Origin of the sequence: Pseudoalteromonas sp. P1-9 (assembly GCF_001399975.1) — a bacterium.
In the GTDB taxonomy this organism is placed as follows: Bacteria; Pseudomonadota; Gammaproteobacteria; order Enterobacterales; family Alteromonadaceae; genus Pseudoalteromonas.
Genome location: NZ_LKBD01000007.1, coordinates 1 through 57,671, shown reverse-complemented (window position 1 = coordinate 57,671; position 57,671 = coordinate 1). Strand labels below are relative to the sequence as shown.

The window sequence follows — 57,671 nt, the reverse complement described above, 5'->3', positions numbered from 1 at the left end:
ATGACGAAGGCATTGAATACTTAGATGAAGTGCTCGATATTTATCGCGATATTGGCTACCAAGTATATTTCATTAGTAATAAAACAGGCCAAGGCGTCGAAGAACTTAAAGCATTATTAAAAGATAAAAGCAGCATTTTTGTTGGCCAGTCAGGTGTTGGTAAGTCCACATTAGTGAACAGCCTATTACCCGACGCGAATATCTTAACCCAAGAAGTATCTGAAGTTTCAGGCTTAGGTCAGCACACTACAACGGTTTCAACACTGCATCATTTAGCCTCGGGTGGTGATTTAATCGACTCACCTGGAATTCGAGAGTTTGGCTTATGGCATTTAGAAAATGACCGCGTAACTTGGTGCTTTAAAGAGTTCCGTGAGTTTATTGGTGGCTGTAAATTTAGAGACTGCAAACACCTTGACGATCCAGGCTGCATTATTCGTGAAGCCGTTGACGAAGGTAAAATCAGCGAATTACGCTTTGATAGCTACCATCGCATTTTAGAATCAATGGAAGATGGTCGTGCGGGTGCGCGCAATCCAAGAGTATAGAGTCATTCAACAACTTGATGTAAAATACGAAAAATTTTTTAGGGATACGACCTCGTGAGTTTAGATAAATTCAAAATTGGCGCGCAGTACGCCATGCCAAAACACCTTATATCTCGCTTAGTGGGTAAATTAGCAGCAGCACAAGCAGGCAAGCTAACCACCAGCTTAATTAAAAGCTTTATTAAGCAGTACGGCATAGATATGAGCGAAGCCAAATACGAAGATCCGGCTCACTATAAAACCTTTAACGAATTTTTCACTCGTCCATTAAAAGACGGCCTGCGCCCAATTGCGGAAGATAAAGACATAATCGCTCACCCTGTAGATGGTAAAATTTCGCAACTTGGTGACGTAGTTGATGATCGCTTGATTCAAGCAAAAGGTCATGACTTTAGCTTGCAAGAATTATTGGGTGGTGATGAAAATGTAGCAGCGCCGTTTCAAGGCGGTAAATTTGCGACTATTTACCTAGCACCAAAAGACTACCACCGCATTCATATGCCAATTGGCGGTAAACTGCGCAAAATGGTGTATGTACCGGGTGATTTATTCTCGGTAAACCCACTTACCGCTGAAAATGTACCAAACTTGTTCTCACGCAATGAGCGTGTAGTTGCTATTTTTGATACTGAAATTGGCCCTCTTGCTATGGTTTTAGTGGGTGCAACCATTGTAGCCAGCATCGAAACCATTTGGGCTGGTACAGTAACACCACCAGCAGGTAAAGACGTATTCACATGGGATTACCCTGAAAATGGCCACAATCAACTTATTTTAAATAAAGGTGATGAAATGGGCCGCTTTAAATTGGGCTCTACCGTTATCTTAGCTTGGGGTTCTGAAGTAGCTGATTTCCTTGATGGTGAAGTTGCAGGTACAGTAACGCGCATGGGTACGCCATTTGCGAAAATCAAAAATAAAGAAGAGCAAAACGAACAAGCTGACGCGCCTACTGAAGAGTAATCAGTACTAAAATCAAAAAAGGGAGCAACCGCTCCCTTTTTTAATGTTTTACGCGCTGTCTTCTTATCACTGCGCCAGCAGTAAGAATAAACAACATTAACCATGAGTTACTGCCAGACGAATCCTTTTTAACGTCTTCTGGTACCTCTGGAAGAGGCACAGGCTCTGGCTCAGCTTCAACCTTTAAATCTAGCTCATAACGCGCCTCTTGCTCATGCTCATCAGTTACCACTAACTCAACTTTATAGCTGCCTGCTTGAGAGAAGCTATGCGAGAATAACATTCCACTCGCCGATGCGTCTTCCGCTTTCCAAGCATAACTTAACGTGTTGCTATCAGCATCGGTACTATGCGATGCATCAAACTCACACGCTAAATAGTTACACAGGTGTGAAACAACAGCTTCTGGCGCAAATAACTCTGTAACATTAAAGTCTATAGCTAAGCTATTTGACACACCAATAGAGTTAGTCACAACAAGGGTTGCAGAATAACTGCCAAGTGAAGGCAATATATGTGTCGCCTCTTCCCCTTCGAGCACATCACCGCTAGACAGTTGCCATTTGTAGTTGAAGCCACTTACTGGGTTTTCCACATTAAATTGGCATTTAGCGCCAGAACACACAACGTTTCCTGCCACACTTGGCGGATTCGTATCAATACTTTGTGCCGTAATCGTGCCCCAATAGCCATCACTATCCTGCGCTTGCATATACACAATTGCTTTTTTGTCGATTAGTTGATTGTTGTTAATCACAATCTCAAACTGCTCGGTGATGCTATCTGCGTTACCATCACTAAACATCGCCAGCTGTTGATTGTCATCTGACACCAGCTGATTAACCGCATACCTTACCTTAGAAATATTTTGCATTGGCCAGGAGCTATTGTTTTTAAAGCGTGCATCCGTTGCGTTCGCTTTTAAAACTATTTGCTGCTGCGCATTCAACGCCAAATTTATATCGGCAATATCTGGACCCTGTGTTAACTGATAAGGCGCTTTTGTTACCTTAGCTGCATAAAGTAGTGCCTTTAAGTTATCTGGCTTGATTAACGCACCATAATAACCACACGATTGGAAAAACGCGGTACCTAATTCAAAGGTAATATGTGCAATACCAAGTTCACCATAAGCTAAATTATCTGAAGTACCATCGGTCGGGTATAAACCTACCGATTGCATTGGTCGATAGTCATTAAAATACGCAAGTTTTCGACCTAACGATTCTAACCCTTTGGCATTTGGCGCAGCATCATAGCTGCCACCCCAAGGCCATAAAATAAGCTGACTGTAGCTGTGAATGTCTAAATACAAGCCTTGAGTATTTTCAGGCGCTGCATCGCTAATATTTGGCCCGCGTTGATCAGGGAAAATACTACGAACATAGCTCTCAACTGCAGCCACTTCAGGCTCTGAACCTGGGCTATCTCCCCGATATGTTGCAGAACATGCATCACCACTAGAGCCGCCATCAACCGAGCCCCAGCCAAAGCTAAAGTTACGATTTAAATCAACACCAACATTGGCCTCTAAACAATGATTTTCGTTAACATTTTTACGCTGAGAAACGCCTGTTTCCGCAATTTTTCGTCCATCGGGGTTTGTTTGAAAGAGAATATGAATTTGCTGTGTTTCTAAAATCCAGTTGATATCAGCATTGGTTTCACGCTCTGCTAATAACTGTTTGGCAAAATCTAATGTCAATGCGGCTGTAGCTAGCTCTCGGGCATGCATTGCGCTTTGAATAAATAAAATTGGCGGATTAACTAAATCTTTTTTACCGATTTTTAAAACTTTTAAATCGTAGCCTTCACCTTTGTTTTGCTTTTGCCATGAATCACCAATATCTACCAGTTCTGTGTATTCGGGGTGAGCTGCTACTAAATCATCCACTTGCTGAAAAGTTTCTTCTACCGTTGCGTAGCAGCTAAAACCTGGTATTCCCGTGCTGTTGCTAGTCAACTTATTAAAAATGTTTTGTTGCTTGGTTAAAAATTGCTTTGCCAGATGTTCTGCTGGTTGCAAAGTTGCACCAAAGCGCTTTAATAAGGATTGTTCTTCTTTGCTAAGCGTAAACAATACACCATTTGGACGATCGCCAATTAAATTATGATGCAAACTTATCTTAGCTTTGGCTTCAATATCTGAATTAGGAAAAGTGACTAAATAGTGTTGTGATGGCTGCACACTTGCAATTGCATTTGTAGCACCAAGCATTAAACCCGAAATTAATAATTTTCTAAGCATGTTCCCTCCAATTAGCATGAATACCAATTCACTTAAGTAGCTGTTCACATGCTTAACAGAATTGATATAAACTAAAATACCTAATTCGGGTAAAAACACAAATATCATAACGTTGGGAAATGTAAATGAAAGGTAGTATTACGTAGAATCGTATCTACTCTAACTGGGTATGAATTCAGCCAGCCTTATACGTTGTTACACACTGTACAGGTTTTTGACGTGGTAAATGCAAAAGCACTTTGCTTAAAACTTCGAGCATCAAATTGTAAAAACTGCGGTAAGTTATCTTCACCCAACAGTAAAAGTATTGCGGCGATTGCCTGCTGTGCGCCAATTATACCTAGCAGCGGGCTGATAACGCCCAAGGTATCGCAGTTTTGCGCATGATTTTGATTGTCATTTGGAAATAAACACTCATAACAAGGGGCGTCATTTCCTCTATTATCAACAATACAAAGCTGACCCTGCCAGCCCATAGCAGCACCGGAAACAAGCGGTTTAGCAAACTGCTTAGCAAGGCGATTAACTAAATAGCGTGTTTTGAAATTATCACTGCAATCAAGTACTAAATCACAATCTTCGATAAGCGATTTCGCATTATGCTCATCCAATTGTTCTGAGATAGTTGATAGTGATATTTGGTTATTCAGCGCTTGCAGCGTTTTGCCCGCGGCTTTGCTTTTACTTTGCCCAATATGACTGACTTTATAGAGAATTTGCCGCTGCAAATTAGACAACTCAACCTCATCATGGTCGACCAACGTTAGCTGTCCGATACCCGATGCTGCCAAATAAAACGCTGCAGGAGAACCAAGCCCACCCAAACCAATAATTAATACGCGTGCCACTTTTAATTTAAGTTGCGCAGTTTCGTCAATTTCTGGCAATAGTAACTGGCGAGAATAACGAATTAGTTCTTGGTTTGATAACGATGACATGATTACTTCAATACACTTTCAAGTTCAACAATGGCCGCTTCCGGGTCAGCTGCTTCTGTAATTGCGCGCACAACCGCAATACTGCCAACGCCAGTTTTTGCAACCTCTTCAGCACGGTTTAAGTCTATGCCACCAATTGCCACTACAGGATAATCATGCATTAGTGGTACAAAGTGTTTTAACTTTTCAAGGCCTTGAATTTGCCCGGTCATATCTTTGGTTGTGGTTGGATAAATTGCACCAAAAGCCAAATAACTTGGGCGATAATTATGAGCACGTAGCACTTCATAAAAACCATGAGTAGAGACACCTAGGCGAATGCCTGCTTGTTTAATTTCAGCTAAATTAGCGACCGAAATATCTTCTTGGCCAAGATGTATACCGTAAGCACCATGCTTTATTGCTAATTGCCAATAATCATTGATAAATAAGCGCGCGTCGTATTTTTTACCAAGGGTAATCGCGGTTGCGATTTTTTCTTCAAGATCAGCATCGCTGCTATCTTTAATACGCAGCTGAATGGTTTTAATACCCGCTTTTAAACAGCGCTCAATCCAGTCAACTGAATCAACCACAGGATAAATACCCAAATTACGCGTTTCTATTTTTGCAAAATCACGGGCACTGACTTGCTCTGAATCCACTTCGAGATCAAGTTCCTGACCTAGCCACGAATCTGCTTCAATTACTTCTGGGTAATCATTGATATCGTGGGGGAAACCACAATGCGCCACTGGGCCAATGCCTTGCCCAAAGCGTGTAGCACGCTTTAAGCCTTGATTAATATAGGCTTTTGCAAGAATAAAGGCATCTTTTAGCGGATAGCCTTTCGCAAGATTGGCTGCAACACTGGACGCAAAAGAGCACCCTGTACCATGGCTATGCGGTGTGTTAATTGCTTTATTGCCTAGCCAATACTCATCATCTTGGTGAGCACCATAATCGATGCAATAGCCTTTAGGATAATCCCAATGTCCGCCTTTTATCAGCACACTCGGTACACCTAATTCATTAAACACTTTCGCGGCATCTTGCACTGCGCTTGGGCCAATTAAATACACACCGGTAAGAATTTGCGTTTCTTGGGTATTTGGTGTGATCACATCTACTTGTGGTAGTAAATGGGTTTTAATTGCCGGTAGAATATCTTCTTCGGTTAAGCTATCACCGCTTGAGGCTACCGCTACAGGGTCGTAAACAACAACTGGTGGCGTTTGCCATGTGGTTTTGTAGCGTTTAAGTGTATTAGCAATAAACTCCACTTGCTGCTCATTAGCAAGCATGCCAATTTTAATCACTTTAGGTTGTACATCTTGCTCAAGAGCATCAAGTTGGGATTCAATGACCTTGATTGCAACGCCATTAATCTCTTCAACACCCATGCTATTTTGCGCAGTAAGTGCCGAAATCACGCTACATGCATGCACACCAAAACTTTGCGCTGCTTTTATATCAGCTTGAATACCCGCGCCGCCACCAGCGTCAGAGCCAGCAATAGTCCAAATTAATGCCATAGTTTCCTAGATTTCAGATTTCAGATTTCAGATTTCAGATTTCAGATTTCAGATTTCAGATTTCAGATTTCAGAAATATTACTTCGTTTATATTTTATGATTGCCACTATCATGGCGGTTATTTGCTTTACTTCGTCAATTAATGAAAAACCAATACTTGACTCAATAAGGCCTATCTTTATACCAATATATAACTGCGTTACGAGCTCACCTGCTGAACCCTTTGCAATCACATAAAAGCGCACCATATCTTTAATGGTTTCTCTTTCTTCACCTTCGCCAATATTTGAAGGTATCGAAAGCGCTGATCGCGTTATTTGATTTTTTAATACATTATCCTTGCACAAGGCCATCGCTTTATAGACTTCGCAAGTAACACGACAAGCCCGCTGCCAAACCGCTAAACTTTCAAATTCATAACTCACTCCTTAAGTTATCTAAAGCATACTCAATGAGTGTAGCATCTGAAATCTGAACGCTTTTTTCTTTACCCTATTACTGATGCCAAAAAGGCATACCCATTGTCGGGGTTGATGGTTTAGCAACTTCTTTTTCTGGCATTGCTTTGGCCTCATAAGCAATTCTGCCTGCTTCTACCGCAAGTGAAAATGCCTTTGCCATTGCAATTGGATCGCCTGCTTGCGCTACCGCACTATTTAATAGTACCGCATCATACCCCATTTCCATTGCCGTTGCTGCGTGCGAAGGTAAGCCAAGCCCAGCATCAACTAGCAAAGTGGTATTCGGTAAGCGCTCACGAATGGTTCTTAAGGCATATGGATTTAACAACCCTTTGCCAGTACCTATTGGCGCGCCCCAAGGCATCAATACCTCACAGCCTAAATCAACTAATTTTTGGCAAATCACTAAATCGTCTGTGCAATAAGGCAATACCTCAAAGCCTTCTGCGATGAGCTGTTTAGTTGCTTCAAGCAAACCTATTGGGTCGGGCTGTAAGTTGTATTCATCGCCAATAAGCTCAAGCTTAATCCAATTAGTTTGAAACACTTCGCGGCACATTTTGGCAAGAGTTACAGCTTCTTGCACACTGTGGCAACCTGCGGTATTGGGCAAAACTTTTAGACCGGTATCTTTAATCAATTGCCAAAAATCATTTCCGGCTTCAAGGGTACCTTGTCTACGCAATGATACCGTCACCACCTCAGCACTCGATGCCTTAATTGACTGCTGCATTACTGCAGGAGATGGGTACAAGGCTGAGCCAATAAATAAACGGCTCGACAGCGTTTGGCCATAAATAGTTAGCGGTTTATTCATTAGCCCCCCTGTATTGGTGAGAGAATTTCAATCTGATCGCCATCAGCCAAAGTGATGCCTTCGCACTGTTCACGCGGCACAAAGCTTTGATTTACAGCCACAGCGTAGGGTTCGCTCGCGCCAAGCTGTGATAGCAAAACAAGCAACGTCGTATTGCTTTCAACATCGCGCTTTTCGCCATTAATTATTAAATTCATTTTGCACTCTTAGTTAATCTGCTCAAGCGCCATTTCAACCACTTTTGGCGCCAGTAAATAACCATGTCTATACAAGCCATTAATCATAATGCGCTTGCCTTGCTTTTCAACCAGTGGACGGTTATCAGGCATACTTGGCCTTAGCCCTGCTTGCATTTCCAGTATTTCGGCTTCAGCAAAGCCACTATGAACTGTATATGCAGCTGACAACAGCTCCATTGCTGAACGCAGCGTCATAGGTTTGTTTGATTGCGATTCAATTTCTGTCGCGCCAATCACAAACTCATGATTCGGTTTTGGCACAATGTAAATCGGATAACGTGGGTGCATTAATCGCACAGGGCGATTAAGCGACACTTCCGGCGCATATAAGCGCACCACTTCACCGCGCACACCGCGAAGGTTTTGAAGCGAAGGTTTAGCGCCTAAGCCACGGCAATCTATAATCACATCAAAGTGGCTTTCGTTAATACTGCCAGAGAATGACTCAAAGAAAGTAACCTTGTCTTTTACTTGCTGATAACTGGCGGCATAAAACGCACGGTTATCAAGCTGTCCTTCGCAAGGCAAGTAAATGCCTTGGTGAAAACGCCCAGCAAGTGCTGGTTCTAGCTTTGATAGCTGTTCACCACCAAGATGAATTGCACTTTGCTCTGCCAGCGGCTTTAAGCGATTCGCAAATGAGTCTAAATCGCCTTTATCTTGCAGATGTGCAACCACTAAGCTGCCATGTTGTTGGAAAAACACTGGCTCATCTAACATCTCGATAATCGACTGCCACAGTGGCATAGCCTGCAAACCAAGCTCTGCTAAATCAGCTTCACATAGAACCGATTCGGCTAACGGCGCAAGCATAGCCGCGGCGACAAAACCTGCACTTTGCTCACCGCTAACTTTACCTGACTCAAATACCGATACTTGATGCTGCTGATAAAGCTGCAATGCCGCTAAACGCCCCGTTAAACCGTAACCCAAAATCGCGATTTTTTTTCGCTCTGAAATTGCCATAATACGCCCAAGCAGTTAATGAAGAATCAGAATTCAGTACCTTTACTTACTGAATTCTGAATGCTTATTACTGTTTTACACTTTCTGATAAATTTCAGAACCTGCTGATTTAAACTCTTCTGATTTCGCTTTCATTTCAGCTTCAACATCAATCATTTTGATTTCAATTGCATTTGCATCAGAAATATCTACGCCCTGACTTTCTAAATCTTTCGCATAATCACGCACTTCTTGGGTGATTTTCATCGAACAGAATTTAGGACCACACATTGAACAAAAATGTGCAACTTTGCCTGACTCTTGCGGAAGGGTCTCATCGTGGTACTCAAGCGCGCGCTCAGGGTCTAAACCAAGGTTAAACTGATCGTGCCAACGGAACTCAAAGCGTGCTTTAGAAAGTGCGTTATCGCGAATTTGCGCACCTGGGTGACCTTTTGCCAAATCTGCTGCATGGGCTGCAATCTTATAGGTAATAAGGCCTTCCTTAACATCATCTTTATTCGGTAAACCTAAATGCTCTTTTGGCGTTACATAACACAGCATTGCTGTGCCGTACCAAGCAATTTGCGCCGCGCCAATACCCGATGTGAAATGATCATAACCCGGTGCAATATCGGTTGTTAGTGGACCTAAGGTATAAAATGGTGCTTCATGACAATGCTTAAGCTGCTCGTCCATATTGGCTTTGATCATATGCATTGGCACGTGTCCTGGGCCTTCGATGAAGACCTGTACATCGTGTTTCCAAGCAATTTGAGTTAGCTCACCTAAAGTACGTAACTCTGAAAATTGCGCCTCGTCGTTTGCATCAGCCACAGAACCTGGACGCAGGCCATCACCGAGTGAGAAACACACATCGTATTGCTTTAAAATTTCACAGATTTCTTCAAAGTGAGTGTATAAGAAGTTTTCTTTATGGTGCGCTAAACACCACTTTGCCATAATTGAACCACCGCGTGACACAATACCAGTGACACGTTTTGCCGTCATTGGCACGTAGCGAAGCAATACACCTGCGTGAATGGTAAAGTAATCCACACCTTGCTCTGCTTGTTCAATTAGCGTATCGCGAAAGATTTCCCACGTGAGGTCTTCTGCTACACCGTTTACTTTTTCAAGCGCTTGGTAAATTGGTACGGTACCAATTGGCACTGGCGAGTTACGTACAATCCATTCACGTGTTTCATGAATATAACGGCCTGTCGATAAATCCATTACCGTATCGGCACCCCAGCGTGTTGACCATACAAGCTTCTCAACTTCTTCTTCAATTGAGCTTGATACTGACGAGTTACCAATGTTTGAATTTACTTTAACCAAGAAATTACGGCCAATAATCATCGGCTCAGACTCTGGGTGGTTAATATTATTTGGTAATACCGCACGGCCGCGTGCAATTTCATCACAAACAAATTCTGGGGTAATAAAATCTGGCAGCTCTGCACCAAACGATTCGCCCTTGTGTTGCTGCGCTAAAATTTCTTCACGAATTTTTTCACGGCCCATATTTTCACGAATGGCAACGTATTCCATTTCCGGCGTGATAATACCCTGACGCGCATAGTGCATTTGCGTAACGTTTTTACCCGCTTTAGCACAGCGCACTTTTGGTAAATTCTCAAAACGTAAATGATCTAACCCTTCGTCAGCCATACGCTGTTGCGTGTATTGCGAGGTTACAGACACTAGCTCTTGGGTATCATCACGGCCTTCAATCCACGCTTGACGGAATTTTGGTAAACCAACTTCAACATTCAGTTCGGCATTTGGGTCGGTATAAGGGCCCGATGTGTCGTAAACACGCACCGGTTCGTTCTTTTCAAAAATAGGGTTTTCTTCTGTACCACCAGCAAAGGTATCACTTAGCGTGATTTCGCGCATACCAACGCGTACGCCCGGGTTATTTCCTTCTACATAAATTTTTTGAGAATTAGGAAACGGCTGAGTTTTTAGGTTGTATATATAATCAGATGCCGCTTGTCGCGCTTCGCGACGGCTCATTTGATTTGCTGGCTTAGTATTACTTTGTGACATGACGCACCTTTAAATAATTAAATCGAGTGACGGTCTTGCCAAAGTTCGTGATGATTGAAGCGCACACAGCGCCTAGGAGGCAGTTCTTAATATAATTAAGACAACAGTGAAAAGGTCTTTTGCCAAATGGCAAACAAACGCTTGCCACCAAGCTGCTTGTTTCCTACGTAGATACTAATCTATTCAGGTTCACGGATCCCGCTTATGCGATCTCAGCCTTAGTTTTACTCAAAAAGTAAAAGGCACTCCGACAAGTAACGATTGAATTCTATGTGTTTATGTTAAGCGACGCAATAAAAGATTACGCTGATAAGACCAATGGAGAAGTAATTGACTGTGCCAAATAAGAATTGGCGCTCTCGCTAGGGATCGAACCTAGAACTCGGCCTCCGGAGGGCCACGTGATATCCATTTCACCACGAGAGCACGGCGACAATAATAATGGCTAAACCTTCGAATTACCAGCGAATGGAAACTTACTTGGCTAATATATCAACAAGATAGTTACAATTAAGTTGTAATTTACTCGCATTTTTTAAGAAAAAAAGCTTTAATTAAAAGATTCACTTGAAGCATGCCTAAGTATTAGGAGAACAAAATGGCATTAATGACTACAGAACAAGTTGCAGAATTTCTTGGCGTAAAAGAAGAACGCGTCCGTCGTTTAGAGCGTGAAAGCTTATTAATTGCGGCTGAAAAAGACGATGCAGGCAATGCCAAATTTAAAGAAGATGATGTAAAACGCTATAAAGAATTAGCTGAGCGTATTGGTGGTATTTAATCGTTTATAAACGGTTTTAGTGCTAAAGCATGGTTTTTAAAGCCATGCTTTAAATACCAAAAGTAACAAATGAAGTTATAAAGCTGCTGATATAAGTCTAGCTTTTCTAGTTGCTGTGAAGACACGCTCGGCAACTTAAAATAGCATGCAAGCAAGTGTTTTTTGTCATTGTTATTAATTATCAGTGAGCTACAAAGCGCTGCTAAATCAAAGTAAACATCGTTAATTCCCACATATTCAAAGTCGATTAACCAACTCGTTTTATTTGAAAAAATTAGGTTTTCTCGCACTAAGTCGTTATGACACACGCCAAGTTCACATGGGTAATTTTTTAATTTCGCAAGTAATTGATTAATTGTTGTTTGATAATTTTTATATTCTGCTAGCTCAGTGTAACTACTAAAGAGTGTACTTAGATTTATCTCTTCATAGTCATAGTCACTATTCAAATTGTGTAAAACAACTAGTTTTGCGACTAACGATTTAAGGTGAAGCGATTTATTAAACTCTACGCTTTCAATAAATTGATAAGCAATCAGCTTATGTTTTTCACTAGTCGCTATAACGCTTGGCACAACATCTTCTTTTGCTAAGAGCTGCTCAACTATAGTCACTTTGAAGTTATTTTCACGATCAAAATGCTTTAATAGCAGAGTTTTTCCACACAGGGTTTCAACCCGAAAACAGGTATTATTAACGCCTTGAGTAAGATAAAGCGCTTTTTTAGCAACAAACTCTAAACCAAGTTTAACTAGATAGTCTTGGCATTGATTAAGCAAAAGCCAACTCTCTTTGCAGCTGAAAATGCTGGCGCCATTGCAAATAGCCCCAAATCACCATACCGGTATAAATCGCAAATAGTACAACTGTTGGATAATACCCTTTTTGTAGATACAGATAAATAGATGCCGCATCAATCACTAGCCAGTAAAGCCAGTTTTCAAGTACCTTTTTGGCAACTAAGTATGTAGTCATTACCGCGAAACAGGTAGTAAAGGAGTCTAGGTAAGCAAAATCTGCATGCGTGTAATTATCCATCACATAACCCAAGGGTAGTGCAATTAAACTGGTTACTGTGATAATGATAAGGTGGGTATTAAACTGCCAACTTGAGATGGGTAATTCTTTTTTTTCTTTACCATTTTTCCAACAATAGAAACCATAAACCGCCATTGCCAAATAATAAAAATTCAGCAATGATTCCATTAATAAAGCACCGTTCCAAAATAGCAGAGTGTAAATAAAGGTACTTGCAAAGGCACAAGGCCACGCCCACAAACTTTCTTTCATCACAAACACTAAGTAAGCAAGGCCAAGCGCTACCGCGATATATTCCCAATAGCTCATTGCTGTAAAACCGCTTAAGGCTTGTGATAAAAATTCCATTTACACCTCTTTGTTAGGTGATAAATCACCACCAATAAATTTACACACAAAAATTGCCTTACCAAATTCTTGGTGAGAACGTTTAATTTCACTCGTTACTGCGTTCATTACCTCATCGTAGTCACCAAACACCTGCGTAGACATGGTGTTAGTAATCACTTCTAGGTTTGCGTTCTCGTTTAAACGGTCAATAAACCCTTTGATAAATGGAATATAATCTTGATGCAGCGGGTATTTACTAATTTCTACAGATAATTTCATAGCTTTTGCTTTAAGGTTTCAGGTTTCAGGTTTCAGGTTTCAGGTTTCAGGTTTCAGGTTTCAGGTTTCAGGTTTCAGAAGAGCCTAACAGCCACATCTGAAACCCAAACACATTACTTATAATTGAATTAATACTGATAGGTAAAACTTACACCAGCCATACGCGGCTCAGCAAATTGCACATAAGTGTGCGTCTCGTAAAAATCTCGCGGGTCATTACCAAACTCAAAACCTCGAGTTGCGTAATCTTGATTAAACATATTGCGCACCCAAGCACTTACTTCCCATGCATTGCGGCTATAACCAATCTTAGCATTAACCAGATTTACACTTTCAGCCCTTGAGTCGTGACTATCTGAGAAATAGTAGTCATCTTTGCCTTCAATACCTAAATTAACGTATAGATTTTCCGTTGCATCGAAACGTGCCGAGAAGGCATAGTTGTAGCGCGGTGCCTGGGCTTGTTCGCGGCCATCTTTGCTCTCGCCATCAGCATTAACAAAGTCATCCATTCGGGTACGTAAATAACCTACCGCACCATTTAAACTTATGCGTTCAGTTAACTGATAACGTCCATCGATTTCGATACCGTAGTTACGGCCACTAGCTGCGTTATCAAGGTAACCAACGAATACAGGCTCTGACGTTTCATCGGCTTTGTATTCTTTGTACGCCTTAACTTGCATATTATCGCGGTACATATAAAACGCAGCTAAACGAAGTACCAGTCGCTTATCTTTAGACATGCCTTTAACGCCAAACTCGCCGCTCCATAAATACTCTGGATCAAAATATTTAATGGTTTCAAAGAAACTTTGATCTACGCCTTCATCTCGCGCTTTTGCTAGTGCTTCACCATTGATACCACCCGCTTTGTAACCACTCGTGAGGCTGGTATAGATCATCGCTTGCTGGTTAACTTGATGCTCAAGTGCAAGTTTTCCGCCTACCATTGAATCATCAACTGATTCTAAAAAGCCGTTGTTATCAAAGTAATCACCTTGGTAATTTTCTGCACGCAAACCCGTAATCAAAACCGTACGATCATCAATGCGTGTTTCTAATTGACCAAATACAGCAATATTATCTACTTGATAATTTGACTCAAAGTCTTGTGCTTGCCATGTATAAGCGCGTGTTAAATCAACTTCTTTGCTTTGATAATATACGCCGCCAATCCAAGTCCCTTCTTTGCTTTGCACATTTAATTCAACGGAGCGGTCTTTACGCTCTCGATCATACGCATCGGTCGAACTATATCCCCAAGAGTGAAGACCCGCACTGCATAGTTCTGCTTCTTCTGGGTCATTACATACCCAATCTTCATCATAGCTATACAATAAATCAGCATTAAGCGCGCTAACATTGAAATTGATATCAAAACTATCAAAACCTGAAAAACTATTGCGCCAGCTAACGCCGTAACTTTCTTGGTTATCTTGTCCTGGCTGATCAGCTACTGATTTACGTGAGTTATCGAGGGTAAAGGCATCATAACCATTTTCAATATCGATATAATGTAGATTCAATTCACTAACAAACACATCGCTGAAATCTGTTTTTGCTTTAAAACGTGCAACCAGTTCATCTTGATCTTGGGTAGACTCATTTAAGTAAATGTTATCAACATAACCATCTGAGCTATTTTGGTACACGCTAGCACGCATACCAACAACATCATCAATACCGCCACCAGCAGCAACACCGAGGTTATAAGAATTGTAATTTCCGGCACCGAGCTGCAATTTGGCGCGCGCATCTGTTGTAGCTTCGTTTGTATCAATGTGGATCATGCCTGCCAGAGCGTCTGCACCAAAGCGTGTTCCTTGAGGGCCACGGTAAATCTCAGCTTGCTGTGTATCAAACAACAACGCTGCTCCGCCTAAACCAGAGTAATTAATACCATCAATTAATAACCCTACTGATGGATTAATTGGGTCAACAAATTGCGAACGTAAACCGATACCACGAATTTGAATAAAACGTCCACGCGATGCGCCAGACGTATAATTAACGTTAGCAGCCGTATTTAACATTTCATCCAAATGCACGGCATTACGCATTGCAATATCTTGCTCACCAAGTACATGCACACTTGCGCTTAACGTTTGAATACTTTCTTTTTTAAAGTCACCAGTAACGGTAATAACTTCAATATTGTCTGGTTCTTGATTAGCAACACTGGTTGCTGAAATTGACGCGAGAATAGCTGCAGAAACGAGTTTTAAGCTGGTTTTCACTTTGGCATCCCATCTTTGATATATAGTAATTGCCGCATAGTTTATAAGAAGTTAATTGTGTAAGCGAGAAAAGTTCGTATTTGAGAGCATAAGTCATACCTCTTTAATCAAAGATTTAGGTAAACTGCTAAAAAAATTTTGAGTACTAATTTATGACCTTTCGAATAGAACTAAAAGTAAGAGATTACGAATGTGACTTACAAGGCATTGTAAACAACGGTGTGTATTTTAATTACCTAGAACATGCACGCCACGAGTTTTTATATGCCAACAATGTCGATTTTGCCAAACTAGCAGCCGATAAGATCAACTTAGTGGTAATACGCAGCGAAATTGATTTTAAAACTTCATTGCAACCGGGCGACGAGTTTTATGTTGAAGTGAGCCCAGAACGCATTTCAAAACTAAAATTTGGTTTTCGCCAACGCGTTGTGAGAAAAAAAGATAACAAAGTAGCTGTAGAGGCACTTGTTATTGGCACATCAGTAAATGAAAAGGGAAGGCCATTTTTACCAAATGAGATCAATGACTTGTTCCCTTTGAGTGGTAGCAAGTAATAATCATTAAAAAGGATGCGTAAGCATCCTTTTTATTAATTAGTTTTCAGTGTAGCCATTAGGGTTTTGCTCTTGCCAGCGCCATGCATCGACCATCATATCGTCTAGTCCGAGCGCTGCTACCCAGCCTAATTCTTTTTTAGCTTTTTCAGGATTTGCATAACATACTGCAATATCGCCAGGGCGACGAGGTTGTATTTCAAACTTAACGGTTCTTTTGGAGGCCGCTTCAAAAGCTTTGACCATCTCAAGTACAGAGAAACCATTACCCGTGCCTAAGTTATAGACTAACGCCCCACTAGCTGATTCTAACTTGCTGAGCGCCTTTAAATGACCAAGTGCAAGGTCAACCACATGAATATAATCACGTACACCTGTACCATCCGGCGTGTCGTAGTCATCACCGAACACGCCTAAACAAGCTAATTTGCCGATAGCAACTTGTGAAATGTAAGGCAACAAATTGTTTGGAATATCGTTAGGATCTTCACCAATCTGACCCGATTTATGCGCACCTACTGGATTAAAATAACGTAAAATTGCAAAACGCCACTTTTCATTTGATGCAGCTAAATCTTGTAAAATACGTTCAACCATGTATTTGGATGTTCCGTAAGGGTTGCTTGTTCCCCCTACCGGAGCGGTCTCAACGACAGGTAGTGATTCTGGCGTGCCATAAACATTTGCAGACGAGCTAAAGACTAATTTGTTAACACCTGCTCTATCCATTGCTGCAAGCAGATTAAGCGTGCCTTGAACGTTATTTTCATAATACTTATACGGCATGGTAATAGACTCATTCACGGACTTTAGCCCTGCAAAATGAACAACACTATCAATACTATGCTTAGCAAAAATTGAATCTAACAACTCAGAATCTAAAATATCACCTTGATAAAATGTTACTGACTTATCTGTGATATGCTGAACACGCTTTAACGCTTCTTCGGATGAATTTGATAAGTTATCAATGACAACAACATCAAGATTCGTTTGCAAAAGCTCAACTGCAGTATGCGAGCCAATATATCCCGCCCCACCAGTAACCAGTACCGTCATGTGTTAAATCCTTAAACGTTATGAGTAGTAATCGCCAAATACTTGATAAAATCGCGTGAGTTCATTTTCACCTAGTTGGTTTATTCCAGCTGCTGCTGCTCGCCCACCACCGGTCGCAAATTGAGTGACTACTTTGTCTGCACCTTGTTTATTATTTAATGGCGCCCTAATACTCACAGTATAGCCCGACTCTTGATGATGAGTGAGTACCGCATGCGCTTTATTTGGTGATTGGTTTGCGAGTTCATTACCTAAAACGCCACTTACACGCCTTGCCCATGGTGCATCTTCCAATAAAATAACTTTAACCGCATTATTTTCATACATCACTTGCGCAGCTTGCGCCTTTGCCATGTCGGCTTCATATAACGATTCCAATTGGTAAAAAATCGAATCTTTCTGCTCTATAACTTGCAAAGGTGATGGGTAATCAAGCAATAATTCAAACAGCGCTTCTGGGTGAAAATGTAAATCCTCAATCGAACTACCATAACCGTTATAGTTAATATAAACCCCCAACGCTTTTAGCTTGTCTTTTTGCTCTTGCGTTAATCCGAGTTTACTTGCCTCTGCATCAGCAGTAGTAATCATATTGTCGCCATACGCGGCAGTAATTGCCCACAGATGATATTGCTTATCGAGTAAATCACTGACAATCAAGCTTGTACAAGTGTTGGCGTCTAAATCAATATGTGCTGCTAATTTATCGCTTGTTGGAATTTCACCTGCACGATGATGATCGACATAAAATACTTCTGCACCGCTATCTAAGCACTTATGAAGCGCTTCCATGTTTTTTTCCATAGAAATATCGAGTACACGAATTTTATCACTTGGCTTAACATCTACCTGTTTAAGCAATTGAATATCGCGTTTAACACCAGTAATTTTTTTACTTTCAGTAGGGTTTGCAAGCTGCAATTGAAGAAGGGCGATAATGCCATCTGCATCACCGTTAAATACGTCGTAGTTCATTAATCCGTTCCAACTGGAATATGTAAAAATATTTAGGTAAATCTTCTCTAATAATACTGAGTGATGCAAATAAACTTTTATTCAGTAGCTAATCATTTCTGAAAAATCAAAATGGGAAAAACACAAACAACGCGCGATTAAAATTCACAATGCTTGAGAGCTCTCTATCTATGTTGCATGAGTATATCCTCGAAGATAGCCCTTGGGAAAACCTTGTCAAACTATGACTATCAACGCAGGGAGGAGTGAACTAGTTTGCCAAACTACGCCTATTAACTTCGGTTAGTAATATACAACCAATTAAATATGAGGAAATCGCTATAGAAAGTGTTTAAGTTGTATAAGTCAAATAAATCCTTCTACGAATTTATGGCACGATTCACTTTTATCTAGTCGAGCTAGTTACTAAATTTAATTAATTTTGTTTCTTCTTAACCAGCTCAAGTTCCATTTCAACTATGGCAAGCTTTTGTGCAATCCTGTCTAATTTAACTTGAGTTTTAGCTCTTTCAATATCAGCTATTAGCGCTTTCAACATTAATAATAAACAGGCCATTATAACTGGCAAAATTGGAGAGTAAGCGATTCCAACCCATTGAGCAACAATATCAGCTAACTGAGGATATATCCCAAGCACTAAAATTGCTAATGCCAATACTAACCAACGAAAAGCGGCACCCATCAAAATTGAATCTCGCCGGATTAACACAAATACAAATAAGAAAAAGATGACAGCAATAATTGATGTAAAAACTTGATACGCTTGCAAAGTTAATCCTTAATCTCTGCCGAGATTAATTTATTTGTTTTAGCTAATTTACTTAAACAAAGCACCGTTGTGTACGTCATATAATAGAAAACAGCCCACCACGAATAGAAGATACGAGATATACCCACAGTTCTATCATGCATCTGAACATCAACTTCCCCTTTCGTTATTTCGAAAGTTCTCAATAATAAGAGTACACCTACATCCTGATATTCAAGTAAGCTTGCTTCTTTACGACTAAGAACTTTAATCGCTTTTTGATCATATAGTCGTAAACCAGAAGTCAAGTCTTGAACTTTAACGCCTGATAGCTTTCTAAAAAACTTCCATGCCATATGCCTTGCGACAGAACCTCGAGTCAAACATGAACCGATAGCTATATTTAATTTTTCATTCTTTTGAAATTCGCGGAGTTTATGAATTTCTTGTGCTAAATGCTGCTGGTCTGCATCAAACGTTACAGCGAACCTTGCATTAATTTTATTTGCGTAACGTAAACCCGCTTGTGTTGCTTTCCATGCGCCTAAATTATAAGGCAACGACATCACACTAACACCAGAATTTTTAGCACAAATGGCTGTATTGTCTGTACTGCAATCATCTACAACTAAAATATTGTGGTATCCAAAACTGCGTAAATCTTCAATCACTAATGCTATTGTTGATTCTTCATTATGTGCAGGAATGATAACGAGAATGTCTTCCATGGTAATCTAAACTAGGCCTAAATCGTAATTGTGCAATATTCAATATGCGTAATCGAAGATTTTACACTTAAACGGACGTTTTTAAAAACTTAAAATACCGATAAGCTAGTTGAAATCTAAAAAAGAGTATGTTTTTTACAATCAAAAAAAATAAATGTAGTTTAATTATTCGCTTTTTTGACGCAACTAGCTTTACTTTTGAGCTATTACTAAACAAATTTGCAATTTGGTCATAAATAATTACCTCTTCGTTAAAGCGTTCACAGTTCACTGTTAATTTGCTAGTTTGATTTTCCTTATGACGTCGATAAGTATATAACTTGTCATGTACTCCTAAAACTTGTTTATTCGCTATCAGTAGGTCAATATAAAATTGTAAGTCGGTTACCATTTTCCATTTTTTATTGAATACACAGTTACCTAATTTCGATTTGCGATAGCATATAGTCGGGCAGAATATATAACACCCTTTTAATAATGAAATGATGCCTTTCTCACCTTGCAAAGTGATAAATTTAGTTCTTGGTCGAATAAAATATTTAACCAAATCAGGAAAGGAAATAATCGTCCTTGAGGATTCATCAACAATACTTGCGCCACAAAAGTACGCCGCCACACCAGGATGTAAGCCAACTATTTGAGTCATTCTCAATATATAATTTGTTTCTAAGAAATCATCACTATGAAGCAGCGTAACGAGCTCAGTTTGCGAGGATTGAATTGCAAAATTCCAATTTCCAGCCATGGTTTTGTCTGCTGTATTATATATATACCTTGCTGGCACATGCTGATATTTTTTTGCTAGTTTCTGCAACTCTAAATTAGGAACCTCTTCGCCATCTACTATTAATAGTTCGTAGCAATCAAGGCTTTGAGTTAAAACCGAGTTTATAGCCTGTTCTAAATAGTTAAAGTCAGGTTTATAACAAGGGATTGCGATGGTAATCATCTGCATTTCACCAAGATAGGTAGTATTATCATCAAGATTACAAAGTAAATTTTCATCATTAAACTTTTAGCATTTGGAAAGTACACCGCTATTAATCGAATCCTTTTAAATAAATTGTATTTATTTAATTCAGCAAAACCGTTAAGGTAATCATTCGCATGTAGGTCATAATTTTGCTGTTGTGTAATTAATTTGCACTGATAAATATAAGACGGAAAAAGCTTCAAATAACGAAGCGCCATCTTATAAATATAACTTCGAGCATAGCTCCTTTGAATCTTTATCTCTGTAGCCCCAATTGAATTTATCCCGTGCTGTCTATAGTCAATTAATGAATCATTCACATACACCAGTTGACCAAAAACTTTCGCGTTCAATGCAAACCAGTAGTCATGCACAAGTAACCCCTGAGGTAAAGGGGCGGCAACCTCTAGTAGAGCACGATTAAACATTGTCGCGCACCCAGTTACAACATTTTGGTGACAAAACAAAGGAAAGTCGTGTTTATCTGGTTCGGGTAAGCCTTGATAATTAACAAAAGACGGGTCTATTAAGCTTAATGCTTCGTCTACTACCCGCATATCTGAATGGACAAGTAGCGGCACAGACGAGCCACCTTGCGCCTTGATTAATCGAGATAACAAAAGATTTAATTTATTGTCATGCCAAACATCATCTTGGTCAGCAAAACAAAAATATTCAAAAGATGTCGTCAAAGCATATTCGCATAACGCTGAAAAGTTGGCTAAATGACCATTTTCATTCGATTTTTTACTAATAACAGTTATTTTATGGGCATATTTTTTACTGTATTCGTGAAGCATTGTAACTGTTTTATCAGTAGAGCCATCATCTCTTGCTATAATATGAACATTAATATTTTTTTGCTTTAGTATTGAATCTAGCTGCTCAGCTAGATATTTTTCCCCATTATAAGTTGCCAATAGCACGGCGACTGACTGATTATTATCCATCTATCTTGTTGAAAAAGGGGCTTATCGCCCCTTTTGCTTCTATCTAACTCTTCTTAGTAAGAAGAATATAACTATCACGAGTAGATAACTACCCCCACCGGATGACTTTTTCTTAGGTGGTTCAGGTTTAACAACTGGAGGCTTAACAGACACATCTAACGCCAACTGAGTACTGTTATTGTCCTGATTATCGTCTACTGTAATATTGCTAACATAAGCTTTGACTGAGGCGGTACCAAGATTACTGGCCAACAATGAGACAATAACATTTGTTTCCTGTTCAACCGCTAACTCGCCATCATATTGACAAATCACACCTGTATCTGAAACTGAGCATGTAAGCAATTCAGATTCAACTGCTGAAATGACCACATTATCAGACGCAATCATCACCTCTGGACTTATTGCATTTGCTAAGCCTTGGTTTCTCACAATGAGGTTCCACTCGAACGAGCCACCTTCTACAAGAGAGTTTGATTCTGGCGTAGAAACTAAGACTAGGTCTGTTGTCTGCTCACCAAACATGCCATTCCCTTGATTAAAGCGCACTTCGTTATCGCCACCTGAAGAGGAAATAATCAGATCCAAATCTCCATCTAAATCAACATCTGTTAACGCAATATCTTGACCTTGTTGCGCCTCAAACACGACTGGTAGTAAAGCATAACCTTCCGGTGTGAATTCAAAAATCGAAATATTACCTGATTCAGACAAAATAACAATTTCAGGTGACTGGTTACCATTTAGGTAAGAAATATCAAATGATAAATAACTTACTGAGGATACCCGCTGTAATTCCTGATCATTGACGTCAAGAATTTCAAGCCCTTGCTCCGTTATCGCAACAACCTCTAATATGCCATCGGCGTTAAGATCTAACACTTTCACCTTATTTGCGCTCAATAATTTAGTTTGTTGAATATCAAATTGGCCGTTACCACCTTGATACCAAATTTCAACTGGACCGTCATCAACCGCCAGCACTAAATCGATTAAACCATTGTTATCAAAATCGCCAGTAGCAAGGTCATTAAACGCTGCTTCACTGTCAATTACAGCATTTGATTGAGGTACTGTATTATCAAGTAACGATGCGACAGCAAAAGGTTGCGTAATAATGCTAATACCGTTATCTGAATCATCAAGCAAGATAATATCATTCAGGGCGTCAGCATTGATATCGAATGTAAACACCCACTGACTTGGAATTGACGATACTATTTGAATATCTGTAAATACAAGGTTACCGTCATTATACAACACCCCAGAACCCAATTCGGATTCAGTTGCGAAGGCAATATCGAGAGTACCATCAGTGTTAAAGTCGGCTACGGCAACATGTTTAACATTTTCATTTACCAAGAAAGAAGCACCTAATTCATATTTTCCAGCGCCCTGATTGATAAAAATTGCGCTGTTACTGTTTGCAGCAAAAGCAATGTCAATTAGTCCGTCACTATTAAAATCTGCAAGTGCAAAACTATTTACATCAGATAACGGTAGCATATTGCCTTTTTCATCTGATACATCTTCTGCGATGACTTGCACAAATGTGTCTCGTTTCGTTAACTCTTGATTATAAGTTAGCGCAATAGCTGAAGTTAATTCTCCTGCACTCTCGCCACGTAATGTGAATACCAGCTCGAGAGACTCTTCAGCGTCAATATTCGTCACGTCTTGGCATAAGTATAAAGATTCATTAAGCGTGCAACCACTTGCTGCAGATACTACTTCAACACCTTCAAGTGCAACCGAAAGCTGCTCAAGTGCAATACTTTGAGTTGAGGCGTTACTAATCGTAACACTCAGTTCAAACGCCTCTTGAACTAAAACCGGCGAAACATTGACGCCTTGCACAATCGATACAAGCGATTCATCAAATTCAACAACTTTTAAAGTAAACTGCTGCAGCTCTGCTAACTCACCATCAGATACCTCAAGAGTAATCTCAAAAGATTGACCGTTTACACTTGCAGGTACAGTACCTTGCAGTAATTGGTCATTTAATGACAACCAATCTGGACCACTAACAATAGTAGTAGTTAGTGTTTCTGAATCAATATCAGACACTTCAATCTGATATTGATACTCACTTAGAATCCCTACTGAAGTAACCGGTTTTGATACAAAATTTGGCGCATCATTAACGCTTGTAATTTCGACGGAAACGGTCGCTTCGTTTGAACGAACTCCGGAATTATCTGCAATTGTATAGGTGAAGCTATCTGCACCGTTAAAGTTTTGGTTAGGCTTATATTCAACCAATCCAACTCCTTTAACAGAGACAACACCGTTACTGGGTTGTGACAATTGAAGTGAGCCTAAATCTAACTGCCCATCACTATCAGTATCATTCGCGGCAACGTCAATAACTATAGCTGAATCTTCTTGAGTTAAAGCATTATCATTTTCTGCAATTGGCGCTGTATTTGATGTCGTAAAGAACCATTCAGTAATACCACCAACAGCATTGCCAAACTCATCGCTCACGATAGCTGGGTCAAGCATAAGTTGATAACGAGTATTAACATTTAAATCGCCGTTAAACGCAAATTCAAGTGAATTGCCAACAACATTAACGTTTGAGGCAATCATTACTGAATTATCCGCCGAATTCACAAGCTTAACTTCACCTGAATTTAAAACGATTGATTCATCAAAAGTAATTGCAAAATCAGAATATATAGAAACATTGTCACTATTATTTAACGGTATTCTCGATATGATATTAGGAGCTTTGTTATCAAAAGCTACGGTTACAGGTTGTGATTCAGTACTACCGTTACCAAACTTATCAATGGCAGCATTCGCTAAAATTCTAAGCGTAATATCGCCCACAGTTTCACCGCTAACGGTAACACTATATGAAGAATCGCTTAACGATTTGAAGCCTGAAATGTTAGCATTAGTCGATTGAATATCGGATAGTTCAAAACCGGAAACAGCAGTAGAGAAATCGATTACCGACTCAAAACTCGCATTGGCTTTGTCTGGAGCTGAAATACTTACAGAAACAGCCTCATTACTATATTCAAACTCCAATTTATTTGATGCAAAGTTAGGATTGCCAGCTAAATCTGTCACCGAGTTTTGAGGTAATGAAACTGTTATTTTACCAACAGTAGTCGGAACAATTTTAACCTTAAATGAAGTGTTAGATAATACTGAAAAACCATCAATCGTCGCACCAGTTACAGCAAAAGCTCTACCACTCAATCCAGAGATAACCTCACTAAATTGCGCAACAATTTCAAATGGCGTATTCACTACCGACGCTGTTGCTGAAAGCGTAACTGTTGGATTTGTGGTATCGATATCAACACTAAATTTATTTGACGCTGAATTATCATTTCCAGCGGCATCGTTCACTGTAGCAGCTGCAAGCTGGATTGATACTGTACCATCAGCGCTAGGGTTAACTGTTATGCTGTAATTTGCACCTGACCCCGTCAAATTAGATAACACAGCATTTGATACAGTAAAATCACTTAATGCAATCCCTGAAACATTTTCACTAAAATTGACCGAAATAACAAAATCATTGTTTTGCATTGTTTCTGGGCCATTAATCACAACTGTAGGTGCTGTACCGTCATAGTTAACGCTGAACTCTTGAGCTGCAGAATTAACATTACCGGCGCTATCAATTACTGCTGATGCACCAATATTAACTGTTACTAGTCCATCACTGCTAGGTGAAATAGTGACGCTATAAAAACTGCCTGAGCCCTGTAAATTTGATGCATTACCATTGCCAACTTGAATATCTGCAATCGTGAAATCTGAAACACTTTCACTAAAGGTAACCGTTACGGTGAAATCAGTGTTCTGCGTAACACTTGGTCCTGAAACAACCACTGTTGGCGCCGTGCCGTCAAACTCAACACTAACAGTTTGAGCTGCAATGTTATTGTTTCCAGCATTATCCGTTACAACACCTGCAAAAACATTCAAATTCACTTGGCCATCACTACTAGGAGTAACAGTTACAGTATAGGTACCACCCGAACCCGAAAAGTTAGATAAAGTGCCATTTGTTACCGTCACATCATCTAGTGTAAATCCTATCACTAACTCATCAAATAAGATGGTCGCAACAAAGGCCGAGTTGGGATTACCAGATGATGTTAGAATTGATGGTACAGGAGCTGTATTATCAAAAATAATATTTGCAGTTTGAGCTGCAGTATTGTCATTTCCTGCATCGTCTTGTGCAACCCCCGCAGGGATATCAATGGTAACCTGTCCATCATTTACTGGCGTAACAGTTATTGCATAACTAGTTCCAGAACCCGTAAAACCTGAAAGTGTCGCGTTCGTCGCTACAATGTCTGACTGCGTGAAGCCCGTAACTGGTTCTCCAAAAGTCACTGTGGCTGTAAATGCTGTATTTTGCGCTCCACTTGGCAGTGAAATAGTTGTTGTCGGTGCTGTACCATCATATTCGACACTTGCTTGATCCGCTGTATTGTCATTGTCGGCAATATCTTTAGCCACGCCAGCAGCGATATTAAGTGTTACTAGACCATCACTTGTAGGTGTTACGGTTAACGTGTATGTGCCACCAGTACCTGTTAAATTTGAAAGCGTCGCATTGGTTGCAACAATGTCAGCCAATTCGAAGCCCGTTACATTTTCACCAAATGTGATAGTTGCATTAAACGTCGCGGTTTGCTTTGCTGAAGGCAGGGCAATATTAGTTACCGGAGAAATTGAGTCATAATTAGTGGTTACTGTCGTCGCAACAGTATTACCATTGGCAAAACTATCAACCACTGCACCAGCCGCAACATCTATCGAAACGTTTCCTTGATTAGTCGGTGTTATCAAAGCGCTGTAATGTGTGCCACTTCCTGTCAAATTAGAAGCGGTTGCATTAACCAAAGTAATATCGCTTAAATCGAACCCGGTGACACTTTTACTAAATGTAAAGTCAACTGAAAATGGTGAATTCTGATTGGCCGCTATACTACCGATCGTTACGTTAGGTTTTACTGTATTTTTATGAATTGTTGCAGTAACAGGTGAGCCGGAGTTTCCTGCATCACCCAAGCTTAAAGAGACGGTTAACTCTCCATCATTCAAGGCTGAAAGATTTAAATTAGAGAGTGTTGTCGGATTTGATAAAATCGAACCAGAACTTGTTACTGGCACACCACCATTTGAACTTGTAATGCTAATCGAATAGCTAGTACCAACTTCAACACCAGATAAAGTCACGCTACTTGCTGTTTCATTGACAGTCGAAACCTCTGTTTGAGCAAAAACGACTGTATAACCAGATGGGGTATTTGCATCAATCGAATCATTATTCTGTGTTATCGGCGTACTGTAAAGAGTACTTAGATTTCCTGAAGTATCAGAAACCTGAAGCGAAACAGGTATAGAGTCACTTGATAGGCGATCAGTGTTTCCCTCTACAACTGAATAGACGGCGGTGTAGCTGTTAGTTCCATTTGTAGAAAAGTCACTCACAGCGATACCGTTTACTAAACCAGTTTGGAGCGACAGGCCATTATCAGAAGTTAAAATAGAAACAGGAATGTCTGTACCGACAAAAGCAGGAGAGTTCGGAATAGTAACACTTAAGATGTTAGGCGAGACATTGTCGAGTGCTGCGTTAACCATACTTGCAGAGGTCATTGAAAGCCCACTCGCAGAGCTTGCCGTCGCACTAAAGTTTAGACCGATCCTTTCGATTGATGCACCACCGGATTCCATTATGACCATAGATGCTGACCATACATCTGATGAGTTGATTGCAGCTACACTTGTGCCACCACCAAACTGCGACAGATCAAATGAAACGTTATTGATTGTATTGGCATTGTTATCACCTGAACTACTGTTATTCCATGAAACAGTTAACGTATCCCCCACAATAAAGGTGCCACCATTACCTGTAGCGCCAGAAATAGCTAAATTGCCTGAGGTGACTTTCAATACAGAAAAGTCAGTTGCGAGGTTTTCACTTGCCTCAGTTGCATCACTATTACCATTAGGATCGGCATCAGTTCCTGGGTAAGAATTATCGCTTACAACTAAATCGTTAGGATCCTCGCCAGTAAAGGTCGTACTTGCTGAATAAATACCAACACCCGAACCCATGTCTGAAACTGTATCCAGTGTAACCGAGTAGCGCACTTGATGGATCTCATTTGGTTTTATAATACTGTTAGCAGAAAGCAACTGAGTATCACTTGTGCCATTAAATGAAGTATTCAGTGACACCTGCCTTATTTGTGAAATAAGTACTGGAGCTGCATTTAATGTAAAGTTACCACTACCAAAAATAGCATTGAGATCTTGTACAAGAGATAAGTTATCAACATCAACATTACCAAAATTTTCAATATAGTAATCAAACGTAGCTATGTTATTAACAACATTGATATCTAGCGCAACGCCGACAGCAGAATCAGAAAGAGTAAAAGTATTAGTATCGCTTTCCAATACACCACTCGGGTTATCGTCACCATCTGGATCGGGGTCAGTGCCTGCATCAGACAAATCAGATACCACTGCAGAAGTCACCGTTGACTCTGCGATTATTTCAAACTGATTAACATAATTGCCCAGACCTGTGCCTTGATCTTCAATTGTATTAACTGTGACAACTAACCTGATTTGCGCTGTATCGCCAATGGCTAAAGTGCTTGAGCCTATGACAAGTAATTGCGAATCAGCACTGCCATCAAAGCTTGAATTAAGCGTAACTGTACCTGAGTCATCAATAAATACGCTCGGAGTAACCGTATAATTTCCAGCACCAAACACAGCATCTAAATCGTTAACTAGCGATAAGTTTTCTAACGCATCAGTACCAAAGTTTTCAAGGTAATAATCAAATGTTACTTGATTGGTTGTGACACTAACGTCAAGTGCGCCACCTACGACTGGCTCACTGCCAATCGCGATACGGGTTTTATCTCCTTCGTTCGTATCATCTGGGTCACCATTACCATTTTCATCAGGGTTTATCCCGTTATCAGAGTCGTCAGAAAGTGGGTTACTATTTAAATCTGTTGCATTAACAGTGATTTGGTTATCATAAATGCCAACCCCAAAACCTTGGTCCGTAACGTTTGTAATATTTATTGAATATTCAAAAACACTGATTTCACCGGGCGCTAAGCTGCCACCCGCAACAATATATGTGAAAACACTAAAACCAAAAAATTGCGGGCTAAGTGTAAGTGTTGACGCGCCACTAACATGTGTTGGCTGGGCTGTAACACTGTAATTACCTGAACCAAAAACGGCGTTAAGCGGGTTTTGAATTTGAATATTAGTAACTTCACCATCACCGAAGTTTTCAACATAAACCCGGTAAGTTGCTAGATTTCCATCTACACTGCCCTGCATTGATACCCCAATAACACCGGCACCAAGCACAAAAGTACTTATATCATCTTCTCCGGCAGTGCCTGGATCATTATCCGCGTTCGGATCTGGCATAATACCATCATCACTTAAGTCAGACACGGTCACACCCGCAACGCTCGTGTTAAGTATCTCTAACTGTGCTTGGTAATATCCTACGCCTGAATCAAAGTTATCAACTTTGTTTGTCACATCAATAACAAGACGAATCTGCGCGGTATCATTGCTTGTTAGTGAAGACGACGCCAGTAAAGCTGTATCGGCAGAACCATCAAAAGCACCGCTATTGAGTATTATTGTGCCTGGGTCATCGATAAATGACAGTGTGTTAACTGTATAATTATCTTGCCCAAAAACTGCATCTAAATCGACTGGTAATGCTAAATTCCCAGCGGTACTACCACTTAAATTTTCAAGGTAAATATCAAAAGTAACCTGATCGGCCGAACTGCTAACATCAAGTGCAATTCCGACGACACCATCAGTAGCAAGGGTGAATGTTGTTGCATCATTTTCTCCAGCTTCATCAGCATTTGCATTGCCGTTAGGATCTGGATCAGTGCCAAAGTCTGATACATCAGAAACCGGCCCACCATTATTGTCGCTATTAAACGCTTGCAATGTTGCTTGGGTGCTATAATTACCAATACCAAGCCCCGTATTTTCAACCTTTAAAATTTCCAATACAAGCCGAATTTGAGCTGTATCGCTCACGCTCAGGGAGCCAGTAGCATTGAGTAACTCTGCTATTGTTGAGCCGTCAAAGCTCGAATTAATTGTCAGTGTGCCTGGGTCATCTACAAAAGTAATTGAGTTAACAATGTAGTTTCCAGCCCCAAACACTTGGTCCAGTGGATGACTGAGTGAAAAATCACTTACCTCAGCATCCCCTAAATTTTCCAGATAATAGTCTAAAGTAACTTGGTTGCCGACCACATTGGCATCAAGAGCAAGTCCCACGTTTCGCGTGATGGTAGTATCTATAACTGTTGGTGATGCATCATTTGACGCATCGCCATCATTATTAGCATCAGGCACACTGCCTGTTGTAGAGAGGTCACTGATAAGACTGGTACTTGGATCAGTACCTATCACAGTCACTTGGTGCTGATAAACCCCATTACCAAATCCTTGATCCGTCACAGAAACAAGCAAAGCGGTTGTTTTAAAAACTACTTTTTCTGATGGGCCTAACGAGGAGCCAGCGTTCAATAATGAGGCATTGGAACTGCCATTGTAAGCTGTGTTGTAATTAAACTGACCGTCCCCTGAAACAAAAGTCGGGTCTACGGAATGTACATAATTTCCAGAACCATAAACAGAGTCTAAATCAGAGCTAACTGAAATATTAGACACTGTCACATTACCTAAGTTTTCAACCGTGTAAATCAAATCAATCGTTGCCACGCCATTAAACGATATTTCGTAGTCAAGTGATATACCTAGGCGAGCTGATTCAGAAATTGAAATTTGGGTCAGGTCATTTTCACCAGCCTCAGAAGGTAAACCGTTACCATTAGGGTCTGGGTCTGTGCCAGCATCAGATAAATCGCTAGTTGTTGCTCCGCCAGATGTTTGAGCAGAGACTGTTGCCTGGTTTTGATATATACCCTGGCCATTGCCCTGATCAGATATAGCAAAAAGCTCAACCACAACGTTAATTTGTGCAGTATCACCTACTGCCAGGCTACCTGAACTAACAATATTTGTGTCGAAATTACCATCAAAATCAGCATTCAATGTAATCGAACCAGGATCATCGACTAAGCTAGGGGCTTGAGAAATAAAGAAATTACCGTTACCAAAAACAGCGTTTAAATCATTCGGTAAAACTATATTTTCTAATGCAACATTGCCTAAGTTTTCAATATAATAGCTATATGTCACAGTATTACCTGATACAGCAGCATCTAACGCAAGCCCAATAGTTGCGGTTTCGCCAATAGTAAACACAGTACTATTATTAATAGCCTGTGATGGCTGGTTGCTATTACTTGACAAATCAGACGTACTTTTTCCAAAACTAGATTCGGCATCAGCTTGCGCTTGAATGGAATAAACCCCATCACCTTGCCCAAGATCTATTGTATTAGAAACGTCAACTACAACCCTTACTTGTGACAAAGCACCAGTATTAACAGTCGTGGATGAGGCGATTAAATCTTGTTGTGCACTACCGTTAAACGCGCTGTTTAACACTATGCCACCACCATTTTGGATAAAAGTTGGAGCAGCACTAATCGAGTAATTACCGCTACCAAAAACCGCATCAAAGTCGTTAGTTAGTGACAACTCAGATAAAGTGCCGTTGCCTAAGTTTTCAAGATAATAGTCGAAAGTAACTGAGTTCCCACTAACTGCCGCGGTCAATGAAACACCAATGATAGGATTGTCTAATAGGTATACTTGGGTAACATCATCTTCTCCAGCATCTGACGCATCGCCGTTACTATTAGGGTCTGGGTCAAGCCCCCAATCTGATAAGTCAGTTATGGCCCCAGGGTTTGCCGTTGCTAATACTTGGTTATGATATAACCCTAAACCATTTCCTTGATCAGTAGGCGTATCGACTGACACGACAAAATTTAGTTGAACACTGCTACCGACAGGCAAAGTACCTGACGCAAAAATCTCGGTATCCCCAGAACCATTAAACCCAGAGTTAAATGATACCCCACTGCCTGAAACCAGCGCAGGCATTTGGATCAATGTATAATTGCCTGCCCCAAAAACCGTATCTAAATCTTCCACCAGCGATAGATCTGTTAATGTTTCATCACCGAGGTTTTCAACCGTTAAGATATATTCTATTTGTCGGCCTATTTGTTCTGCATTTTTTGCCACACCAATGCTTGCTGCCGCAAACGCGTTTGTAGGTATTGCAAACAACAAAGTGACCCATAAAATCAAAATGTTTATAATGACTGGAGTTTTCATAAGTATCGGCTCAGGCGTTAAGTTATTATTATTGGGCAATTTGTAACAATTTTAGTCTATCGTCACATTCATAACAATCTATTCACACAGATTATTTTTTGTTACTCTAGGTTAAAGATAACAGTAACAAAAACCCAATATGAAAAAGCCTTTATCGACACTGGCTCTAGCGCTATCCTTAACTTTTATGGGAGCCTGTTCCAGCACCTCTGACCAGCAAAATAATGAAACTTTGACGCAAACATTTAGAGTAAGTCAAGGCATGGAAGTCCAGCTAGAAAAACCACAAGGGTTTAAATTAACACGAGAACACTATGGCTTTGTACAACCTGAAACGTTTTCGCGTATTAAAGTGAACGAGGTTGAAGTTCCATACGAACAATATTTAACCAATCTGACAACGGAAAATTTACTCAAGAGTCAATTGCAATTACTAAAAACAGAAAATGTAGTGGTTAACGGCGCCAATTGTACACTGCTAACACTGAGGCAAATTATTGCGGGCACTTATTATGAAAAATTGTGGCTCGTCGCAGGCGACTCTCTTTCCAGTTTGAAAATTGAAGCAAGTTATCCTGAAAGTTCAAACAAACAACATAAAGATGTGATTAAACAAAGTCTATTTAGTGCCGCAGTGCAAACCGATGATGATGCGCGCCTTTATACGGGATTACCATTTTTATTTACCGGAATAGATAACTTTAAAATAGTACAAAGAAATCTCAACTCGGTCGTATTAGTATCTGAAAATTTTCCAAATGCCTCGGTTGTAGTGAGCCATGGAAAATTATCATCAGAAATGGAAAACATTGAAAGTTTATCACACCACTTTCTAAATAATTCCAAAAGCCTTTCTGATGTAGAAATTACTAAAGACGAACCAATAAAAATTGACGGTATTCCAGCAATCGCAACGCAGGCTTATGTCACAAAAGGCGATTTACCTGCTTGGGTCTACCAAGTAACCTCGAGTCAAAAAGGGAAGTTTTTATTAATACAAGCGCTCAGTAATAAAGTCGATCGAAAACCCTTTTCCAAAGAGCTTGAATCATTAATAAGTCAATTCAAATTTCGCTCTATTTGAAGATAATGGTGATTAATACCACCATTTCAGCAATTTTAAAGTTTGAATTTAAATGCCTCTGGTAGTAAACACACATTATCGCTGCAAGCTTGTAGCTTTACTTCTAGCCACTGACCATTAGGCTTAAAGCTAATTTCTACATTTTCTTCAAACAGGCTTAAAGGCTTATCGCTAAATCCTAATTTTCGCTCAATGGGTTGTGGGTAGTTATCTGTATTGATTTGTTGGCCATCAATCAAAAGCGCTGTTGCGATCAGAGATTTTTGATTCGGGCTATGTGAGTTTATATGCCAACCAGCTTTGAGTGAAATGACTATTTTGGCTTGGTTAGCAGACTCTCTCACCAGTTTAATGTGGCCGTTTCCTTGTGCAAAAACATGCTGCTTGCCAGTTTGCCATCGATTTAACAGCACTCCCGCGCTGCTATAAGAAGTCATTGGTGCTCTCAGATAAGCATTCTGTAACGACTTTTTACTGGCTCTTGAGGCTCGCGATAGCGTGCTATCAGCAAAAGAATAGGTTTTCGCTAAGTGATAAAAAAGCGCTTCTGGCGAAATCAGCTCGCCATCACTTGTATTTCGAATAACGTCCGAATTCATTTTATTATACACAATATCACGCAATAGCTTGCGTGCTTTGACTTGCCTAATATCATCAAAGGTCACTGTATATAAATTATGATAGGCTTGAGCTAAACAAACATAATCTTCAAGTAATGCATCGCTACCAGCTTCACCTAAGTAATAAGCACGCTTTAATCGGCCATTTTCAATCAATTTAGTTTCAATCATAGAGACTAGAGATTGAGCGTTTACTAAATAGTTAGTTTTTCCTGTCGCACTATACAATTCAACAAATGCATCGGCCAATAAGGCATTCCATGACAACAATACTTTTTTATCAATATGAGGCATTGGCAATTGATTCTTTATTGTTTTTAGTATGTCACGCGCATGCTGAGAAGGTTCTTGTTTAGCAATATACGGTGCATGTAGAGCTTCAGCTTTGTATTGGTACCAAGCAAACTGCCGAATAATGTCGGTGTCGATTTTATCAAACTGAGGTTTTTCAAATAGGTAGTAACCACCTTCTTGCGAAAAGTAATCAGCGTCTATGGCGCTATAATAGCCACCACTTTGTGATTTCAAAACATTATCGACGAAAGCCGCAGTATCTTGTGCTACGGCAAAGTATTCTGGCTGGTTAAGTAAATAACCCGCTTTAGCAAATACTTTAATTAGCAAGGCTTGGTTATAGAGCATTTTCTCGTAATGAGGAACTTGCCAAATGGCATCCGTAGCATAGCGATGAAAATTACCATGTACATGATCACGAATACCTCTAGAACTCAACCTTCCGAGCCACAGTGTTAATTGTTGTCGTAATGCAGGTGTTGGTGTCTCTAAGTAACTCTCCAACATCAACAACAGCAAGGCTTCACTCGGAAATTTCGGTGCCCCGACCAAGCCTCTTTCTTGTTGATCTAACTCCGTCAGTATTTCCTCAACATTATCTCGTACAATAGCAGAGGACCACTTAGACTCAGGTTGCAAAGATAAAGTCGCTACTTGTTTCGAGATATTCTCAGCTACTTGCAATAACCGCTGTGGTTTTTGTTGCCAAATGACTGCAAAGCGCTCTGCTATTGTCAGCAATTGCGTTTTAGGAACATAAGCATCTATCCAAATAGGCTTGCCGCCCGGCGTTAATACAGCTGTAATAGGCCAGCCAGCACTGCCTTTGACTGTAGTGATCACATCCGTAAAATAAGCATCAATTTCAGGTTATAATTCCCTGTCAACCTTTATGTTTATAAAATCTTTATTCAAGTTTTGTGCAACGGTTAGATCAATAAAACTTTCTTTTTCCATGACGTGGCACCAATGGCAAGTTGAGTAACCAATAGAGAGAAATACTAGCTTTTTTCTCGCTTAGCTGTCTCAAATACCGCTTCATTCCAAGCTTGCCAATTGATTGGGTTTACGGCGTGACGAAGCAAATAAGGCGAAGCTTCAGTCACTAGCCCATTTAAATATTTTGGCGAGTTTGGCGCTAAACCAGCTGAAGTTAACAGCTCGTCAATTACTGCTGACTTTTTTAAGTACGCCTTACGCAAACCTTTAAATTGCTGCTCTGACACAGAGACGTGCGGCGGTACCTTTATTGCCGCTGTTGATTTAGCGAAACCAGCGAAGGTTATTAGCGTAAAAATAATCAGATAGCGAAATAATAGTTTCATCATTACAAGGTGATCAACTTAATCTGATTCGCGTTTACTTTGTCCAATTGAGTCACTTCCCCATTTGGCCAAACAACTTGAATATTTGCAAATTCCACATCACCTAGACCAAAATGTTGCATTTTAGGGTGTACTGACATGTAGCCATCAGTACTTCTAACTTCACGCCAAATCTGCTTGCCACCAGGTAAGGTAAATACGCGCACCAATTGCATCACGCGAAACCTGTTTTTTACTATCACCCACTAACTTAATTTTTAACCAATTATTTTCAGTTTCAAGTCTATTTTCAAACAACGCGCCGGTTCATGGTAATTATTTAAAACAATGTCAAGATCACCATCGTTGTCTAAATCAAAATAGCTCGCACTGCGAGAATTACTTAATAAATTCAAGCCAAGTGAATTGTCTTGTGTCTCTAACCGACCATTTTTATTATCGAAAAAGATATTTTTTTGCTCACTGACAGGCAAATAGGCTTGTTGCTTATTACCGTGTTGATCTTCAAAGTAAGGGTTTTTACTACTGTTTAAATTAAATTTATTCATACCATTAAGCACGTATAAATCATCGTCACCATCTAAGTCATAGTCGAAAAAGTCTGCATCCCACGACCATCCCGTTGAGGAATATCCTCGGCCTACTTGCTCACTTGCAGCATAGTGAATTGACTCTCCCTGTTGTGATATGAACAAATCATTTGCTTCCACCACACGCATATGCACTAGCTTGCCGGCATTGAATTTCATTTGCGTATCTTCATTGGGTAATACGTAGGTTTCGTCTTTATTCATGGTAACAATATTTGAAATATAGATATCAGGTAACTTATCCTGATTGGGTCTGTGCTACCGATTCCCATAGTAAAAGACGGTTTATCTGTGCCAATTTGATTTGATACATCAACAAAAGAGCCATTTTTCTGATTAATATAATAACCATCACACCAAAATCATTTCCGACAATGACATCTTGCCACCCATCATTATTTAAGTCAGTGTGCGCTACAGCTTGTGCCCAACCAGTATTATCAAGCCCAGAACCTTTCGTCACATTTTTAAATTTAAAGTTACCAAGATTTTCAAACAACTGATTTGGTTTGCCGTTGGTATTTCGGCGTTTCAAAGTGGGTAAATCGCCTGTTATATAGTTACCAAAATAAGTAATATATAAATCAAGGTCACCATCTTTATCAAAATCAAAAACTGTCGCAGGACCACCAACAAACCCTCTACCACCAAGGTCCGCTTGTTGAGTAACATCCTCAAAATATATACCATCGATATTTTTATAGACACGATGTGCATCATTAACATAGGTGACGATAATATCTTGGTAACCGTCATTATTAATGTCTGCAATGATCGGCTGACGTGCTTCACCTGGATGATTATCTTGTGCACGCTGCCAATCCAACTTGTAGCTTGTTGTAAGATCTTTAAACTGTCCATTACCTTTATTTATGAACAACTTATTACCTCGACCACCTAAAATAAATATATCGATTAACCCATCATTATTGACGTCTTCTGTTGCAACACCTGAACCACCAAATGCAGGTGGAATCGTAATAATACCGGTTGATTCATCTTTACGTAAAAACGTTCTCAGTTGACGATTTAACCAATCTGCGGAGCGGTGCTGATAATTGAACTTTGCTTGTTGAGAAATCTTAACAAACTTAGCTGTTTTATCACTTTGCTGTGCTGAAGCAAATTGTTGTTGCTTATTGTTACTCTCTGTTACTTTAGCATGTCGCTTGGTTTTATCCGCAATTAATTTTCTTGCTGCGATTAAGTGCTCTGTAGATAAGCTAGTTGCATTGGTCTGCTTTGCTAAAGTACCAGCTTCACGCAATAACAGCACGCCATACTGAGCAATATTTTCGGTTAGTAACTCAGCGGCAAATGGGTCGGGCTCAATATATAACTCGAAGCTTGGTTGGTTAATAGCATTTTTCAAATATTGCCAATGTGCACCGCATCCATATTATAAGACTCAATATACACAGCATCATTTTTCTCAAGTTTTGGAAAGAAAATAGCGTCTTCATATTCATTAATTTGATGTGGGATAAATTGCTTAATAAAAGCATATACATTGCGCTCTTACACTAGCGGTTGATTATTCGCCATTGCATGTTGCTGCGCACCTAAGTAAAGCTGAGCGGAGAATTGACTGACTATTTGTGTATATAGTTCAGTAATCGCTTCACTTTCAGCAGAATTTTTTGACCAAGTTGCACGAGCAAAATACACTTGTAAGTTTCGCAAAAATACTTGGTTAGAAACTTGGTTGTAAGCTGCACATGAACTTAACTTTTTATCAACCATCTGATTTAATAAAGCTGGTGTTTGCCGTTGATAATCAAGGCTGCCACTTAGCTATTTTCAGACTGAGCGCTCCCCCCCAGCCCATGCCAAACGGAGTTAATATTCTTAACCTCGATAAATCGTTGATTATTTATTCGCACACTGTTATCTGCAACTTTTAAAGCAGCTAACGTATAAAAATCAAGACTGTCTTTTAGCGCTTCAACAACTTTTGAGGTAAGAGGCAGTAGCTCATTTTCAAAATCAAGTAACGCCTCTTGCTGCACAGCCAATACTGCTCTCAATGAATAGGCAATGCTGCCATACTGACGTTTATCATCTTTGTGTAAGGTAACCTTCCTATCTTCTGCAAACGATAAACGCTAATGCCCAGACTCTGTTTTATCGGTGTTAAAAATGGATTGCTCAGCCTGTTTGATATAACTTTGCAACACCACATCCTCCGATTCTCCTCATGCTATTTTATGTGCTTGCAGCCATAAGTATTGAATATATTGTTTTTGTAGTAAATTTTTGGCAAATCGCGCCTCATCATTAAGTGGCGTGCCAAACATAAAGTCTTTTAACCGAGAAGCTGTTGCATAACATTTAGGCTCTGACTTTTTTCCAACTCATTAATAGCTTGAAGAATGGTTTTCAATGAGCCACTTTCATTAGCTAATATTGAATGCGATGAAAACAACAATGAAGTAGACGCAACGAGAAATTATAGCTTTTTATAAGTCATAATCATGAATACCTATAGGGCATATTAAGCACCGAAACCAGAGAAAAGTACTAGGGAAATATAACAATTATCAATTGGACAATAACTGTTCAGACCAATATCAATACAATCTATTATTTCACATTTGTAAATATTTGTTAAACTAATAAGAATCTATTAAAAAACAACAATAGCGTCGAGCTCAATAAAGCAAAGCGGAAAATAACCGCCTTTAGGGACCCCAAACAAAGAGGAAATAGTAATGTCCAGCAAGCTACCCCTAGCGTTGGTTTGTGCAATTGCCAGCGGCAGTGCATTAGCTAATGCAGATATTATAAAGTTACAACAAGCCAAGTCAGAACACATTGGCGTGACCAAATCGGCCAACCATATCGACTTCACGCCGGTAAAACACTATGATAAATACATCATCTCTGTGTCGGGTCCTAATGGCTTCTCAAAATCATTTGAAACAGATACACCGTCATTGAGTATCGATAGTTTAAACCTACCTGTTGACGGCACATTTAACTACCAAATTCAAGCTGTTACTTACCTACAAGAAGTTAAAGACACTATGAATAATGGCCGCTCAGAAGACTCACGTGGATACATCAGTAAAGTAGATGTGACAGGCGGTAAATTTACAACGGAAAACTTTGCAGTACAAACTTTCGAGCAAACAAGCGAGAAAAAGCCAAAGTTAACCTTAGGTATTAATAAGTAGGAGCGAAATAATGAAAAAACCAAATCTATTAAAATTAAGCGCTCTTTCTGTTGCACTAACAGCAAGTATGAACACCTATGCGGCACAGGTTTTCACAACTGATTTAATCATTCAAGGTAGTGCTTGTGTAGGGCTTGACTGCGTTAATGGTGAAAGCTTCAATTTTGACACTTTGCGCTTGAAGGAAAATAACCTTCGTATAAAAGCTCAAGATACAAGTGCGTCCGCATCATTTCCAACCAATGATTGGCAAATTACATTCAATGACTCGGGCAATGGTGGCCAAAATAAGTTTTCAATCGATGATATTGATGGTGGTAGAACACCATTTACGATCGAAGCAAGCGCGCCGAGCCATTCATTATATGTGAATGATGGAGGTCGAATTGGTGTTGGCACATCAGCCCCTGTCGTTGAAATGCATATCGTAAACGGCGATAGCCCAACACTAAGGCTTGAACAAGATGGTTCTTCAGGCTTTACGCCACAAAAGTGGGATGTAGCCGGTAACGAAACTAACTTCTTTATACGTGATGCGACTAATGGTAGCCCATTGCCGTTTAGAATTAGACCTTCCGCACCACAAAATAGCTTTTATATCGATACAGATGGTGATATTGGTATGGGCACTGAAAGTCCATCGGCAAATCTGCATCTTCTTCAGACTTCTACTGGTGTAAAGCAAATGCTATTACTAGAAAATAACGGTGGTTCATATATCACGTTCAAAAATAACAACAATGCTGGTAGTTGGTACTTCACCCATGAGAATAACGCTCCAAATGACTTTCTAATTAGTAAAAATAACTCTGCAGCTGCTATGCGCTTATCAGAATCGGGGGATATGACTATTTCTGGAACCTTAACTACCGCTGGTACGGCTTGCTCAGGCGGTTGTGACCTTGTTTTCAGTGATTCATATCCATTACCGTCTATTGAAGAACATGCTACGGAAATGTGGAAAAATAGTTTTCTACCAGCCGTAGGTCAAACCATTGAAAATTCTCCTTTCAATATCACTCAAAAGCTAGGCGGTATGTTAAATGAGCTTGAAAAAGCGCACATTTACATAGAGCAGTTACACAAAAGAATTGAAGCTTTAGAAACAAGATAAGTCCATTTCATTTTCTTTTAAGGCCCTCAAAATAGAGGGTCTTTTTATTACAGGATATATATAAACCCTGTATAATCCTAACAAATACACTCGACATCATTTACATGCAGCAAAAGCTCCTTTATGAAACACAAAGATTTAACTCACAGTAACTCTAAAAGTATTCCAACTGCTTCATTTCCTATCCATGCAAATAAACCTAGTACGCTAGGGAAAGAGCATTTTTTAGAGTTGATGGAAGAGTCATTTTCTCATGCTTGGTTTAGTAATGCAGGACAACATTGCAGCAACCTAGAAAAGCAACTTGAGCAACATCTGAATGTAAAACACTGTATTCTTACAGCGAATGGTACACTAGCAATGCTTGCTGTTATATCTAGTTTAACTCTCTCAGGAAAAGTAATATTACCTGCTTTTACATTTACTTCTACAGCCAATGTTTTATCCTTATTAGGGCTAGAGCCCGTTTTTTGCGATATAAATCCATTAACACAAAACTTAGATTTAAATGAATGTGAACAACTAATTACATCTGATGTTTCAGCAATCATTCCGACACATCTCTGGGGCCGTGCGACAAATATAGAAGCTTTTGAAAAGCTCGCTAAAGATCATAATATTAAACTCATTTTTGATGCTGCACATGCTTTCGGTAATAATTACAAAGGCGTTCCCATTGCTAGTTTTGGAGACGCTGAAGTATTTAGCTTTCATGCAACTAAATCCTTCCACACCTTTGAGGGTGGAGCAATAACTACCGATGACGAAACATTAGCTGAAAAGCTCAGGCTGTTCATTAATTTTGGCTTCAAAGATTATGACGACATTGCACTAATAGGAATCAATGCGAAATTGTCAGAAGCGCATTGTGCTATGGGGCTTGCCAACCTAAAGTGTTTTGGAGAAATAACTCGTCGTTCAAAAACTATATATTTGCTTTATAAAAAACGGCTTGCAGAAATCTGTGGTATTGATTTAGTCAATTATGATGGCGACTGCATGAACTATCACTATATAGCCTGCTCAGTTTCGGTTAACAACAGAGACAGCTTAATTGAAATGCTTCATAGTAAAGATATTATTGCTAGAAAATACTTTTCTCCTGGCACACATAAACTAAAACCTTACTCGAAAAATAATATTAAATTACCCATTACTGACTTGTTTGCTGATCAAACGATTATTTTGCCTGGTGGCTCAAATATTACTAAACAAGAAGTTAATTACATCTGCGACTTAATAAGTGAATTCTTAAAGCAAAGGGAAGTAGCTAATGGTTGATTCACTTTCGATTATGCAACCTTACTTTTTTCCGTATCTAGGCTATTTTCAGTTACTTAAAGCTACTGACCACCTAGTGGTATTAGATAATGTGCAATACCCCAAAAACAGTTGGGTTAACAGAAATCGCTTAGTTGTAAATAACAAACCATTTTATATAACGATACCATTAAAAAAGCAGCAAAGTTATTTAAACCCTATCAACGAAGTTGTAATTAGCGCTGAATTTCTAAAATGGCGCTCAAAGATGATAAAAACCATTACCCAAGAATACAGCTCATCCCCTTATTTAAATGATGGAATAGGTTTATTTGAAGAAGCAACTGCTCCTTCGGAATATGTAAGCACGATAGCCCTAAACAGTATTACTGCCACAGCCAAGTATCTGGAAATAGATTTAGACTATTCTCTTAACTCACAATCACCTATTGCGTTATCCGAAACCAAAGGCAAAGATAGAGTAATAGCTATCTGTAAACAGTTTAATACTAATAACTATATTAATTTACCTGGTGGTGTTTGTTTATATGGTCATAATGAGTTTTTAAAACATGATATAAATCTTAAGTTTATTGATTTTGCGAGCTATTCAAATAGACCTGGATATCTATCTATTCTGCATCTCATTTTAAAATTCGGAAAAGAGCAAACAATACAATGGGTAAACAACCACAACACAAAAAATGGAGGCAATAGTGTCTGACTACTGGAAAAGAATTTGGGACGAACATACGACGAAAGAAACGTCAGGTAATCCTTATAAGCAAGTAATGAGAACAAAAAATAAAGTTCCACAGTCAGATGATTCGCTGAGCATTCAAGTAGAACATTTAAAAACATTTTTAGTTCAAGGTTCTGATAAATCAGCTCTAGATTTATGCTGTGGTAATGGCCTAGTAACATCAAAATTAACAGATAGCTTTAATCGAGTGGTCGGTGTTGATTTTTGTAAAAACTTGATTGACTCTGCGACAAAAAATAGTACAGATATTGAATTTATGTGTGCCGATATCAAAACCTTTAATAGCGCTTCAGTTGGAAAGTTTGACAACATAATAATGACGGCAGCATTACAACACTTTACTGAAGCCGAGGTCATATCCATCTTTGAAAATCAATATTTAGCACTAAACACTGATGGAGTCTTACTTGTAACAGACATATTAGATGTTGAGAAACGATGGCAGTTTTATCAAACTGACGAACAAAAAAATGCCTATTTTAATGCTCTCAAACAAAAGCAGCCGATTATGGGCACATGGTTCTCTCAATCCTGGCTAACAGAACTTAGTCGTCATTTAGGCTTCAGTTCAATTACAATTTTAAAACAGCCAGAACATTTTGACTTTAGTCACTATCGATTCGACATATTACTGAGAAAATAATATGAAAGAATACGGTGGATACTTTTCGCTCGAAACAGTCTCGGATACGTGTGTATCCGAATTACCACCTGCAATAGATTTCAATACAGCTAGAAATGCATTATCAGCATTAATCAAAAAAAATAAATATAAGAGTATATATTACCCCAGGTTAATGTGCGGCAATGTAAAAAAAACCATTCAGCAACGCTTCTCTAGCCTGCAGTTTAAAGAGTATTCAGTCAACGAGTTACTTGAACCTGAGCTTGTCATTACAGGCTCTAATATCTCGCCACTATATTATGTGAATTATTGTGCCATCAAAGATTCATTTGCTAAAAACCTGCCTGAACATAGCATAATTGACAATGCACAAGCTTTCTACACAAAACCAAATAATAAAAATGCAAACATATATAGTTGTAGAAAATTCTTTGGCGTGCCGGATGGCGCCCTCTTAACTTGCCCAACCCCCCTATCTCAGAAATTGATTTCATATAGGAATATACATACCAGGCATCTTACTTTACGACACTATAAAAATGCGAACGCAGGCTACTCAGACTATTTAAAATCAGAAGCTCTGCTGGAAAAGAGTGTTCCGGCAGGTATGTCAAAATTTACAAAGCAAATAATGGAACATATTGACCATAAGGAAGTTATTACCAAAAGAGCGCGTAATTATAATATTCTTGAGTCTGTTCTGGGCGAAAGTAATCAGCTCCAATTTCTACTTAAGCAGCGTGAATCTAGAACAATACCATTCTGCTATCCTTACCTGCCGAAGCAAGCAACAAAAGAAGTTAAAAACCTATTAATTAAAAATCAGATATATTTGCCTACTTATTGGTCAAACGTAATTGACGATACAAATGCCAATAGCTGGGAAAAGCTCTACGCCAGTAAAACCTTATTCTTGCCTATTGACCAAAGGTATAGTGAATCTGATATGCATCATTTATTAAGCAAATTAAACAAGCATTGTGCTTTTTCATATTAGTGATTTAATTTGCTTACAAATCAACTGGCGTTCTTGCAAAGTATACTTTCTACCGCCAAAATCTGTTGTTTCTTTGGACAAATATTTTTTAGAAAACTTCTTATTCACACCATCATATAATAGTCGAATATAACTTGCGGTATCTGAATCAAAAACTAGTGCTGGAAGCTCCTTATCTGATGCTTGTTGCTCCATAATTTTACGATAAAGGTTTGGGCGCCCTGGAATATCTAACTTATTAAGAGATTTTAATAAAAATAAAGTTTCATATCCTATTGATACATTTTCGGGCGTCAGTTGAAAATCTAATGAAGTAAATGCTTCTTCATCTACCCCAGCGGCAATCAAAAGTTTTAATATAGAGTCATTTTCCTTTGCATCATATTTACATGCAACAATGCTGCCCTCACCAAAAGCCTCTTCCCATTTATTAGCCAAAGAAAGAAAATCATACCACCCTAAATTATGCGTATACTCAAAAAACTCTTTAAAAGAACGCTGCTCATTCTTTAACTTTACTAATTGGTTATAGACAGATTCTGATAGTTCATCTTGACTACGAACAAAGAGGATAATTTTTACATCCAAGTCTTCAATATCATTTAAAAAGTGTGCAACTTCAAAAGGACATGCGAGCTCAAAATTTTCTGAGCTAATTAACACCTTTTCTGAGGTTGATTCAATTAACTCTTGCTTCACATCATGCTTAACCTGCTCTAGATTGCCGAAGGTCATTTCATAATAAGGTTTATCTTTAATAAAACTTTTAGCAAAATTTTGATGACCTGAACCTCGACCTAAATCATCTGCATATAGATAATCAAGACCCAACTGAAGAAGCGCCTCCCTATTTTTTGATAGAAACGCTTGTTGTGAAGTCGTGCCCGTTTTACCCACGCCAATGTGTAAATATAGAGTTTTTCTCTTTAAAGAACTCATTAGCCTCCACTCCGAAAAGGATAAGTTCCGTTGGTTACACGCTCGACGTGCTCTTGAAAAACCTTATTCGAACCAGCTAAATCTAAGTCTAAAAATTTATAAAAGCTCTGCTCTGTAGAAAATATTTCTTGCCTATCGAATTCGCTATGCCTTAGATAATGTAAGCATATTATTTTTTTCATCTCTTCTGGATAAATTTCATCTGCAACCGGATCATTTGGATAGTTATAGCGCATAGGAAGTGCAGTTGTAGTTATATTACCAAGCTCGGCAGCAAGTGGCATGGCAATTTGAGCCGACCAGTAAGAGCCTACATAACTTTGTACTTTTTCTATGATTTTACTCTCCGCTATATAAAGCGCTTTCAGAGAACTTGGCGTCCCCGCCAAAAAACCATAATTAATATAAAAAGGACATTGATTTCCATTAGGATGGTTAGTGAGTGAATACTGATATTTGCAGTCGGGAGTCTTTTGGACAACGTTTTCAAACAAGTATTGCCATTCATCAACTTTATTTATTTCTGTCAAATCTGCTGGAAAATGATAATGAGCTATCACTCCAAACAGGGAGTCAGCTTCACTAGTATATTTCCTTAAATCTTCCAAAGGATTTAAAAAAATCGTATCAGCATCACAAATCACACAGAGGTCGGCATCAGGGTTTAGGTGCTCAAAACGAGCATAATGTTGTGCACTGTAATCAATATTAGTCGCGCCAACTTCATGAGCCCAAACAACATCAATTCTTTCAAAAAATGGTTTCCACCTGTTTGAGATAGTCTCTTCAGTATGATCACCAAAAAAGGCAACAACCCTAGCTTGCTGGTAATCGCCACCAAGAAAATCCAAACAAATTCTAAAAAACGCAATTTGAGAGCAAAAAGCGTCATTCGGGGTGCCACAGATCAGGAATTCAAGCTTCATTTTTTACTTCAATCAAAAACATAAATATATTTTCATAATACAACATTATCCCACAAACCTTACACGACTATCCGGCTTCGTCTTGAAGAGTTTAGCGGCATGTTTAATTGAAGGTAAAAATCAACATCCCACTAAATTAGTGAGCTCAGTTATTCTAAAGGTGCTTATAACAATTAGTTATTAATTCGTTAGCGCTTCGTAAAAAGCTTATCACTAAAGATTATTTGCTGTGTTTCCACAACTCGTATTGTTATTTCACTATCTGCAGGTAAGCACTTATTCGCTACTTTAAACCCAACGTAGCGCTCTCTCGGCAGTCTAGCTTTCGGAATTTCACTAAAGAACTCCTTTGCTTCAAATTGATGCGAAATACCACCATTAACCAATAACTCTAACTTAACAGCTTTATCCTCTTCTCCGCAAGTGAATGCACAACCTGTAATATTGCCTTTATTATTAAGTTGAGCATGACTGAATACCCACCTTTTAGGGTCTGTATTTTTGTTAAATTCACTTCTTGTTTTTAGTAACGCAAGTGCCGATTGATAAAGTTTCAGATCATCAGCGTTATTGTTAAGGATTTCATTTAATAACTCACTCCCAAGATCCTCTTTTTGCATGTTTTTTTTATCATTTACATTAGATCTCAGTGATTTAAGTTCCATATTGTAAATATCATTGAACAGTTTAAGTGAGCAGTCATACTGTTCGGTTAAACCAATAAACCCAATAAGACCAAGCGGAATACGGTACAGCATCCTTGATTGTAGGTTTACATTTTTAGGAGTAGCAATAAACTTTTCAAAAGTGCAGCTTAAATTATGGTATTTTACTTGGTGGTTATAATGTGAAATAACCTGATCAACTGGGTGCCTAAGAAACGTAATTATCCGACTGGGAGTTACAAAATTTAAGTATTTATATACCGGAAAATGCCCTGCAATACATACATTTTTAAAGCTCGATATGCGTTTATTGAAATCATAAAAATTATCTTGTTGATAAATATACTTACTGACATCCTTTGATGTTACGGGGTTTCCTTGACTATAGTCGTAGACCATTCTCATATGACTATCAAGAGCATCCCGAAAACTCGTACCCGCGGTTTTGGGAATATGAACAAACAAAAAACGTTCGCATTCATCCTGAGAAGGGCTGCGACTAAAAAAACTTATCACTATTCTTAAACTCTAATTTATTTTATTGAGCGCTTTTTTTAAGCAGCCTTTCAAGTAACTGACGTTGATGCTTAATCTCTCCTAATGCTCTATCGCCCACTTGCTTGTTCAGTAAAATAATCTCGTCATTCATTATATTTAACTGTTCAGCCAACGGCTGCGCCATAATCTGCCAATGCTTGCTAATGTGGGTAAGTTGTTCAGCTTCCTCACCAACAAATCGTTTTAAATGCAATAATTTGAATAAGCGATAAGCATCAAAACAGACACTTAAAAGCTTCTTTTGTTGTGATGTTACAAAGGAATCTAGGTTACTTGTCAACAGCTTTAAATCTAAAAATTCAGCAGCGAATTGATCTATTTCACTGTCCTGCGAGTCAAAATTAAGTTGATTACTAACGGCTTTTAAACTCGCTTGAGGTGTTTTGCAAAATTGATAGAAATCTACACAAAGAGTTTTTTTTTCTAATAGTAAATCTAAATTATCTAAGTTATGGTGTAACCATAAGAGTTGACTATGGGCGACCGATTTATTATCTCGTTTCGCCAGTGAATAACACACATCTATTGGGTTACGGCAAACAAAAATATAATTAACCTCTATTTGTACTTGCAACCTATCAAATATGTTAATCCAAAAAGGTAAAAGTCTTACCGTTCTGGGATCTTTGAAAGCATAGTTGTCGCACTTATCTACTTTGCTCTTAATTAGAGCGCATGCTTCCTGTCGCAGGGGCTCCAACTCTGCGAGTTGCAATTTATCTCGCTCTATCTTGCCTATATGTTCCCAAGTTAAACCTAATTGGGATAAAATACGATTATTGAGTGCAACGACATCATTGTCTTCCCAGTGGCCTTTAGGGTTGCCAGCATTAGCTCCCATCAGCTCATTACCAAACTCTAGCCCTGCATAATGTAAACCTGCAGAAGTTAAGCTCGTGCCACTTCGATGCATTCCGAGAATAACAAATATCTTTTTCATCGCATGCTCTTTATCAACCAAAAATATTTTGGTGTAAGTTGTTATTATAATCGGCTAACCAGTTTTTAAAGCGATCCATCATTTCGCTTGAAACCGGTAAGAATGGGATACCGCGCTGCGACATATTGACCTTTGGAAACGCATCACTAAATCCATTAAACTGATTGTAGACATGTGCGATAGCCTTCTTTTCTTTATCGTTAAACATATCAATATTTGTCTTATTATTTAACGAAACTTGAAAATACTTAATTGCTTCTGCTAGCTGAACATTGAGCTCAAACTCTTCAACTTGGCTATTGAGCGCATACTTTATTTTAAGCCCCGCGCCATCTAAAGAAATATTAGCTTTCTGTTTATTGACTTTAAGCAATGGAACATCAAGAACTTGCGTGAAAAAAGCCTCAGAAACGTCATCATAGTCCTCATACAAGAATGAGCTAACTTCACCCCCAAGGTGCGAATATGCTTCAATAACCCCTTTATAATCTAGGTTATGTGCAACGCGGGTGATAAAATTTAACGGCTGTTCAGCACTTTTGTCACTCGGGTCTCTGATCATTTGCTTAAATAGCGAGTTCAAAAATGCCACTGGCTCACGAAAGAAAACCACTACTTTAACTTTATCAAATAAAGAAAAGAGCTGTTTTAACCTGTCCTGCTCTTTTTCATTAGGAGTAAAAAATAACAACTCAGTACTAATAATAAACTTATTGTTCTTCGTTTTTTCAACTTCTTTTTTAAGTTTGGCGAACTCTTTCTTGAATGAAAAAGCAGCGCCACCATATTTAGCCTCACGTATCGCAAAAGATATTAAGTGATGTGCTCCATCATGCCACCGCAGATTATCGAGATAATGATAACCACCTCGACTAACCGAGTTCTCATTTAAAATAATCGAGCGCTGAATATGGCTCGTGCCCGTTTTAGGGGCACCTATATGTAATAATAATTCTTTCATTAATTAATTTTTTCGTTTAGTACACTGTAAAATTGCTGTTCAGAAAAAATATCTAACGAAGCATGAACCAGGTCTGAATCATCCAATAATGCAATAGTTTTATCTGCATACTCATCAATCGAGCGTGCTAAAAACCTTTCAGGGTTTTTATATAACTTTTCCATCGTATGGGCTGGACCGCCTTCATGCCAAACTACAGGAATACATCCAGAAGAAATAGCTTCAATAGGGGTAATACCAAAATGTTCAAACACTTCAGGGCGAGTTTTAACGTCTTCGTTCATGCCCGTTCCATGCCAATAGAAATGAGCACTCTTGTAATAATCAATAACTTCTTGTCGAGAAGCATTTAGAACAATTTTCACATTGTCTTTAGCATTCATTTTAAGAGCAGATAAATAGTCCCGGTCTTCTTGCGATGAGCTCAGTGCACCAACCAACAATAACTCACATTCCATGCCTAGCGCTTCTAACTTTTGCGAAAATACTTCAAATGCTTGCAATAATTCTTTTTGTTTTTTGCAATGACCACCAGCAATAAATCTTCCGACATTTAAAATACGAACTAAATTTTTTGGTTTTTCTGCCACACTTAAAATTTCAACAGGAGGGCTTACAACCGATACTGTAGGCAACTTCATACCGAATTTTTCGCCTTCTTGTAGGAAAGCATTTCTTGTAAACTCCGAATTTACAATCACCTCATCATAACCGAGCACATTCTCTAAACAATTAGCTTTATGCCAATCAGACATTGGGAATGGGAATTGACAATGATAAATATTTCGCTTAGTTCCTATTGCTTGAATCTTCGGGCTAAGTTCATTACTCATTGCAATAAATAACTCAACTCCGTTTATTGTATTGAGCTGGTTTTCATTAATTAATAAGATCTCACTAGTATCAACCCCTAGTTCATGACCAATCGTAAACAAACGCATACTTGAATAGGTATCTGGAGAACAAAAATATGTTTTATATCCAGACCTTACTGCTGACAGAGCTAGGTTTAATACATATCGTTCACCGCCACCTGGGGTTAAATTATATGGAGAGTATACAACGGCTATTTTTGCTTCTTTTCTCTCTAACTCTTCTCTTGCTGCATATTCACGGCTAAAATCTGGAACAAAAGGAGGCTCACCACCACGTAAATATTCCGACCAACGCGCAACAAATTTAAGTCTATTAGTACTAATTAAAGAGCCAAACTGAAACCCTATATTTTCATCTTTTGACGTCGCATTCTCAACATGAATAACTTGCGATTGCGGAACATACCAAATACTTAAACCAATAGATTTTATTTTAGCTGTTAGGTCTGCATCCTCAAAATATGCAGGTTCATAGCGATAATCAAAACCATTTACTCGATAAAACAAGTCCTTTCTGAGCATAAAACATGCAGCAGAAACATGACTCACTTCGTATTCCACATTGAAGGCATCTAGACTCGCATCTAACCCTTTACCAATTTGAACATTTTGCCCACAAGGGTTTAGTTCACCACCCGCCTCTTGAAGCCTGCCATCAGGGAATAAAAATTTCGGTCCTACTCCCCCTATCGAATCATCGGATTCCAGTTTTTCTATTAAATACTTATCCCAATTTTTATGTACAAAAGCATCATTGTTTAATAAGCAAATGTATTTACCATTTGCAGCCTCAACACCTATATTATTTGCTTCACCATAAAAACGATTAGAGTTATTGCGTATCACATTAACGCATGGAACTTTAATTAACTCTAACAAGTTGACATAATCATGTTCCATACTGCCGTTATCTACGACAATAATTTCTATATCTGTGTAAAACGAGTTTTTAAGAATCGTATAGACGCACTGCAAAGTCATTAATGACTTATTCCAGTTTAAAATAACAATTGAATAAACAGGCTTATCAGAGCACTTATGCTGTTCTATTGTCTGCGCAAAATTATACATATTTACGAGAGGTGGCACATCACTTTCGTCTCTGAAAAATGCATCAAGCGCTTCTGGAATAACATCTTTACTTGGTACTTTATTTTCGTATTGTCCATGGTGCAAATAATGCTCCCATCCCCACGCTCCAGGATACTTATTATTATAAAAAATGGAATTAAAGAAAATTGATACTGGAGTTTCTTCTAACGTAATATTTTGCTGTTCGATTATCCCTTTTGAAGTCCGATTTAAACCCAAAAAAGCATCATATTGCTTACTGTTTTTTATGCCTCTAGCTTCACTTTTACCATACTTTATATAATGTACGTATGGATGGACACCCGATGCCATAACATCTGGGTTATTATATAAATAATCTTCACAAGAAAATGTCGGAATAGGATCAATAAGCCAATTTTCTGCTACTAACTTTTTTGCTTTTTTTTCATTTATAGGGTACTTTTCAGTGCCCAATTGAAAATTAATAAATTCAAGATCGATGTCTTGTTTCTTTAATACTTTATGAGCTAAAGCTTGTTTTAGCCATTCCATGAAGCAACCTTTTTGATGATTTTATGCATTATTATCAGCGAGTTCGCAGCTCGCAAATTAAATTGTGTTATTAGTTCAGAGTTAAAACTATTTTATTAGTGAACGCCACCAAGAGTCATTATCTAAATACCATTCAATAGTTTTTCTGATGCCTGTTTCAAAAGACTCTTGTGGGCGATAACCTAACTCAGTAAAGCTTTTCTCTGCATCGATTGCATATCTTCTATCATGCCCAGCACGATCTGTTACATACGTAATTAACTCTTCAGATTTTGCTTGTCTCGCTAAAATTGCGAGTGGGTATTTCTCGATGAGCGTTTTATCATTTTCAAATGCCTGATCCATTAACTGACATATGAGTTTAACAATGTCGATATTATGCCATTCGTTGTGACCACCAATATTATAATTCTCTCCTACTCTTCCCTTATTAAGAACCAAGTCAATACCACGAGCATGATCTTCAACATACAGCCAATCACGAACCTGCTTACCATCGCCATATATTGGTAGAGGTTTATCATGCAATATATTGGTTACAATAAGTGGAATTAACTTTTCAGGAAAATGGTAAGGGCCATAATTGTTTGAACAATTTGACGTTGTTACTTCCAAACCATAAGTATGGTGGTATGCACGAACCAAGTGGTCACTTGCAGCTTTACTCGCTGAATACGGAGAGTTTGGTGCATAAGCCGTATCTTCAGTGAAAGCCGGATCTCTGAGCTCTAACGTGCCATACACTTCATCTGTAGAAACATGATGAAACCTATGTTCTAAGGCTTGTCTTCCCTGTTCTTTAGGGATATCTAACCAGACTTTTTTTGCAGCTTTCAACAATGAGTATGTCCCGATAATATTGGTCTCAATAAACTCATCAGGTCCAGTGATAGAACGGTCAACATGTGATTCCGCCGCAAAGTGAACAATCGTGTTGATTTCACCACTCTGTAATAACTGTTCAACTAAATCTTGATCACAAATATTGCCATGCACAAATTTAAAATTACTACTCCCTTCCAAGCTCGCTAAATTTTCTTTGTTTCCAGCATAAGTAAGTGCATCAAGCACTGTTACTTTATCATTGGGATAAGTATTCAACCAATAGTGAACGAAATTAGCCCCTATAAATCCTGCGCCACCGGTAACAAGTAAACTTTTTTGCAAACTTTCCATTATTTTTTCTCAATTAATTCGTCAATAACTGTTGATAGGTGCACTCGCCAATGTGCATTCTCTACATTTAATTCATCACTATTCTTTGTTTTATCTAATACACTATACTTTGGGCGAACTGCAGGCGTAGGGTATTGCTCTGTATTAATAGGCCTAACAGGGATATTTTTATTTAAAGCTCCTTTTTCAAAAGCTATTTCCTGAATAGCCAAGGCAAAGTCGTACCATGAAGCGATACCTAAGTCCGTCCAATGTTGAATACCACATACCCTATTTTTGGCAGCGGCCAAACACGCTTGTGCTAATACCTTTGCTGAAGTAGGTGTTCCAATTTGATCCGATATTATTCCGAGTTCATCCTTTTGCGTCATCAAATTCAACATAGTTTTAACAAAATTATTACCATGGCTAGAATAAACCCAAGATGTACGAATAATACAAGCGCTAGTGTTAATTATAGAAGACAAATAAAGCTCACCTTGAGCTTTGGAAGCGCCATAGACACCTCTTGGTTCCCTAATATCTGAAGATATATAAGGGCTACCTTTATCACCTTTAAATACATAATCTGTAGATACATGTACAAAGTGGCATCGCTTAACTTCACAATATTCAGCTAGAAATTTCACGGCCTCAGCATTAATTAAAAATGCTTGCTCTTCTTCTGTCTCTGCTTTATCAACTGCTGTATACGCAGAAGCATTGATAACAGCATCCGGAGAAAGTTTATTTAAAGTATGAAATACATCTTCTCTACTTAACAAGTTAATGTCATTTCGCCCTAAACAAATTAAATCACTATCCAGTAAATGTAACTCTTGAGCAAGCTGCCCGCTTTTGCCTATAACAACAATCATATTTATAGCCTTAAAGCGGTGAACACTCTGTTAATGTTATGCCTTGCTTATCTTTTTCTGATAGCAATGGCTCAACATCGGTTGGCCAGCTTATAGCAATGTCATTATCATTCCAAATAATCGATTCCTCTGATTGAGGGTGATAATAATCAGTGCATTTATAAACAAACTCCGCGTCGTCACTAGTTACTAGAAAGCCATGTGCAAACCCAGCAGGTACCCATAGTTGCCTTTTATTTTCAGCAGATAAAAATTCTCCAACCCATTGACCGAAAGTAGGTGAGCCTTCGCGAATATCAACTGCTACATCAAACACTTCACCAGACACAACGCGCACTAGCTTGCCTTGAGTTTGCTCACGTTGAAAATGAAGACCGCGTAATATACCTTTACGCGACTTTGAATGATTATCCTGTACAAATTGCACATCGGCTATGTTTTCGCGAAACCAGTCACCTCTGAATGTTTCTAAGAAAAAACCTCTATCATCACCAAAAACTTGAGGTTCTAAAACTTTCACATCTGGAATTTTTGTATCAATAATTTTCATATTTTCTGTCTGATTAATAGTTGGCTATTGTGTTTAAATCACATGGTCATTTAGTAGCGAAAGTAAATATTCACCATAACCACTTTTCTTTAATGGTTCAGCTATTTCTCTTAACCTATCGTGAGATATCCAGCCGTTTCTGAACGCAATTTCTTCAGGGCAATTTATTTTTAGTCCCTGACGTTTCTCCACAGTAGCTATAAATTGTGCTGCGGCCAACAAATCATCATGAGTACCTGTATCAAGCCACGCAGTTCCGCGCCCCATAATTTCAACTTTCAGCTCATTATTTTTAAGATATTGTTCAATAACATCGGTAATTTCGAGCTCACCTCGTGCTGAGGGTTTAACGCTTTTAGCGTATTCGACAACACGACTATCGAAGAAGTATAAACCAGGAACAGCATAATTTGATTTTGGCTCTCTAGGTTTTTCTTCAATAGATTTAGCTAAACCATTGTCATCAAACTCTACGACACCATATGCACGAGGGTTTGCGACATGATAACCAAAAACAGTTCCTCCTGACTCTTGCTGGGCTGCACTATTTAAAGATTTGCTTAAATCATGGCCATAAAATAAATTATCGCCGAGTACTAAAGCCGCTGCTTGTCCAGCCAAAAAATCTTCAGCAATTATAAATGCTTGTGCTAAGCCATCTGGACTTGGCTGCACTGCATACTCTAATGTAATACCAAAGTTGCTTCCATCACCCAATAAATTTTCGAATCGGTGTATCTCTTCTGGCGTAGATATAATCAAGGCTTCTTGAATACCAGCTTGCATCAGTGTCGCTAGCGGGTAATAAATCATTGGTTTATCATAAACTGGCATTAATTGCTTACTTACCACTTTAGTTAACGGGTATAGTCGAGTACCAGATCCCCCGGCGAGAATAATTCCTTTACGCTGCATTGTTACAATCACTCCTATATTTAGTTAACACCTGTGACGTTTCACCGTATGCCATTAAATTACCACCTTCAAGCCATACACATCTATTGCATAGCCTCTGTATTTGATTTTCATTATGTGAGACAAATACTACTGTTTGCTTCCCAGCAAGCTTATCAAGCATCGCTTTTTCAGCTTTTTGCTTAAAGCTTTGATCTCCGACACTTAAAACTTCGTCGATTAGCAATAGATCAACATTAAGTACCAAACCAGCAGAAAACCCCAAGCGAGAGCGCATTCCCGCAGAATAGGATTTTACGGGTTGCTCAAAAAACACCCCTAACTCGGAAAATTCTTTAATATGCTCCACTTTCTGTTTTGCTACCTTTTTTGACAACCCGTTAAGCATGCAACTAATTAACGCATTATCGCGCCCTGTTAATTGATTATTAAACCCGAGTCCCAATGAAAGAAGCGCTTTACTTAAGCCCGGTTTACAACTTATTTGTCCAATGTCTAGCGCAAAAATACCCGCAAGCACTTTTAATAAAGTTGACTTACCGGAACCATTTTTGCCTAAAACACCAAAAACATCTCCCTCATAAATTTCCAGTGAAATATTATTGAGCGCAGTATGTTTAAACTCTTTAAACAAGCCTACGCGGCTCGTATATTCTATGGAAGCATTTGTTAATTCGACAACTGGTTGACTCACAAAAATAGCTTCCTTGTTAAAGAGTTCTGGCACGCTTTAAGCAAGAATAAACCGATGAGTAGACTAGCGCCAGCCCAAATTAATGGGGGTACTAATCTATTAATTGATACGACCTCATTTGATAACAATATTTGACGATAGCTATCGATTAATGCCGCTAGAGGGTTATAGGTAAACAACACCTGTTGAACTTGTTGATCATCAATCATGTTGATATCCCAAAAGATACCCGACGTGAACATTAACCCCATCATTGCCATTTGAATGATAACTCTGAAGTCTTGAGCATATGTAACAAAAACTGATGCAATCAATGAAATGCCGCAAATAAAGCCGTACATTGTTAGTGTCAATGGCACTAGTTGCAGCCAAGTAATTGAAACTGAGTAACCAAAACAAAGTACAATTGCGATTAGTGTCAGAAGTGAGATTACTTGTTTTAAAAGTAACTCTTGGCAATTAACTAATGGGAATACATACTTTGGAATAACTCTTTGGCTAATTAACCCCTTATTCTCAATAATGCTATTCGCACCAGCAATTACACTTTTAGAGAACCATAAAAAGTGGACTTTACCTATTAAGATAAAAATGAAGAAGTTTTCACTTTTTTGAAACATCATCAAATTAAAAATAAAATAAAATAAAATTCCATAGATTAGTGGCTCTATCACCCACCATAAATAGCTCAATACCATAACATTGGATTGCGCTTTTAATTTCATTACCGATTGGGTATGAATTAACGATATTGCCTGTAAGAAGTGCAAGTTATATCCCGTGATTTAATGGCTCTGGATCAAAAAAACGTTAGTCAATCTGTTGTTTTATAGTCAATAATTCTATTTAACCAATAACCCGATGCTACTAACTTCTTCCATACTCATCTTTAAAGCGGACAATGTCATCTTCCCCTAAATAACTACCACTTTGCACTTCAATTAGTTCTAGTTGAACCTTTCCTGGATTAGTTAATCTATGTGTTGCACCTAGAGGAATGTAAATTGATTGATTCTCACATAAAAGCGTCTCTTTATCATTAATTTCAACGATTGCTGTACCACTTACTACAATCCAATGCTCTGCTCTATGATGGTGCATTTGTTTCGAAAGAGATGCGCCTGGTTTAACCGTGATGCGTTTGACTTGGTAGCGATTACCATTATCAATCGAATCATACTTACCCCAAGGTCTATGAACTTCTCTATGCAATAGGTGCTCTGTTCTTCCTGTTGCTTCCAAATGAGAGACAACAGCTTTAACATCTTGCACTCGATCTCTTTTCGTCACTAAAACAGAATCTTTAGTACCTACAACAACAATATCTTCAACACCAATTGTTGCAACGAATTGATTTTCAGATTGAACCAAACAGTTTTTCGAATCTATGTACTTTATATCACCAAGTCCAACGTTACCATTTTCATCCTTGTCTAAAACTTCCCATAGTGCAGAAAAAGAACCTACATCGCTCCAACCAACATTGATTGGTAGTACCACACCGTTAGAAGTTTTTTCCATAATTGCATAGTCAATAGAATCGCTTGGGCTTTTTGCAAAATCATCAGTTTTCACTCTGATAAAATCCAAATCACTATCTGCATTATCTAATGAAGCATTAACAGCATCGAACATATCTGAGTTATGCTCTTTTAATTCATTGAGAAAAGAAGATGCTTTGAATACAAACATACCGCTATTCCAGAAATAATCCCCACTGTCCACATAAGAGGCCGCAGTTTCAAAGTCAGGCTTTTCTACAAACCGTTTTATAGCACTAACGCCTTCTTTTTCGGTTGCTTGTATGTATCCAAATCCTGTTTCTGCTTTATTTGGTACCACACCAAAAGTAACTAAGGACCCTTTTTCTGCTTCAGACACCGCAAGCTCGACGGCTTTTTGAAAAGCATCTTCATCGGAAATAACATGATCTGCAGCAAGCACAACCAAAATCGCATCATCATTCATTTTTTGCGCTTGAAAAGCTGCAAGTGCAATCGCAGGAGCTGTATTTCTAGCTACAGGCTCTAAAATCAAAGCACTTGGCTTTTTCCCTATTCCTGACAACTGCTCTGCAAGAATGAAACGGTGAGACTCGTTACACACAGCAATAGGGTTATTAAACCCTTTTAATCTTAAAGCTGTCTCTTGCAACATTGTGTAATTGCTCGTTAGCTTTAAAAACTGTTTAGGGTAATGCTTGCGTGAAATTGGCCAAAGACGCGTGCCTGAACCACCTGATAATATTACTGGATAAACTCTACTCATTTTTTTAATTTAAACTTCCATTTTGTCCATATAATACAGGTTCAGCGAGCGAATTAAAACTTTAGATAAAAACAAATGATATTTGCTTGGACACGAAACAAAAAAGCCGACTATTTTATGAAAAATAGTCGGCTTCTTATTTAACTAGCCCTAAAATCGAGTGCCATACTCCGAGCTCGTCACTATAT

General features: G+C 38.8%; 48 protein-coding genes, 1 tRNA gene, 1 pseudogene and 1 riboswitch (1 of these 51 running past the window's edge). Of the genes and pseudogenes, 11 read left to right on the top strand and 39 right to left on the bottom strand.

The annotated features are described in order from the left end of the window. On the top strand, nt 1-548 hold the 3' portion of the coding sequence (rsgA, locus tag AN214_RS06990; RefSeq protein WP_054979063.1) for a small ribosomal subunit biogenesis GTPase RsgA. The gene continues 508 nt to the left of window position 1, outside the view; the window shows 548 of its 1,056 coding nt (coding positions 509-1,056); its start codon lies beyond the left edge, outside the window; its stop codon occupies nt 546-548. Between the two features lie 54 nt (nt 549-602). After that, nucleotides 603-1,511 carry an archaetidylserine decarboxylase gene (gene asd / locus AN214_RS06985; protein ID WP_054979062.1) on the top strand — a complete coding sequence of 303 codons (909 nt, stop codon included), beginning with the start codon at nt 603-605 and terminating at the stop codon, nt 1,509-1,511. Nucleotides 1,512-1,551: 40 nt separating this feature from the next. Here the strand turns inward: asd and AN214_RS06980 are convergent, their stop codons facing one another. The 9 genes from AN214_RS06980 to AN214_RS06940 all read right to left on the bottom strand — a co-directional run bounded on the left by AN214_RS06980 (nt 1,552) and on the right by AN214_RS06940 (nt 11,154). Next, entirely contained in the window at nt 1,552-3,759 is a 2,208-nt protein-coding gene (locus AN214_RS06980) for a M14 family zinc carboxypeptidase (RefSeq protein ID WP_161805665.1), read from the bottom strand. Nucleotides 3,760-3,944: 185 nt separating this feature from the next. After that, nucleotides 3,945-4,697, bottom strand: coding sequence for a HesA/MoeB/ThiF family protein (locus AN214_RS06975; protein ID WP_054979060.1), 753 nt, complete (start codon nt 4,695-4,697; stop codon nt 3,945-3,947). 2 nt (nt 4,698-4,699) lie between these two features. After that, nucleotides 4,700-6,211: a thiamine phosphate synthase gene (thiE, locus tag AN214_RS06970; protein ID WP_054979059.1), complete on the bottom strand. Its 1,512-nt coding sequence runs from the start codon at nt 6,209-6,211 to the stop codon at nt 4,700-4,702. Nucleotides 6,212-6,273: 62 nt separating this feature from the next. Next, complete coding sequence (locus tag AN214_RS06965) at nt 6,274-6,636, bottom strand: four helix bundle protein (RefSeq protein WP_054979058.1); 363 nt, start codon at nt 6,634-6,636, stop codon at nt 6,274-6,276. A 70-nt stretch (nt 6,637-6,706) separates the two neighbouring features. After that, the gene (locus AN214_RS06960) at nt 6,707-7,489 is read right to left on the bottom strand and encodes a thiazole synthase (RefSeq protein ID WP_054979057.1); all 783 of its coding nucleotides are present in this window, start codon (nt 7,487-7,489) and stop codon (nt 6,707-6,709) included. After that, nucleotides 7,489-7,686: a sulfur carrier protein ThiS gene (thiS, locus tag AN214_RS06955; protein WP_054979056.1), complete on the bottom strand. Its 198-nt coding sequence runs from the start codon at nt 7,684-7,686 to the stop codon at nt 7,489-7,491. The genes AN214_RS06960 and thiS overlap by 1 nt, the downstream gene beginning before the upstream one ends. A gap of 9 nt (nt 7,687-7,695) precedes the next feature. Then, a complete protein-coding gene (locus AN214_RS06950) occupies nt 7,696-8,694 on the bottom strand; it encodes an FAD-dependent oxidoreductase (protein WP_054979055.1) in 999 nt (332 codons plus the stop codon). A gap of 75 nt (nt 8,695-8,769) precedes the next feature. Next, the gene (gene thiC / locus AN214_RS06945; protein WP_054979054.1) at nt 8,770-10,728 is read right to left on the bottom strand and encodes a phosphomethylpyrimidine synthase ThiC; all 1,959 of its coding nucleotides are present in this window, start codon (nt 10,726-10,728) and stop codon (nt 8,770-8,772) included. A gap of 143 nt (nt 10,729-10,871) precedes the next feature. Beyond that, a riboswitch (TPP riboswitch) is annotated at nt 10,872-10,988 on the bottom strand. 91 nt (nt 10,989-11,079) lie between these two features. Beyond that, nucleotides 11,080-11,154: transfer RNA gene (locus AN214_RS06940), tRNA-Arg, on the bottom strand. A 172-nt stretch (nt 11,155-11,326) separates the two neighbouring features. On the opposite strand from AN214_RS06940, the gene AN214_RS06935 reads away from it, so the two are divergent. Next, nucleotides 11,327-11,509: a helix-turn-helix domain-containing protein gene (locus AN214_RS06935; RefSeq protein WP_054979053.1), complete on the top strand. Its 183-nt coding sequence runs from the start codon at nt 11,327-11,329 to the stop codon at nt 11,507-11,509. Here the strand turns inward: AN214_RS06935 and AN214_RS06930 are convergent. The 4 genes from AN214_RS06930 to AN214_RS06915 form a co-directional block, all read right to left on the bottom strand. Then, nucleotides 11,506-12,288, bottom strand: coding sequence for a phosphotransferase (locus tag AN214_RS06930; protein ID WP_054979052.1), 783 nt, complete (start codon nt 12,286-12,288; stop codon nt 11,506-11,508). The two genes, AN214_RS06935 and AN214_RS06930, sit on opposite strands and share 4 nt — an antisense overlap. After that, nucleotides 12,281-12,895 carry a nicotinamide riboside transporter PnuC gene (pnuC, locus tag AN214_RS06925; RefSeq protein ID WP_054979051.1) on the bottom strand — a complete coding sequence of 205 codons (615 nt, stop codon included), beginning with the start codon at nt 12,893-12,895 and terminating at the stop codon, nt 12,281-12,283. The genes AN214_RS06930 and pnuC overlap by 8 nt, the downstream gene beginning before the upstream one ends. Next, nucleotides 12,896-13,156 carry a YkoF family thiamine/hydroxymethylpyrimidine-binding protein gene (locus AN214_RS06920; RefSeq protein ID WP_054979050.1) on the bottom strand — a complete coding sequence of 87 codons (261 nt, stop codon included), beginning with the start codon at nt 13,154-13,156 and terminating at the stop codon, nt 12,896-12,898. A 128-nt stretch (nt 13,157-13,284) separates the two neighbouring features. Continuing rightward, a complete protein-coding gene (locus AN214_RS06915; protein WP_054979049.1) occupies nt 13,285-15,396 on the bottom strand; it encodes a TonB-dependent receptor in 2,112 nt (703 codons plus the stop codon). A gap of 152 nt (nt 15,397-15,548) precedes the next feature. Between AN214_RS06915 and AN214_RS06910 the strand changes: the two genes are divergently transcribed. Then, nucleotides 15,549-15,953, top strand: coding sequence for a thioesterase family protein (locus tag AN214_RS06910; RefSeq protein ID WP_054979048.1), 405 nt, complete (start codon nt 15,549-15,551; stop codon nt 15,951-15,953). 39 nt (nt 15,954-15,992) lie between these two features. Here the strand turns inward: AN214_RS06910 and galE are convergent, their stop codons facing one another. The 7 genes from galE to AN214_RS06875 all read right to left on the bottom strand — a co-directional run bounded on the left by galE (nt 15,993) and on the right by AN214_RS06875 (nt 31,706). Beyond that, entirely contained in the window at nt 15,993-17,012 is a 1,020-nt protein-coding gene (gene galE / locus AN214_RS06905) for a UDP-glucose 4-epimerase GalE (protein WP_054979047.1), read from the bottom strand. 18 nt (nt 17,013-17,030) lie between these two features. Continuing rightward, the gene (locus AN214_RS06900) at nt 17,031-17,987 is read right to left on the bottom strand and encodes a hypothetical protein (protein ID WP_054979046.1); all 957 of its coding nucleotides are present in this window, start codon (nt 17,985-17,987) and stop codon (nt 17,031-17,033) included. Nucleotides 17,988-18,402: 415 nt separating this feature from the next. Then, complete coding sequence (locus AN214_RS06895) at nt 18,403-18,756, bottom strand: DUF2304 domain-containing protein (RefSeq protein WP_054979045.1); 354 nt, start codon at nt 18,754-18,756, stop codon at nt 18,403-18,405. Nucleotides 18,757-18,758: 2 nt separating this feature from the next. After that, nucleotides 18,759-19,463, bottom strand: coding sequence for a glycosyltransferase family 2 protein (locus AN214_RS06890; protein ID WP_054979044.1), 705 nt, complete (start codon nt 19,461-19,463; stop codon nt 18,759-18,761). Nucleotides 19,464-19,530: 67 nt separating this feature from the next. After that, the gene (locus AN214_RS06885; protein WP_054979043.1) at nt 19,531-20,412 is read right to left on the bottom strand and encodes a glycosyltransferase; all 882 of its coding nucleotides are present in this window, start codon (nt 20,410-20,412) and stop codon (nt 19,531-19,533) included. Beyond that, the gene (locus AN214_RS06880) at nt 20,409-21,386 is read right to left on the bottom strand and encodes a glycosyltransferase family 2 protein (RefSeq protein ID WP_054979042.1); all 978 of its coding nucleotides are present in this window, start codon (nt 21,384-21,386) and stop codon (nt 20,409-20,411) included. The genes AN214_RS06885 and AN214_RS06880 overlap by 4 nt, the downstream gene beginning before the upstream one ends. Nucleotides 21,387-21,425: 39 nt before the next feature. After that, nucleotides 21,426-31,706, bottom strand: coding sequence for an Ig-like domain-containing protein (locus AN214_RS06875; protein WP_054979041.1), 10,281 nt, complete (start codon nt 31,704-31,706; stop codon nt 21,426-21,428). Between the two features lie 139 nt (nt 31,707-31,845). Between AN214_RS06875 and AN214_RS06870 the strand changes: the two genes are divergently transcribed. After that, nucleotides 31,846-32,790: a hypothetical protein gene (locus tag AN214_RS06870; protein ID WP_054979040.1), complete on the top strand. Its 945-nt coding sequence runs from the start codon at nt 31,846-31,848 to the stop codon at nt 32,788-32,790. A 35-nt stretch (nt 32,791-32,825) separates the two neighbouring features. Here the strand turns inward: AN214_RS06870 and AN214_RS23260 are convergent. From AN214_RS23260 to AN214_RS06835, 6 genes and pseudogenes are all read right to left on the bottom strand, one after another. Further along, nucleotides 32,826-35,029, bottom strand: a pseudogene (locus tag AN214_RS23260) (thioredoxin domain-containing protein). Nucleotides 35,030-35,031: 2 nt separating this feature from the next. Continuing rightward, nucleotides 35,032-35,244, bottom strand: coding sequence for an ASPIC/UnbV domain-containing protein (locus AN214_RS06855; protein WP_054979038.1), 213 nt, complete (start codon nt 35,242-35,244; stop codon nt 35,032-35,034). A gap of 42 nt (nt 35,245-35,286) precedes the next feature. Next, nucleotides 35,287-35,823 (bottom strand): hypothetical protein, encoded by a 537-nt coding sequence (locus tag AN214_RS06850; RefSeq protein ID WP_054979037.1) that lies wholly within the window; start codon nt 35,821-35,823, stop codon nt 35,287-35,289. 34 nt (nt 35,824-35,857) lie between these two features. Beyond that, the gene (locus tag AN214_RS06845) at nt 35,858-36,991 is read right to left on the bottom strand and encodes a VCBS repeat-containing protein (RefSeq protein ID WP_054979036.1); all 1,134 of its coding nucleotides are present in this window, start codon (nt 36,989-36,991) and stop codon (nt 35,858-35,860) included. Nucleotides 36,992-37,137: 146 nt separating this feature from the next. Further along, nucleotides 37,138-37,362, bottom strand: coding sequence for a hypothetical protein (locus AN214_RS06840; protein ID WP_054979035.1), 225 nt, complete (start codon nt 37,360-37,362; stop codon nt 37,138-37,140). Between the two features lie 47 nt (nt 37,363-37,409). Next, nucleotides 37,410-37,634, bottom strand: a complete 225-nt coding sequence (locus tag AN214_RS06835) for a hypothetical protein (RefSeq protein WP_152960734.1) — start codon at nt 37,632-37,634, stop codon at nt 37,410-37,412. 696 nt (nt 37,635-38,330) lie between these two features. Between AN214_RS06835 and AN214_RS06830 the strand changes: the two genes are divergently transcribed. From AN214_RS06830 to AN214_RS06805, 6 genes are all read left to right on the top strand, one after another. Continuing rightward, nucleotides 38,331-38,795, top strand: a complete 465-nt coding sequence (locus tag AN214_RS06830) for a hypothetical protein (protein WP_054979033.1) — start codon at nt 38,331-38,333, stop codon at nt 38,793-38,795. A gap of 10 nt (nt 38,796-38,805) precedes the next feature. Beyond that, the gene (locus tag AN214_RS06825; protein WP_054979032.1) at nt 38,806-39,909 is read left to right on the top strand and encodes a hypothetical protein; all 1,104 of its coding nucleotides are present in this window, start codon (nt 38,806-38,808) and stop codon (nt 39,907-39,909) included. A gap of 123 nt (nt 39,910-40,032) precedes the next feature. Beyond that, on the top strand, nt 40,033-41,190 hold the full coding sequence (locus AN214_RS06820; RefSeq protein ID WP_054979031.1) for an aminotransferase class I/II-fold pyridoxal phosphate-dependent enzyme: 1,158 nt from the start codon (nt 40,033-40,035) through the stop codon (nt 41,188-41,190). Further along, nucleotides 41,183-41,893, top strand: coding sequence for a WbqC family protein (locus tag AN214_RS06815; RefSeq protein ID WP_054979030.1), 711 nt, complete (start codon nt 41,183-41,185; stop codon nt 41,891-41,893). Before AN214_RS06820 ends, AN214_RS06815 begins: the two co-directional genes overlap by 8 nt. Then, nucleotides 41,886-42,575 carry a trans-aconitate 2-methyltransferase gene (locus AN214_RS06810; protein ID WP_161805664.1) on the top strand — a complete coding sequence of 230 codons (690 nt, stop codon included), beginning with the start codon at nt 41,886-41,888 and terminating at the stop codon, nt 42,573-42,575. Before AN214_RS06815 ends, AN214_RS06810 begins: the two co-directional genes overlap by 8 nt. A gap of 1 nt (nt 42,576) precedes the next feature. Then, entirely contained in the window at nt 42,577-43,554 is a 978-nt protein-coding gene (locus AN214_RS06805) for a hypothetical protein (RefSeq protein WP_054979028.1), read from the top strand. On the opposite strand, the gene AN214_RS06800 is transcribed toward AN214_RS06805, so the two are convergent. The 13 genes from AN214_RS06800 to AN214_RS06740 form a co-directional block, all read right to left on the bottom strand. Then, on the bottom strand, nt 43,546-44,493 hold the full coding sequence (locus tag AN214_RS06800) for a hypothetical protein (RefSeq protein WP_054979027.1): 948 nt from the start codon (nt 44,491-44,493) through the stop codon (nt 43,546-43,548). The genes AN214_RS06805 and AN214_RS06800 overlap by 9 nt on opposite strands. Next, entirely contained in the window at nt 44,493-45,419 is a 927-nt protein-coding gene (locus tag AN214_RS06795; protein WP_054979026.1) for a hypothetical protein, read from the bottom strand. Before AN214_RS06795 ends, AN214_RS06800 begins: the two co-directional genes overlap by 1 nt. A 188-nt stretch (nt 45,420-45,607) precedes the next feature. After that, nucleotides 45,608-46,549, bottom strand: a complete 942-nt coding sequence (locus AN214_RS06790) for a sulfotransferase family 2 domain-containing protein (protein WP_054979025.1) — start codon at nt 46,547-46,549, stop codon at nt 45,608-45,610. Between the two features lie 73 nt (nt 46,550-46,622). Next, a complete protein-coding gene (locus AN214_RS06785) occupies nt 46,623-47,582 on the bottom strand; it encodes a sulfotransferase family protein (protein WP_152960732.1) in 960 nt (319 codons plus the stop codon). 13 nt (nt 47,583-47,595) lie between these two features. Beyond that, on the bottom strand, nt 47,596-48,543 hold the full coding sequence (locus AN214_RS06780; protein WP_054979023.1) for a sulfotransferase family protein: 948 nt from the start codon (nt 48,541-48,543) through the stop codon (nt 47,596-47,598). Then, nucleotides 48,543-51,023 carry a glycosyltransferase gene (locus AN214_RS06775; RefSeq protein WP_054979022.1) on the bottom strand — a complete coding sequence of 827 codons (2,481 nt, stop codon included), beginning with the start codon at nt 51,021-51,023 and terminating at the stop codon, nt 48,543-48,545. Before AN214_RS06775 ends, AN214_RS06780 begins: the two co-directional genes overlap by 1 nt. A gap of 87 nt (nt 51,024-51,110) precedes the next feature. Further along, the gene (rfbB, locus tag AN214_RS06770) at nt 51,111-52,199 is read right to left on the bottom strand and encodes a dTDP-glucose 4,6-dehydratase (RefSeq protein WP_054979021.1); all 1,089 of its coding nucleotides are present in this window, start codon (nt 52,197-52,199) and stop codon (nt 51,111-51,113) included. Next, complete coding sequence (gene rfbD, locus AN214_RS06765; RefSeq protein ID WP_054979020.1) at nt 52,199-53,056, bottom strand: dTDP-4-dehydrorhamnose reductase; 858 nt, start codon at nt 53,054-53,056, stop codon at nt 52,199-52,201. The genes rfbB and rfbD overlap by 1 nt, the downstream gene beginning before the upstream one ends. A 10-nt stretch (nt 53,057-53,066) precedes the next feature. Next, nucleotides 53,067-53,606, bottom strand: a complete 540-nt coding sequence (gene rfbC / locus AN214_RS06760; protein WP_054979019.1) for a dTDP-4-dehydrorhamnose 3,5-epimerase — start codon at nt 53,604-53,606, stop codon at nt 53,067-53,069. A gap of 33 nt (nt 53,607-53,639) precedes the next feature. Then, the gene (gene rfbA, locus AN214_RS06755) at nt 53,640-54,521 is read right to left on the bottom strand and encodes a glucose-1-phosphate thymidylyltransferase RfbA (protein WP_054979018.1); all 882 of its coding nucleotides are present in this window, start codon (nt 54,519-54,521) and stop codon (nt 53,640-53,642) included. Continuing rightward, the gene (locus AN214_RS06750; RefSeq protein WP_200911115.1) at nt 54,511-55,248 is read right to left on the bottom strand and encodes an ABC transporter ATP-binding protein; all 738 of its coding nucleotides are present in this window, start codon (nt 55,246-55,248) and stop codon (nt 54,511-54,513) included. Before AN214_RS06750 ends, rfbA begins: the two co-directional genes overlap by 11 nt. Next, nucleotides 55,212-55,985 (bottom strand): ABC transporter permease, encoded by a 774-nt coding sequence (locus tag AN214_RS06745; RefSeq protein ID WP_152960731.1) that lies wholly within the window; start codon nt 55,983-55,985, stop codon nt 55,212-55,214. Before AN214_RS06745 ends, AN214_RS06750 begins: the two co-directional genes overlap by 37 nt. Nucleotides 55,986-56,082: 97 nt before the next feature. After that, nucleotides 56,083-57,483: a mannose-1-phosphate guanylyltransferase/mannose-6-phosphate isomerase gene (locus AN214_RS06740; protein ID WP_054979015.1), complete on the bottom strand. Its 1,401-nt coding sequence runs from the start codon at nt 57,481-57,483 to the stop codon at nt 56,083-56,085. Nucleotides 57,484-57,671: the final 188 nt, after the last annotated feature.

Coding starts and splice junctions, on each gene's coding strand:
- AN214_RS06980 (WP_161805665.1), bottom strand. CDS start 3,759: ATGCTTAGAAAATTATTAATTTCGGGTTTAATGCTTGGTGCTACAAAT.
- AN214_RS06975 (WP_054979060.1), bottom strand. CDS start 4,697: ATGTCATCGTTATCAAACCAAGAACTAATTCGTTATTCTCGCCAGTTA.
- thiE (WP_054979059.1), bottom strand. CDS start 6,211: ATGGCATTAATTTGGACTATTGCTGGCTCTGACGCTGGTGGCGGCGCG.
- AN214_RS06960 (WP_054979057.1), bottom strand. CDS start 7,489: ATGAATAAACCGCTAACTATTTATGGCCAAACGCTGTCGAGCCGTTTA.
- thiS (WP_054979056.1), bottom strand. CDS start 7,686: ATGAATTTAATAATTAATGGCGAAAAGCGCGATGTTGAAAGCAATACG.
- AN214_RS06950 (WP_054979055.1), bottom strand. CDS start 8,694: ATGGCAATTTCAGAGCGAAAAAAAATCGCGATTTTGGGTTACGGTTTA.
- thiC (WP_054979054.1), bottom strand. CDS start 10,728: ATGTCACAAAGTAATACTAAGCCAGCAAATCAAATGAGCCGTCGCGAA.
- AN214_RS06935 (WP_054979053.1), top strand. CDS start 11,327: ATGGCATTAATGACTACAGAACAAGTTGCAGAATTTCTTGGCGTAAAA.
- pnuC (WP_054979051.1), bottom strand. CDS start 12,895: ATGGAATTTTTATCACAAGCCTTAAGCGGTTTTACAGCAATGAGCTAT.
- AN214_RS06920 (WP_054979050.1), bottom strand. CDS start 13,156: ATGAAATTATCTGTAGAAATTAGTAAATACCCGCTGCATCAAGATTAT.
- AN214_RS06910 (WP_054979048.1), top strand. CDS start 15,549: ATGACCTTTCGAATAGAACTAAAAGTAAGAGATTACGAATGTGACTTA.
- galE (WP_054979047.1), bottom strand. CDS start 17,012: ATGACGGTACTGGTTACTGGTGGGGCGGGATATATTGGCTCGCATACT.
- AN214_RS06900 (WP_054979046.1), bottom strand. CDS start 17,987: ATGAACTACGACGTATTTAACGGTGATGCAGATGGCATTATCGCCCTT.
- AN214_RS06890 (WP_054979044.1), bottom strand. CDS start 19,463: ATGGAAGACATTCTCGTTATCATTCCTGCACATAATGAAGAATCAACA.
- AN214_RS06885 (WP_054979043.1), bottom strand. CDS start 20,412: ATGATTACCATCGCAATCCCTTGTTATAAACCTGACTTTAACTATTTA.
- AN214_RS06880 (WP_054979042.1), bottom strand. CDS start 21,386: ATGGATAATAATCAGTCAGTCGCCGTGCTATTGGCAACTTATAATGGG.
- AN214_RS06875 (WP_054979041.1), bottom strand. CDS start 31,706: ATGAAAACTCCAGTCATTATAAACATTTTGATTTTATGGGTCACTTTG.
- AN214_RS06870 (WP_054979040.1), top strand. CDS start 31,846: ATGAAAAAGCCTTTATCGACACTGGCTCTAGCGCTATCCTTAACTTTT.
- AN214_RS06855 (WP_054979038.1), bottom strand. CDS start 35,244: ATGCAATTGGTGCGCGTATTTACCTTACCTGGTGGCAAGCAGATTTGG.
- AN214_RS06850 (WP_054979037.1), bottom strand. CDS start 35,823: ATGAATAAAGACGAAACCTACGTATTACCCAATGAAGATACGCAAATG.
- AN214_RS06840 (WP_054979035.1), bottom strand. CDS start 37,362: ATGGTTGATAAAAAGTTAAGTTCATGTGCAGCTTACAACCAAGTTTCT.
- AN214_RS06830 (WP_054979033.1), top strand. CDS start 38,331: ATGTCCAGCAAGCTACCCCTAGCGTTGGTTTGTGCAATTGCCAGCGGC.
- AN214_RS06825 (WP_054979032.1), top strand. CDS start 38,806: ATGAAAAAACCAAATCTATTAAAATTAAGCGCTCTTTCTGTTGCACTA.
- AN214_RS06820 (WP_054979031.1), top strand. CDS start 40,033: ATGAAACACAAAGATTTAACTCACAGTAACTCTAAAAGTATTCCAACT.
- AN214_RS06815 (WP_054979030.1), top strand. CDS start 41,183: ATGGTTGATTCACTTTCGATTATGCAACCTTACTTTTTTCCGTATCTA.
- AN214_RS06805 (WP_054979028.1), top strand. CDS start 42,577: ATGAAAGAATACGGTGGATACTTTTCGCTCGAAACAGTCTCGGATACG.
- AN214_RS06800 (WP_054979027.1), bottom strand. CDS start 44,493: ATGAGTTCTTTAAAGAGAAAAACTCTATATTTACACATTGGCGTGGGT.
- AN214_RS06795 (WP_054979026.1), bottom strand. CDS start 45,419: ATGAAGCTTGAATTCCTGATCTGTGGCACCCCGAATGACGCTTTTTGC.
- AN214_RS06785 (WP_152960732.1), bottom strand. CDS start 47,582: ATGAAAAAGATATTTGTTATTCTCGGAATGCATCGAAGTGGCACGAGC.
- AN214_RS06780 (WP_054979023.1), bottom strand. CDS start 48,543: ATGAAAGAATTATTATTACATATAGGTGCCCCTAAAACGGGCACGAGC.
- AN214_RS06775 (WP_054979022.1), bottom strand. CDS start 51,023: ATGGAATGGCTAAAACAAGCTTTAGCTCATAAAGTATTAAAGAAACAA.
- rfbB (WP_054979021.1), bottom strand. CDS start 52,199: ATGGAAAGTTTGCAAAAAAGTTTACTTGTTACCGGTGGCGCAGGATTT.
- rfbD (WP_054979020.1), bottom strand. CDS start 53,056: ATGATTGTTGTTATAGGCAAAAGCGGGCAGCTTGCTCAAGAGTTACAT.
- rfbC (WP_054979019.1), bottom strand. CDS start 53,606: ATGAAAATTATTGATACAAAAATTCCAGATGTGAAAGTTTTAGAACCT.
- rfbA (WP_054979018.1), bottom strand. CDS start 54,521: ATGCAGCGTAAAGGAATTATTCTCGCCGGGGGATCTGGTACTCGACTA.
- AN214_RS06740 (WP_054979015.1), bottom strand. CDS start 57,483: ATGAGTAGAGTTTATCCAGTAATATTATCAGGTGGTTCAGGCACGCGT.